This is a genomic window from Dactylosporangium sp. NPDC005555 (assembly GCF_040605635.1).
Lineage (GTDB): Bacteria > Actinomycetota > Actinomycetes > Mycobacteriales > Micromonosporaceae > Dactylosporangium.
The window spans coordinates 1-57,671 of the sequence record NZ_JBEXDG010000050.1; the positions used below are offsets into that span (position 1 = coordinate 1).

Annotated in this window: 34 protein-coding genes (1 of these 34 running past the window's edge); 19 read left to right on the forward strand and 15 right to left on the reverse strand. The window is 72.4% G+C overall.

Features of this window, described 5'->3' with window-relative positions; genetic code table 11:
- Positions 1-106: 106 nt before the first annotated feature.
- The 5 genes from ABZS58_RS38070 to ABZS58_RS38090 form a co-directional block, all read right to left on the reverse strand.
- A complete protein-coding gene (locus ABZS58_RS38070) occupies positions 107-1,123 on the reverse strand; it encodes a LacI family DNA-binding transcriptional regulator (RefSeq protein ID WP_354788321.1) in 1,017 nt (338 codons plus the stop codon).
- A 22-nt stretch (positions 1,124-1,145) separates the two neighbouring features.
- A complete protein-coding gene (locus tag ABZS58_RS38075) occupies positions 1,146-1,961 on the reverse strand; it encodes a carbohydrate ABC transporter permease (RefSeq protein WP_354788322.1) in 816 nt (271 codons plus the stop codon).
- Positions 1,958-2,818: a sugar ABC transporter permease gene (locus tag ABZS58_RS38080; protein WP_354788324.1), complete on the reverse strand. Its 861-nt coding sequence runs from the start codon at positions 2,816-2,818 to the stop codon at positions 1,958-1,960. Before ABZS58_RS38080 ends, ABZS58_RS38075 begins: the two co-directional genes overlap by 4 nt.
- 59 nt (positions 2,819-2,877) lie before the next feature.
- Positions 2,878-4,191 carry an extracellular solute-binding protein gene (locus ABZS58_RS38085; protein ID WP_354788325.1) on the reverse strand — a complete coding sequence of 438 codons (1,314 nt, stop codon included), beginning with the start codon at positions 4,189-4,191 and terminating at the stop codon, positions 2,878-2,880.
- Between the two features lie 129 nt (positions 4,192-4,320).
- A complete protein-coding gene (locus tag ABZS58_RS38090) occupies positions 4,321-5,352 on the reverse strand; it encodes a LacI family DNA-binding transcriptional regulator (protein ID WP_354788327.1) in 1,032 nt (343 codons plus the stop codon).
- 123 nt (positions 5,353-5,475) lie between these two features.
- On the opposite strand from ABZS58_RS38090, the gene ABZS58_RS38095 reads away from it, so the two are divergent.
- Positions 5,476-7,848: a glycoside hydrolase family 2 protein gene (locus ABZS58_RS38095; RefSeq protein WP_354788328.1), complete on the forward strand. Its 2,373-nt coding sequence runs from the start codon at positions 5,476-5,478 to the stop codon at positions 7,846-7,848.
- A 68-nt stretch (positions 7,849-7,916) separates the two neighbouring features.
- Here ABZS58_RS38095 and ABZS58_RS38100 read toward each other — a convergent pair whose 3' ends face one another.
- A complete protein-coding gene (locus ABZS58_RS38100; protein ID WP_354788329.1) occupies positions 7,917-10,190 on the reverse strand; it encodes a glycosyl hydrolase family 18 protein in 2,274 nt (757 codons plus the stop codon).
- 409 nt (positions 10,191-10,599) lie between these two features.
- Here ABZS58_RS38100 and ABZS58_RS38105 point away from each other — a divergent pair, with 409 nt between their 5' ends.
- Positions 10,600-13,848, forward strand: a complete 3,249-nt coding sequence (locus ABZS58_RS38105) for a carbohydrate-binding protein (RefSeq protein ID WP_354788330.1) — start codon at positions 10,600-10,602, stop codon at positions 13,846-13,848.
- Positions 13,845-15,431 (forward strand): ThuA domain-containing protein, encoded by a 1,587-nt coding sequence (locus ABZS58_RS38110; protein WP_354788332.1) that lies wholly within the window; start codon positions 13,845-13,847, stop codon positions 15,429-15,431. The genes ABZS58_RS38105 and ABZS58_RS38110 overlap by 4 nt, the downstream gene beginning before the upstream one ends.
- A 198-nt stretch (positions 15,432-15,629) precedes the next feature.
- On the opposite strand, the gene ABZS58_RS38115 is transcribed toward ABZS58_RS38110, so the two are convergent.
- The gene (locus tag ABZS58_RS38115) at positions 15,630-16,757 is read right to left on the reverse strand and encodes a cellulose binding domain-containing protein (protein WP_354788333.1); all 1,128 of its coding nucleotides are present in this window, start codon (positions 16,755-16,757) and stop codon (positions 15,630-15,632) included.
- Positions 16,758-16,949: 192 nt separating this feature from the next.
- Between ABZS58_RS38115 and ABZS58_RS38120 the strand changes: the two genes are divergently transcribed.
- The 8 genes from ABZS58_RS38120 (at position 16,950) to ABZS58_RS38155 (ending at position 28,909) form a co-directional block, all read left to right on the forward strand.
- Positions 16,950-17,690 carry an ROK family protein gene (locus ABZS58_RS38120; protein WP_354788335.1) on the forward strand — a complete coding sequence of 247 codons (741 nt, stop codon included), beginning with the start codon at positions 16,950-16,952 and terminating at the stop codon, positions 17,688-17,690.
- Between the two features lie 37 nt (positions 17,691-17,727).
- Positions 17,728-19,743, forward strand: coding sequence for an alpha/beta fold hydrolase (locus ABZS58_RS38125; protein WP_354788336.1), 2,016 nt, complete (start codon positions 17,728-17,730; stop codon positions 19,741-19,743).
- Positions 19,743-20,906, forward strand: a complete 1,164-nt coding sequence (locus ABZS58_RS38130) for a nucleotide disphospho-sugar-binding domain-containing protein (RefSeq protein WP_354788337.1) — start codon at positions 19,743-19,745, stop codon at positions 20,904-20,906. Before ABZS58_RS38125 ends, ABZS58_RS38130 begins: the two co-directional genes overlap by 1 nt.
- Positions 20,882-21,154, forward strand: a complete 273-nt coding sequence (locus tag ABZS58_RS38135; protein WP_354788339.1) for a DUF2277 domain-containing protein — start codon at positions 20,882-20,884, stop codon at positions 21,152-21,154. The genes ABZS58_RS38130 and ABZS58_RS38135 overlap by 25 nt, the downstream gene beginning before the upstream one ends.
- A gap of 193 nt (positions 21,155-21,347) precedes the next feature.
- The gene (locus tag ABZS58_RS38140) at positions 21,348-25,277 is read left to right on the forward strand and encodes a choice-of-anchor D domain-containing protein (protein WP_354788340.1); all 3,930 of its coding nucleotides are present in this window, start codon (positions 21,348-21,350) and stop codon (positions 25,275-25,277) included.
- Positions 25,278-25,565: 288 nt separating this feature from the next.
- Entirely contained in the window at positions 25,566-26,828 is a 1,263-nt protein-coding gene (locus ABZS58_RS38145; protein ID WP_354788342.1) for an ABC transporter substrate-binding protein, read from the forward strand.
- A complete protein-coding gene (locus ABZS58_RS38150) occupies positions 26,825-27,793 on the forward strand; it encodes a sugar ABC transporter permease (RefSeq protein WP_354788344.1) in 969 nt (322 codons plus the stop codon). The genes ABZS58_RS38145 and ABZS58_RS38150 overlap by 4 nt, the downstream gene beginning before the upstream one ends.
- Before the next feature lie 210 nt (positions 27,794-28,003).
- A complete protein-coding gene (locus ABZS58_RS38155; protein ID WP_354788346.1) occupies positions 28,004-28,909 on the forward strand; it encodes a carbohydrate ABC transporter permease in 906 nt (301 codons plus the stop codon).
- A 627-nt stretch (positions 28,910-29,536) separates the two neighbouring features.
- Here the strand turns inward: ABZS58_RS38155 and ABZS58_RS38160 are convergent.
- Together ABZS58_RS38160 and ABZS58_RS38165 are read right to left on the reverse strand one after the other, a co-directional pair.
- Entirely contained in the window at positions 29,537-30,427 is an 891-nt protein-coding gene (locus ABZS58_RS38160; protein ID WP_354788348.1) for a hypothetical protein, read from the reverse strand.
- Positions 30,424-30,558 carry a hypothetical protein gene (locus tag ABZS58_RS38165; protein WP_354788350.1) on the reverse strand — a complete coding sequence of 45 codons (135 nt, stop codon included), beginning with the start codon at positions 30,556-30,558 and terminating at the stop codon, positions 30,424-30,426. The genes ABZS58_RS38160 and ABZS58_RS38165 overlap by 4 nt, the downstream gene beginning before the upstream one ends.
- Positions 30,559-30,722: 164 nt before the next feature.
- Between ABZS58_RS38165 and ABZS58_RS38170 the strand changes: the two genes are divergently transcribed.
- The 4 genes from ABZS58_RS38170 to ABZS58_RS38185 are packed head-to-tail and all read left to right on the forward strand — an operon-like array spanning position 30,723 to position 36,419.
- Positions 30,723-31,454 (forward strand): ABC transporter ATP-binding protein, encoded by a 732-nt coding sequence (locus ABZS58_RS38170; RefSeq protein ID WP_354788352.1) that lies wholly within the window; start codon positions 30,723-30,725, stop codon positions 31,452-31,454.
- A gap of 52 nt (positions 31,455-31,506) precedes the next feature.
- Entirely contained in the window at positions 31,507-33,966 is a 2,460-nt protein-coding gene (locus ABZS58_RS38175) for an FtsX-like permease family protein (RefSeq protein ID WP_354788354.1), read from the forward strand.
- Positions 33,967-33,975: 9 nt separating this feature from the next.
- Positions 33,976-35,751: a sensor histidine kinase gene (locus tag ABZS58_RS38180; RefSeq protein ID WP_354788355.1), complete on the forward strand. Its 1,776-nt coding sequence runs from the start codon at positions 33,976-33,978 to the stop codon at positions 35,749-35,751.
- Entirely contained in the window at positions 35,736-36,419 is a 684-nt protein-coding gene (locus ABZS58_RS38185; protein WP_354788357.1) for a response regulator transcription factor, read from the forward strand. The genes ABZS58_RS38180 and ABZS58_RS38185 overlap by 16 nt, the downstream gene beginning before the upstream one ends.
- 275 nt (positions 36,420-36,694) lie before the next feature.
- Here ABZS58_RS38185 and ABZS58_RS38190 read toward each other — a convergent pair whose 3' ends face one another.
- Positions 36,695-37,789 (reverse strand): ricin-type beta-trefoil lectin domain protein, encoded by a 1,095-nt coding sequence (locus ABZS58_RS38190; protein WP_354788359.1) that lies wholly within the window; start codon positions 37,787-37,789, stop codon positions 36,695-36,697.
- A gap of 405 nt (positions 37,790-38,194) precedes the next feature.
- On the opposite strand from ABZS58_RS38190, the gene ABZS58_RS38195 reads away from it, so the two are divergent.
- The gene (locus ABZS58_RS38195) at positions 38,195-41,761 is read left to right on the forward strand and encodes a choice-of-anchor D domain-containing protein (RefSeq protein WP_354788360.1); all 3,567 of its coding nucleotides are present in this window, start codon (positions 38,195-38,197) and stop codon (positions 41,759-41,761) included.
- A 104-nt stretch (positions 41,762-41,865) separates the two neighbouring features.
- The gene (locus ABZS58_RS38200; protein WP_344504607.1) at positions 41,866-42,117 is read left to right on the forward strand and encodes a hypothetical protein; all 252 of its coding nucleotides are present in this window, start codon (positions 41,866-41,868) and stop codon (positions 42,115-42,117) included.
- 181 nt (positions 42,118-42,298) lie between these two features.
- Here ABZS58_RS38200 and ABZS58_RS38205 read toward each other — a convergent pair whose 3' ends face one another.
- From ABZS58_RS38205 to ABZS58_RS38225, 5 genes are read right to left on the reverse strand one after another with little or no spacing between them, the layout of a single operon-like run.
- Positions 42,299-44,296, reverse strand: a complete 1,998-nt coding sequence (locus ABZS58_RS38205; RefSeq protein ID WP_354788363.1) for a hypothetical protein — start codon at positions 44,294-44,296, stop codon at positions 42,299-42,301.
- Positions 44,293-48,321 carry a DUF5682 family protein gene (locus ABZS58_RS38210; protein ID WP_354788365.1) on the reverse strand — a complete coding sequence of 1,343 codons (4,029 nt, stop codon included), beginning with the start codon at positions 48,319-48,321 and terminating at the stop codon, positions 44,293-44,295. Before ABZS58_RS38210 ends, ABZS58_RS38205 begins: the two co-directional genes overlap by 4 nt.
- The gene (locus tag ABZS58_RS38215; RefSeq protein ID WP_354788366.1) at positions 48,305-49,474 is read right to left on the reverse strand and encodes an AAA family ATPase; all 1,170 of its coding nucleotides are present in this window, start codon (positions 49,472-49,474) and stop codon (positions 48,305-48,307) included. Before ABZS58_RS38215 ends, ABZS58_RS38210 begins: the two co-directional genes overlap by 17 nt.
- Positions 49,471-54,261 carry a hypothetical protein gene (locus tag ABZS58_RS38220; protein WP_354788367.1) on the reverse strand — a complete coding sequence of 1,597 codons (4,791 nt, stop codon included), beginning with the start codon at positions 54,259-54,261 and terminating at the stop codon, positions 49,471-49,473. The genes ABZS58_RS38215 and ABZS58_RS38220 overlap by 4 nt, the downstream gene beginning before the upstream one ends.
- Entirely contained in the window at positions 54,258-55,145 is an 888-nt protein-coding gene (locus tag ABZS58_RS38225) for a DUF4132 domain-containing protein (RefSeq protein WP_354788369.1), read from the reverse strand. The genes ABZS58_RS38220 and ABZS58_RS38225 overlap by 4 nt, the downstream gene beginning before the upstream one ends.
- A 279-nt stretch (positions 55,146-55,424) precedes the next feature.
- Between ABZS58_RS38225 and ABZS58_RS38230 the strand changes: the two genes are divergently transcribed.
- Entirely contained in the window at positions 55,425-56,633 is a 1,209-nt protein-coding gene (locus ABZS58_RS38230) for an ROK family protein (protein WP_354788371.1), read from the forward strand.
- Positions 56,634-56,718: 85 nt separating this feature from the next.
- Positions 56,719-57,671, forward strand: partial view of a sugar efflux transporter gene (locus ABZS58_RS38235; RefSeq protein WP_354788372.1) — the 5' portion only. It continues 268 nt past the right edge of the window; only the first 953 of its 1,221 coding nucleotides appear in the window; its start codon is at positions 56,719-56,721; its stop codon lies beyond the right edge, outside the window.

Below are 57,671 nucleotides of genomic sequence, written 5' to 3' on the forward strand. Positions count from 1 at the left end.
GCTGCGCAAGCCGCCACGCGGCATCGACAACCCTCGACGCAAATCCTTAACTCACCGGCATTGCGTCATAGCGGCACAAACTCTTCCGGATCATGGCGGGGCTCCACTACGCCGGCGGGCTGCAGCTGTCGCGGAGGAGGAGGCGGGGGGTGGCGTCCTGGAAGTCGGTGGGTGGGGCGCCGTCCAGGTGGGAGAGGAGGGTGCGGGCGGCGTTGGCGCCGTACGCGTGGACGTCGCGGGCCAGGGCGCTCAATGCCGGGTACGCCATCTCGCACAGCTGGGAGTCGTCGCCGGCGATGATGGACAGACGGCCCGGGACGTCGAGGCCGAGCTTGCGGGCGACGTGCAGGCCCGCGGTCGCCATGATGTCGTTGTCGTACGTGATGGCGGTCGGCGGACGGGACGAGGTCAGCAGCTGCTCGGTGGCCCAGGCGCCGGCCTCCCACGTGTAGTCGGTGTCGACGACCTCGGCGGACTCCAGGCCGTGGCGGGTGGCGGCGGCGCGGAACGCCAGGGTGCGGATCCGGGTGTGTTCCAGGGCGGCCAGTCCGGCGACGCGGGCGATGCGCCGGTGGCCGATCGCGGCGAGATACGCGAGGGCCTCGGTGAGGGCGGCGGCGTCGTCGCTCCAGACCGCGGGGATCGAGGAACCGGGGCGCGGGTGGCCGACCAGGACGGCGGGCAGTCCGAGGGAGGACACCGCCGCGACGCGGGTGTCGTCGGCCCACAGGTCGGTGAGGATGGTGGCGTCGATGCGGCGGGCCGCCCACAGTGACCGCAGCGCGTCGACCGCCCGGTCGTGGTCGGCGACGACCTGCAGGACCAGGGCGGTGCCGGTCGCCGAGAGCTCGGTCTCCAGGCCGGCGATGAACTTCATGTAGAACGGCTCGACGCCCAGGGTCGCCGCGTCGCGGGCGATGACCAGGCCGATCGCCTCGGCGCGGGAGACGGACAGGCCGCGGGCGGCGGCGCTGGGCTGCCAGCCCATTTCGGCGGCGATGGCGAGGATGCGCTCGCGGGTGCGGGCGGAGACGCCGGGCCGGTCGTTGAGGGCGAACGAGACGGCGCCGATGGAGACCCCCGCCGCCTCGGCGATGTCGTTGATGGTCGGCCGGCGAGTCACCACCGGATTGTCCAGCATGACATCACTTGGTTGCCCCCGAGGTGAAGCCGTTGTAGATGAACCGCTGCAGGAACAGGAACAGCAGCAGCGTGGGCACGATGACGAGGATCGCGCCGGCGGAGATGGTCTCCCAGTGCGCGCCGAACGGCCCCTTGAAGCGGAACAGCGACGTGGAGATCGTGCCGAGACCCTCCGACGGCATGTAGAGGAACGGGATGTAGAAGTCGTTGTACACGAAGATGCCCTTGATGATGACGACCGTGGCGATCGCCGGGCGCAGCAGGGGCAGGATGACGCTGCGGTAGATCCGGAACGTGGAGGCGCCGTCGAGCCGCGCGGCCTCGTCGAGCGACACCGGGATCCCCCGCATGAACTGCACGAAGATGTAGATCGCGACGATGTCCGTGCCGAGGTACAGCAGGATCGGCGCCCACCGCGAGTCGAACGCGCCGAGGGCGTCCACGACCTGGAACGTCGTCACCTGGGTGGTGACCCCGGGCACCAGGGTCGCGACGAGGAACGCGCCGACGACCACCTTCTTGCAGCGGAACGTGAAGCGGTCGATGGCGTACGCGGCGAGGGTACCCACGAGGACCGTGCCCGCGACGGACACGACGAGGATGACGGCGGTGTTGGCGAACGCGGTCAGCATGTGCCCGTTGGTGAACGCGGTCGCGTAGTTGGACAGGTTGGTCCAGTCGGCGGGCAGCGCCAGGGGGTCGCCACCGCCCACCATCTCCTGCGGTGTCTTGAGCGAGGTGAGGAACACCGACACGAGCGGCAGCAGGACGACCACCGATGCGACGACGAGCGACAGGTACTTGAAGAACCTGCTCATGTCAGGTCGGTCCTTTCCTCGGGCACCAGGCGGCGCTGCACCCAGGTGACGAGCAGCACGATGAGCAGCAGGACGACGGCCGCGGCCGAGGCGAGCCCGAACTTGTTGAACTGGAAGGCGAGCTTGACGGTCTGGATGACGAAGGTCTTGCTGTCGCCCGCCCCGCCGGTCATCACGAAGGGGATCTCGAACACCGACAGCGACCCGGAGACGGCGAGGATGACGCTGAGGCTGAGGATCGGTTTGATGCCGGGCACGACGATGTGGCGGAAGACGTGCCAGCGGTTGGCGCCGTCGAGCTCCGCCGCCTCGTGCAGCTCCGGCGGTACGGCCTGGATCGCGCCCAGGAAGAGCACGAAGTTGAGCCCGAGGAAGCGCCACACGGAGACCCCGGACAGGGAGACGTTGACGAGGTCGGGGTCGCCGAGCCACAGTTTCCCGGGGTTCGCGCCGAACAGCGCCAGGACCGCGTCGAGGGTCCCGCCGGGGCGGAAGAAGTACAGGAACACGAACGACACGGCGACGCCGTTGATGAGGTAGGGGAAGAACAGGATCCCCTTGAACAGGTTCCGCAGCCGCAGCTTGAAGCTGAGGATGAACGCGAAGTACAGCGCGAGCCCGGTCTGCACGAAGGCGGCGAGCAGGTAGTACCCGCTGACGAGGAAGACCGTGAACAGTTCGGGGCGGGTGAAGAGCTGCACGTAGTTGTCGACGCCGACGAACGCCGGGTCGGGGTCGAGGCCGTCCCAGTCGGTGAAGCTGTAGGAGATCATGCTGCCGACGGGGATGTACGTGAAGGCGATCAGCAGCGCGAGGGCGGGCAGCAGGTAGAGCCAGGGGACGAGTCGGGTTCTCACGGGGCGCTCCGTTGGGCAAAGGGCGCCGCCCTGACCGGGCGGCGCCACATAACAGCAGGTCAGCCGAGGGTCTTGGCGGCCTCGGTCCAGCGTTTGCCCAGGTCGGTGAAGATGCTCTTCGCGTCGCCCGGTGCGGCGCCGCGGGCGGTGTCGACGAGCTTCTGCCGGTACTCGGGCTTGCTGATCCCCACCTCGGAGGCGTTGTCGATCTTCGTGAGCTTCGCCGCGCCGGCCTGCGACAGCTCGATGAACCGCACCCCCGCCGCCGTGAAGGGCTGCATCGCCGGTGGCAGCGGGGCGCCCTTGACGGCGGAGATCGCCTGGTTGACCGCGGCGCTGTCGGACTTGTCGATGAACCAGTCGAACCAGGCGCGGGCGGCGGCCTTGTTCTTGGAGTGGCTGTTGATCGCGTACTGGTAGTCGGGCGCGACGACGGAGCAGAACTTGCCGTCGACCTGCTTCGGGAACGGCATGTAGCCGATGACCGACGGGTCCTTGCCGGCCTTCTTCGCCGCGTCCTGCATCTGCGCGATCGCCCACGAGCCGAGCCACATCGTGGCGATCTTCCCGGTGGCGATCTGGCCCTTCGAGTCCTCCCAGTTGGTGGTGGTCGGGTCGGCCTCGGACAGCTTGTTCTTCACGATGTCGAACAGGAGCGTGTCGCCGGTGGCGATGTCGGCGCCGTCGGCCCACGGGTCGGTGGTGACGAGCTTGTCGTTGGCCTTCGGGTCGCAGCTGACCGAGCCGACGACCTGCGACCAGGAGCTCAGCGGCCACCCGTCGTGGTAGTTGGTGTAGTACGGCGTCGCGCTGGTCTTCGACCTGATCGCCTGCAGCGCGGTGATGAACTCGGCGGGCGTGGTCGGCCAGGTCGTCACGCCGGCCTGGGCCCAGACGTCCTTGTTGTAGACGAAGCCGTTGACGTAGGCGAAGCCGGCCACGCCGTAGACCTTGTCGGCGACCTTGGCCTTGTCCGTGAAGCTGTACTTCGCGCTGAGGTCGGCGGCGGAGCCGAGCGGGGCGAAGTACTTCGGGTAGTCCTCGGTGACCACGGTGTTGGGGATCAGCAGGACGTCACCGTAGTTCTCGGTGTTCATCCGGATCTTGACTTCGCCCTCGTAGTCGGTGACGCCCTCGAACTTGACGGTGACCTTGGGGTACAGCGCCTTGAACTGATCGGCGTACTTCTGCATGGTGCCGTCGGTGACGAGGTCGGTGCGGTTGGTCAGCACGGTGATCTCGCCGGAGACGGCGCCGGGGTCGGTGGGGGAGACGGCGTCGGCGGACCCGGCGGGGTCGTCCTTGCCGCCGCAGGCGGCGAGCGGCGTGGCGAGGGTGAGGGCAAGCGCGACCGCGAGTGTTCGTCGGTACATGAGGCTTCCTTCGGATGGGGTGTCTAAAGCGTTTTAGTTGGCGCGAACGCAGGATGACACCGTTGTCAGCCGATCCGGAAGACCCCTTTACCGATCCGTTATCGAGACGCGCGCCGGCGCGGACCGGCGTCAGGAAGTGCGCGGCGGTGCGGTGCTGCCCCGTGGCGTGAGATGCGCCGGGGCGCCGTGTGTGCTGGTCACGGCCTCGCCGGCGATCGCCGCGAGCAGCGTGCGGGCGGCCTGCACGCCATACGCCCCGATGTCACGGGTCAGCGCCGTCAGCGGCGGGTGCAGCAGCCGGCAGATCGGCGAGTCGTCCCAGGCCACGATCGACAGCTCGGCCGGCACGGCGACGCCGAGCTCGCGGGCCGCGGTGAGCCCCGCGACGGCCATCACGTCGTTGTCGTAGAGCAGCGCCGTCGGTGGCCCGCCCGCACCCGCCGGTCTGCCGAGCAGCTTCCGGGTCGCCCTGGCCGCCGCCTCCCCGGTGTAGTCCGCCGGCACGGTCACCGCGTCGGCGATGCCGAGCCGGGCGCAGACGCCGGCGAACGCGGCGGTGCGGATCGCGGTGTGCGCCAGCTGCGGGATGCCGCCGACCCGGGCGATCCGCCGGTGCCCGAGCGCCGCGAGGTATTCCACCGCCTCGACCATCGACCGCTCGTCGTCGCTCCAGACGCTGGTCAGCGTGCCGCTGACGTCGGGCGGGCCGATGACGACCGCGGGGAGGCCGAGCTCCTGCAGCATGCCGACCCGCGGGTCGCCGACGTGCACGTCGCAGACCAGGACGCCGTCGACGCGGCCCTCGCTGAACCACCGCCGGTAGAAGCCGAGCTCCTCGTCGCGGCCGGGCGCCATCTGCAGCAGCAGCGCATAGGACCGCCGGGACAGCTCCAGCTCGATGCCGCTGATCAGCTCCATGAAGAACGGCTCGACCCCGAGCGTGCTCGGCGGCCGGCGCAGCGTCAGCCCGACCACGCGGGTCTTGGCCCCGGCCAGGGCGCGGGCGTTGCTGTCGGCGTGGAACTGCAGGCGGTCGGCGACCGCGAGAATGCGCTCCCGGGTGGCCGCGGACACGCCCGGCCGGCCGTTCAGCGCGTAGGACACGGCCCCCTTGGAGACCCCCGCCTCGCGGGCGATGTCGGCGATGGTCGGTCGTTTCACCTCGGTCCGCCTTTCTCGGTTCACCGATGCTACCGGCTTGCCATGTGCAGTGACAGGGTTCGTTGACAGCTTGCGACGGGCGCCGTTACCGTCAATCTCCACTTACTCGGTTCACTCCACGCGATGAGGTTGAGCATGTACCGCGCGCTGCACGACGGCTGGACCCTGTCCGGCGGCGATCTGGCAACCATCCCGGCCACGGTCCCGGGCAGCGTGCACACCGATCTGCTCGCCGCCGGGCTGATCGACGACCCGTACCTCGACGACAACGAGACCCGGCTCGGCTGGATCGGCCGGACGGACTGGACCTACGCGACCTCGTTCGACTGGGCGCCGGACGGCGCCGACCGCGTCGACCTGGTCTTCGACGGCCTGGACACGATCGCCGCCGTCGAGCTCAACGGCACGCTGCTCGGGCGGACCGCGAACATGCACCGCCGCTACCGCTTCGACGTCACCGGGCTGCTCAGCAACAGCGACAGCGGAGGCGGCAACACGCTGCGGGTCACGTTCACCGCCCCGTACACCTACGCCGAGGCGGAGGAGGCACGGCTCGGCGCCCGGCCCGGACCGTATGACGAGCCGTACCAGTTCATCCGCAAGATGGCCTGCAACTTCGGCTGGGACTGGGGCCCGACGCTCGTCACCGCCGGCATCTGGCGCGCCGCCGGCCTGCACTCGTGGTCCGGCGCGCGGCTCGCCTCCGTCCGCCCCCAGGTCCGCGCCGACGGCGTCGACGTCACCGTCGAGATCGAGCGCGCTGCCGGGAGCGGCGCCGTCGCGGTCGCCGCCACGATCGACGGCAACCGCGTCGAGGGCAAGGTCGCCGCGGGTGCGACCACCGCCACGCTGTCCCTCGACGTCGCCGCCGCGCGGTTGTGGTGGCCGCTCGGGCACGGGGAGCAGCACCGCTACGAGCTCACCGTCACCGCCGCCGACGACGTCTGGTCCCGGCTGATCGGGCTGCGCACCGTCGAGCTGGAGACCGACGCCTTCCGGATCGTCGTCAACGGAGCACCCGTCTTCGTGCGCGGCTTCAACTGGATCCCGGACGACTGTTTCCCCGCCCGTACCACGGCCGCCGACCTCGAAACGCGATTCGGGCAGGCCATCGGTGCCGGCGCGAACGCGCTGCGGGTGTGGGGCGGCGGCGTCTACGAGTCCGACGACTTCTACGACCTCGCCGACCGGCTCGGCCTGCTCGTCTGGCAGGACTTCCCGTTCGCGTGCGCCGCGTACCCCGACGACCTCGCCGCCGAGGTGGAGGCCGAGGCCCGCGACAACGTCGAGCGGCTCATGCCGCACCCGAGCCTGGTGCTGTGGTGCGGCAACAACGAGAACATCGAGGGCCATCAGCACTGGGGCTGGCAGGAGGAGCTCGGCGACCTCAGCTGGGGCGCCGCGCTGTATCACGACGTGCTCCCGCGGGTGGTCGCCGACGTCGACCCCGGCCGGCCGTACTGGCCCGGCAGCCCCTACTCCGGCGCGCCCGACCGGGACGTGCACGACGCGAGCACCGGCACCGTGCACATCTGGACGGTGTGGGGCAGCGACGACTACACCCGCTACTCGGACTACATCCCCAGGTTCGTCGCCGAGTTCGGTTTCCAGGGGCCGCCGGCGTACGCCACGCTGCGGGCCGCCGTGTCGGACGAACCGCTCGCGCCGGACTCGCCCGGCGTGCTGCACCACCAGAAGGCCGCCGGCGGCAACGACAAGTTGCTGCGGGGCCTCGGCGCGCATCTCCCGGCACCCGCGACGTTCGACGACTGGCACTACCTGACCAGCCTCAACCAGGCCCGCGCCGTGTCGTTCGGCGTCCAACGGTTCCGTTCGCTCCTGCCGTACTGCATGGGCACGGTCATCTGGCAGCTCAACGACTGCTGGCCCGTGACCTCATGGGCCGCGGTCGACGGTGCCGGGCGGCGCAAACCGCTGTGGTACGAGCTGCGCCGCGCGTACGCCGACCGCCTCCTCACCTTCCAGGGCGACGGGGTCACCCTGGTCAACGACCATGCGTCCCCGTGGACCGGCGAACTGCTGGTGCGCCGGCTGGAGCTGGACGGGACGGTGCTGGCCACGTGGTCGCTGCCCGTCTCGGTGCCCGCGCGGTCCTCCCTGGCGGTGCCGCTGCCCGCTCCGGTCGGGGTGCCCGGCGACCCGCGCCGGGAGCTGATCGTCGCCTCCGCCGGGGAGACCCGCGCGATCCGGTGCTTCGAGGAGGATCCGGCGATGGACTATCCGGTCGCCGCGTACACGGGAGCGGTCGCCGCGGTGCCGGGCGGCTACGAGGTCACCGTCACGGCGACGACCGTGCTGCGGGAGCTCGCCCTGTTCCCCGACCGCCTCGACCCCGACGCGTCCGTCGACGACCTCCTCGTGACGCTGCTGCCGGGGGAGACCGTCACGTTCACCGTCACATCCTGCGCCTTGCCGGACCCGGGCGCGCTGCTCGCCCACCCGGTGCTGCGCTGCGTCAACGAGCCCCGGCAATGACCCAGGTCACCCGTGATCCGGAAGACTCCTTGCCGCTATGACGACGAGAAGTCTTCCGGATCACGGCATCAGAGGCCGGTGTTGAGGGCGGTCATCAGGGTGCCCGAGGTGGTGTCGCCGGACATCTCCCAGATCATGCCGCCGAGCAGGCCCTGTTGCTTGAGCCAGGCGGTCTTCCGGTCGATCGACCAGGTGTCGTCGAAGGTCCACCACTGGCCGCCGTTGCCGGTGAAGCAGGACGTGGCGATCGACTGGACGTCGTGGTACACGGTGCAGCCAGGCACCATGGCCAGCAGGTTGGCGTAGCCGCGGGTGCCGGCCTCCTCGGCGAACTGGCCGGGTGCCGCGCCCGTCGCCGGCTGCCACTCGCCGTTGGTGGTGCCGGCGGTGACGCCCTGCCAGCCCCGGCCGTAGAAGGCGAAGCCCACCGTGAGCTGGCGGGGGTTGACGCCGGCCGAGGTGTACGCGGCGACCGCGTTCTGCACGCTGAACGTGAAGGAGTACGGGTCCTGCGCGTCGCCGTACAGGTTGCCCTGGTGGCCGGTGCGCAGCGGCTCCCACGAGTTGTCGCTGCCGGCGCCGTGGAAGTCGTAGCCCTGCACGTTGGCGAAGTCCAGGGAGTCGAAGACGCTCGGCGTGCCGTCGTTGTGCGTGATGTCCCAGCCGGCCGCGATCTTCGCCGGGTCGGCGGGCGTGAACGCGGTCAGCAGGTACCGCTTGCCGCCGATCGCGTCGAGCTGCTTGCGGAACTCGGCGAGCAGCAGCGTGTTGTTCGCCTTGTCCTGCGGGCCCCAGTGGTTGCCCGGGTGGCCCTCGGCGCCCGGCCACTCCCAGTCTAGGTCGATGCCGTCGAAGATGCCGGCGGCGGAGCCGGGACCGCCCGCGCCGTTGTACAGCGGCAGGTTGCCCTTGATGTAGACGTCGATGCAGGAGCGGACGAGCTTCTCCCGTGACGCCTGGGTCGCCGCCGCGTCGGAGAAGTACTTCGAATAGGTCCAGCCGCCCAGCGAGATGAGCACCTTCAGGCCGGGGTGCTTCGCCTTGAGCTTGCGCAGCTGGTTGTAGTTGCCGCGCAGCGTCTCCCACCCGGTGTCGGCGACGCCGTCGACGGACTGCGCGGCGCTGAACGGGCGGGCGTAGTCGGCGTCGGCGTCCCCGGCGCCGGTGCCCTGGTCGGGGTCCTGCGGGTTCTGCGTGGTGCCGCGGGTGACGCCCTGCAGGCAGGTCAGGTTGACCGGGTCGAGGTTCGCGAACGCGTAGTTGACGTGGGTGAGCTTCGCGGCGGCGCCGGACGTGTCGAGGTTCTTCACGAAGTACTGCCGGCCGTAGATGCCCCACTGGACGAAGTAGCCGACCTTCGCGTAGTTGCCGGCGCCGACCGCGTCGTCGGTCGTGACGGTGACGGCCGCCGAGGCCGGGGAGGCGTTGTCGTACGTGTCGCGCGCCCGCACCGTGAAGGTGTAGGCGGTCAGCGGCGCGAGCCCGGTCACGGTGGCGGACAGGCCGGTGGACGACGCCACCAGCACACCGCCGCGGTAGACGTCGTAGCCGGCGATGCCGCTCGGGTCGGTGACCGCGTTCCAGGCGAGGGTGACGCTCACGGAACTGCGAGCGGTGCTGCGCAGGTTCGCGGGCGCCGGCGGCGCGGTGGTGTCGTTGGCGGGGTTGAGCGTGGTGGCGCTGACCGGGGCGCTGTCGGCCGAGACGTTGCCACGGGTGTCGCGGGCACGCACCGTGAAGCTGTACGCGGTGTTCGGCGTGAGCCCGGTGACGGTCGCGGCCGGCGTCGTCACTGAGGCGGCGAGCGTGGTGCCGCGGTAGACGTCGTAGCCCGCGACCGGGAAATCGGTCGCCGCGGGCGCGGTCCAGGCGAGGGACACGGTTTTCGTGGTGCGGCCGGTGACGGCCAGGGAAGCGGGCGCGTTCGGGGCGCGGTCCGCGCTGCCGTCGCACTTGTTGCCGTTGATGCGGCAGTTCAGCGGTTCCGTGTTGGTGCCGGTGGCGATGAACCAGAAACTGTAGGGCTCGGTGTCGCGCCCGGCGGCCACGGTCCCGTTGTAATGGGCATTGACCACGGTCACATGGTTGCCGGTCCGGGTGACGGTGCCGTTGTACCCGGTGCCGACGGTGAGCCCGGCGGGCACGTCGAACTCGAGGGTCCAGCCGGTGATCGAGGCGGCGGTCGGATTCCGGACAACGTATTTGTCGACCCAGTACGTGCCGTAGTCCGCCGCGGAGAAGCTTGCGGTGAGCCCGGCGGGTGCGGCCCGGGCCGTGCCGGGCACGGCGATCGCGGCGGCGACGGTGAGCAGCACGGCGGCGAAGATCCTGGTGGGGTGCACTCGAACCTCCTATTAGGAAAGTTTCCTAATAGTCCGCGCAATAGGCCAAGAAAGTCAAGGATGTCTATTTCCTTAAAGAATTTAAGCCGGTCTCCGCGGTCGGCGGCATCGCCGCGGCGGTCCTCCTGTCGGTCCTGATCCGCAAGGTCTCGGCCTGGCAGGACGCGAAACTGACGTCCTGACAAAAGTCTGTCCGAATCCTGCCGCGAGAAAGTGGATTTCTTGCATAGATGGAGTTGAGTTAGTAACGTCGGCTCACCAACCATCGCGACGTGTGGATGTGTGGGGCTTCGGCGGCCCGCGCACCGCCGCCGGCCGCGCTTCTGACCCGATCCTGCCGTCCTGCGCCCGCCAGCGCCGGCCGGTGCGGCGTGCCGGCATCGCGGACCCTCCGGAAGGACCCCCGCCGATGCACCAGAGAACCCGACTCGCCGCGGTGGCGCTGCTGATCTGCGGCGCCGCCGTCGCCCTGCCCGCGCCCGCCAGTGCGCACACCACCATCAACCCCGCCCTCTTCCAGCAGGTCGAGCTCGCCAAGGGCATCAACGAACTCGGCGAGCCGATGTCCATCGCGGTGCTGCCGGACCGGTCTGTGCTGCACACCGCGCGCAACGGGACGCTGCGCCGCACCGACGCCGCCGGCAACACCGCGGTGATCGGCTCGCTGCCCGTCTACACCCACGACGAAGAGGGCCTGCAGGGCGTCGCCGCCGACCCGGGCTTCGCCACGAACCGGCAGATCTACCTGTACTACGCGCCGCCGCTGAACACCCCCGGTGGCGACGCGCCCGCCACCGGCAGCGACTGGACCGCGTGGAAGGGCGTCAACCGGCTGTCCCGGTTCACCCTCAACACCGACAACACGCTCAACACCGCCAGCGAACGCACCGTCCTGGAGGTCGGCACCGACCGCGGCATGTGCTGCCACGTCGGCGGCGACATCGACTTCGACGCCGCCGGCAACCTGTACCTGTCCACCGGCGACGACTCCAACCCGTTCGACTCCGCCGGATACGCGCCCATCGACGAGCGCACCGACCGCAACCCCGCCTACGACGCGCAACGCTCCGCCGGCAACACCAACGACCTGCGCGGCAAGATTCTCCGCATCAAGGTCAACGCCGACGGGTCGTACGGCATCCCGGGCGGGAACCTGTTCCCGCAGGGCACCGCGAACACCCGGCCCGAGATCTACGCGATGGGCCTGCGCAACCCCTTCCGGATGAGCGTCGACAAGCCCACCGGCGCCGTCTACGTCGGCGACTACGGCCCGGACGCCGGCACCACCGACCCCAACCGCGGGCCGTCCGGGCAGGTCGAGTTCGACCGGATCACGTCGCCGGGCAACTACGGCTGGCCGTACTGCACCGGCACCAACACCACGTCGGAGACCTACAACGAGTGGAACTTCGCCACGAACAGCACCGGGGCGAAGTACAACTGCGCGGGCGGGCCCACGAACAACTCGTTCCGCAACACCGGGCAGGGCACCCTGCCGGCCGCGAGACCCGCCTGGATCCGCTACGCCGGTGACGCCGGCAGCCCGCCCGAGTTCGGCAGCGGCTCCGAGTCGCCGATGGCCGGGCCCGTGTACCGCTACGACGCGTCCAACCCGTCGGCGGTCAAGTTCCCCGCCGACCTCGACGGGCACTTCTTCGCCGGCGAGTTCGGCCGCCGCTGGATCAAGGCGATCGACGTCAACGCCGACGGCTCACCCGGCGCCATCGCCGGCTTCCCGTGGACCGGCATGCAGATCATGGACCAGGCGTTCGGCCCCGACGGCGCCCTCTACGTCCTCGACTACGGCGCCGGGTTCGGCAACGGCGACGCCAACTCCGCCCTGTACCGCATCGAGTACACCGGCGGCGGCAACCGGGCACCCGTCGCGGTCGCCGCCGCGAACCCCACCTCCGGGGGCACGCCGCTGACCGTCAACTTCAGCTCCGCCGGCAGCAACGACCCCGAGGGTCAGGCGATCACCTACGCGTGGGCCTTCGGCGACGGCACGACCTCCACCGCCGCCAACCCGGCGAAGACCTACACCACGGCCGGGACCTACACCGCCACGCTCACCGTCCGCGACCCGCAGGGCGCCACCGGCAGCGCCAGCGTCCGGATCTCCGCCGGCAACACCGCGCCCGTCGTGCGGATCGTCGCGCCGGCGAACGGATCCCTCGTCTCGTTCGGCGACACCGTGCCCTACCAGATCACCGTCACCGACCCCGAGGACGGCACCGTCGACTGTGGACGGGTCCGGATGACGTACATCCTCGGCCACGACACCCACGGCCACCAGATCACGTCCCAGACCGGCTGCACCGGCTCCATCACCATCCCCCTCGACGGTGAGCACGACGCGGCCGCGAACATCTTCGCCGTGTTCGACGCCGAGTACACCGACAACGGCGGCCTCACCACCCACACCCAGCACACCCTCCAGCCGCGGCACCGCCAGGCCGAGCACTTCGCGACCCAGCAGGGCGTGCAGGCGTTCGACAAGGCCGGCGCCGAGGGCGGCAAGACCGTCGGGCAGATCGAGAACGGCGACTGGATCGCGTTCAGCCCGTACCTGCTGAACAACGCCACCTCGTTCACCGCCCGGGTCTCCTCCGGCGGGGCGGGCGGCACCCTGTCGCTGCGGACCGGCTCGCCGACCGGCACCCTCGTCGGCTCCGCCACCGTCCCCACGACCGGCAGCTGGGACACGTTCGTCAACGTCACCGGCACCGTCTCCGGCGCGCCCGCCACCGCCGGGCAGCTGTACCTCGTCTTCACCGGCGGCGCCGGCGCGCTCTTCGACGTCGACGCGTTCACCCTCGACACCGGTGCCGTCGTGCCGCCCGGCCGGGTCGAGGCCGAGTCCTACACGTCCCAGTCCGGCGTCCAGGTGGTCGCCGACGGCACCGCGCACGGCGGGAACCGCGTCGGCTACATCGACGGCGGCGACTGGGTCGGCTATTCGGGGGTCAACGTCTCCGGTAAGACCGGCTTCACCGCGCGGGTCGCGTCCGGCGGCACCGGCGGCACGATCCAGATCCGGTCTGGTTCGCAGACCGGCCCGCTGCTGGGTTCGGTGAACGTCGGCAACACCGGCGGCTACGGCACGTTCGTCGACGTCAGCACCACGCTGTCCGCCGGGAGCGGCGCGTTGTTCCTGGTCTTCGTCGGAACGGGCACCGGCGGCCTCTTCGACCTGGACGACTTCGCACTGACCGGGGGTTCCACGCCGCCCGCGACGAACCTGGCGCTGAACAGGACCGCCACCGCGGACAGCCAGTGCGCGGCGACGGAGGGCCCGGCGAAGGCCGTGAACGGCACCGTCAACGGCGGCAACGCCGACAAGTGGTGCTCGCTCGGCGCGTCGAAGTGGTGGCGGGTCGACCTCGGCTCGGTCACGTCCGTCGGCCGGGTCGTGGTCCGCCACGCGGGCGCCGGCGGGGAGAACGCCGCGTTCAACACCCGCGACTTCGACGTGCAGACCAGCGTCGACGGCACCACCTGGACGACCGTGTCCCAGGTGCGCGGCAACACCGGCAACGTCACCACCTCCACGTTCACCGCCACCGGCGTCCGCCACGTGCGGATCAACGTCATCGCACCCACCAGCAACGCCGACACCGCCGCCCGTCTCTACGAGGTAGAGGTCTACGCATCATGAAACGACTCCTTGCCGTGCTCGCCGCCGCCGTGACGGTCTCGGCGCTCAGCGTCGCGCCCGCTCACGCCGACACCGCGTTCGACGTGCTCGTGTTCTCCAAGACGGCCGGCTTCCGGCACGACGCCATCCCCGCCGGCATCACCGCCGTCCAGCAGCTCGGCGCCGCCAACGGCTTCACCGTCACCGCCACCGAGGACGCAGGAGCGTTCACCACCGCCAACCTCGCCCAGTACGAGGCCGTCGTCTTCCTCAGCACCACCGGCGACGTCCTCAACGCCACCCAGCAGACCGCGTTCGAGTCGTACATCCGCGGCGGCGGCGGATACGTCGGTGTGCACGCCGCCGCCGACACCGAATACGACTGGCCGTTCTACGGTGACCTCGTCGGCGCCTGGTTCTCGTCCCACCCGGCGATCCAGCAGGCGACGATGAAGATCGAGGACCGCACCCACCCGGCGACCGCGCACCTCGGCGCCACCTGGGTCCGCACCGACGAGCTGTACAACTACCGCACCAATCCCCGCTCGACCGCGCACGTGCTCGCCACCCTCGACGAGACCACGTACAGCGGCGGCACGATGGGCGCGGACCACCCGTTCGCGTGGTGCAAGACGATCCAGAGCGGACGGTCGTTCTACACCGGCGCCGGCCACACGCAGGAGTCCTATTCGGACAGTGCGTTCCGCGCCCACCTCCTCGGCGGGATCCGCTACGCCGGCGGGAAAGCGGCCGCCGACTGCAGCCCCGGCACGTCGCAGCCCCCGACGGGCCGCGTCGAGGCCGAGTCGTACACCTCCCAGAACGGCGTCCAGATCGTCGGCGACGGCGCGGCCCACGGCGGGAACCGCGTCGGCTACATCGACAACGGCGACTGGGTCGGCTACTCGGCCGTGAACGTCTCCGGCAAGACCGGCTTCACGGCGCGGGTCGCGTCCGGCGGCGCGGGCGGCACGATCCAGATCCGCTCCGGCTCGCAGACCGGCCCGCTGCTGGGCTCGGTGAACGTCGGCAACACCGGCGGCTACGGCACGTTCGTCGACGTCACGACCACCCTGTCCGCCGGGAGCGGCGCGTTGTTCCTGGTCTTCGTCGGAACGGGCACCGGCGGCCTCTTCGATCTGGACGACTTCGCGCTGACCGGTGGCTCCACGCCGCCCGCGACGAACCTGGCGCTGAACAGGACCGCCACCGCCGACAGCCAGTGCGCGGCGACGGAGGGTCCGGCGAAGGCCGTGAACGGCACCGTCAACGGCGGCAACGCCGACAAGTGGTGCTCGCTCGGCGCGTCGAAGTGGTGGCGGGTCGACCTCGGCTCGGCCACCCCGGTCGGCCGGGTCGTGATCCGCCACGCGGGCGCCGGCGGGGAGAACGCCGCGTTCAACACCCGCGACTTCGACCTGCAGACCAGCGTCGACGGCACCACCTGGACCACGGTCTCCCAGATCCGCGGCAACACCGCCAACGTCACCACCACGACGTTCGGCCCGGCCACCACCCGCCACCTGCGCGTCAACGTCATCGCACCCACCAGCAACGCCGACACCGCCGCCCGCCTCTACGAGGTCGAGGCCTACGCCTCCTGACCGGTCGCCGGCACAGGCCCCACGGGACCTTCCGTGGGGCCTGTGCTCAACGGCAGCGTAGGACGGCCGCCCGGCTGGTCACGACGAAGTCACCGCGAGGACCTCGTCCCACCCCCGGCCCGGCGGTGAGGCCGACGGACTCCGGCGGCCGGCTGGCGATGTACCCCGGCGACGACGCCCTGACGTTCCACGGCCGCGTCAGCGGGAGGTGCAGGTCACGGGTGGGGTACCGGGGGCACCGGTGGCAAGGAAGCCGAACGTGGCCGTCGCGCCGGGGGCGAGTGCGCCGTTCCAGGCGGCGTTGAGCGCGGTGACGGTGCCGCCGGTCTGCGTGACGGTGGCGCCCCAGGACTGGGTGATCTGTTCGCCGCCGGTGTACGTGTACCGCGCGGTCCAGCCGGCGATCGGGGACGTGCCGCCGTTGCGGACGGTGACCTCGCCCTGGAAGCCGCCGGGCCACTGGCCGACGATCTTGTAGGTGGCGGCGCAGCCGGGGATCGGGGGGACGCTGTCGGACGGGAGCGCCGACCGTGAAGGTGAGGGCGACACCGAGCGCGAGGGCGACGGCGACACCGAGCGGGACGGTGACGGCGACGCCGAGCGGGACGGCGACGCGGAAGGCTGGACGCCGTCGAGGGCGCGGATCACGGCGGGCAGCCAGCGGTCCGCCATCTTGCGGTCGCCGGTGGCGTTGGGGTGGACGCCGTCGCCGGTGTCCGTGGCGGTGCTGAAGCCGGTCCACTGGTCGACGACCGTCACCGGGGAGGCCGTGGTGTTCTTGGCCGCCGCCCAGCCGGGGATCGCGGCGTTGAGGGCGACCACGCGGGCGGCGCATTCGGTGCAGCTGGACGGGTTCATCGGGATGATCTGCGCGACGAGGACCCGCATGGCCGGGTTGCTGGCGCGCATCTGGTCGACGAGCTTGCCGTACGCGGCGAGGATGACGTCGGTGGAGCGGTTGCTCCACACGTCGTTGGTGCCGAAGTGCATGAGGACGACGTCGGGCCGGGTCGCGGACAGCCAGGCGGGCAGCTGGTTCTGGTCGGCGACCGCGGTGACGAGCGCGCCGCCGTGGCCCTCGCCGTCGCCGTCGTACGCCACCCCGCAGCCCTGCGGTGCCTGGGTCCCGACGAAGTCGATGTTGGTGTGCCCGCTCGCCTGCAGGTCGTTCCACAGCAGCGCCCGCCAGCAGCCCGGGTTGCCGGTGATCGAGTCGCCGAGGGGCATGATGCGCACCGCGGCCGCGGCGGCGGGTCCGGCCGGCAGCGTGAGCAGCGTGACCGCGCCGACGACGGCGGCGGTGAGGAGCGCGAGAAGGGTCCGCATCCGCGCAGTACAGCAGCGCTCTTCGATGCCGTTCAATGCCCTTCGAGGCCCGGGACCGTCGCCCCAGGTCCCGGGACCGCCGACGATGAAACCTACACGGCCGCGGCGGTCGGGCGGCGCGTCGCGCCTGTCGTCACGCGGGCTTCGACGTCGGATGCGCGGGCCCGCCGGTCGGCGGGCAGAATCCTTGGGATGGTGACGACGCTGACGGTCGACTGCGGTGGTGGCGGGCTCAAGGCCGCCGTGGTCGACGACACCGACACGCTGTGCTGCGAGCCGGTGCGGGTGCCGACGCCGTATCCGCTGCCACCGGCCCGCCTCGTCGCGGCGCTGCTGGACATCGCGGCGGGGCTGCCGGCCGCGGACCGGGTCACGGTCGGCCTGCCGGGGATGATCCGGCACGGTGTCGTCGTCGCGACCCCGCACTACGTCAACGAGGCCGGCCCGCACACCCCGGTCGACCCGGAGCTGTTCGCCCTGTGGAAGGGCTTCGACGCCCGCGCCGACCTCGAGCGCGCCTTCGAGCGGCCGGTCCTGGTGCTCAACGACGCCGAGGTGCACGGCGCCGCCCTGGTCGAGGGCAGCGGGCTGGAGCTCGTGCTCACCCTCGGCACCGGGCTGGGCAGCGCATTGTTCGACGACGGGCGGCTCGCCCCGCATCTGGAGCTGTCGCACGCGCCGTACTCCAAGGGGCGCACCTACGACGACTTCCTCGGCGAGCTGGAGCGGCGCCGGCTCGGCGACCGGCGCTGGTCGCGGCGCGTGCTGCGGATCGTCGACGGGCTGCGGCCCGTGTTCCGCTGGGACCGGCTGTACCTCGGCGGCGGCAACGCGGAGCGCCTGGTGGTGCCGATGCCGGACGACGTGCGCCTGGTGCCGAACCAGGCCGGGGTCCGCGGCGGCTCACGGGCCTGGACCCTCATCGGCGTGTAACGTCCGTTCTGTCCGGAATGCGCCGTATCGTGGTGCGGTGACCACGGTATGTGACGACGTGCTGGAGACCGCCCGCGGCTCCGTCGCCGCGCTGCGCGCGCTGCCGCCGCCGGCCGCCGACACCGGGGTCCCCGTCGTGCTGTGCCCGGGCCTGATCGGCTCGAAGGAGGACTTCCTGCCGCTGCTGCCGGCCCTGGCCGCCGCCGGGTACCGGGCCTACGCCTACGACTACCACGGCCACTACGGCGTCTCGGAGGACGGCGACCATTCGATCCACCGGCACGCGCAGGACCTGATCGCCGTCCTGGACGCCCTGGGTGCCGAGAAACCGCACGTCGTCGGGCACTCCTACGGCGGGTTCGTGGTCCGGGCCGCCGCCCTCGCCGAGCCGGACCGCCTCGGGTCCGCCGCGCTCATCGGCAGCGGGCCCGGCATGGACGGCCCAAAGCACCGCAAGATCCTCGGCGGCTTCGACCACACGCTGTCGCTGCAGGGCAACGCCGTCATGTGGCCGGTCGTGCGGCGGCTCGTCCCCGAGGACGACGTGGCCCGGCGCGAGTTCTGGCGGACCCGGCTGCGGCTGATGCGCCCCGCGTTCGTCCGCGGTGCCCTGGCGTCCCTCGCCGGGGAGACCGACCGGGCCGAGGGGCTGCGCGCCACCCGGCTGCCGCTGCTGGTCATGCACGGTCACCGGGACCGCAAGCTGTGGTCCGCGACGGAGTTCGCCGGCTACGCCGAACGCGCCGGCGCGTCCCTGGCCGTCATCGCCGGCGCCGCGCACAGCCCCAACCTGGAGCAGCCGGGCCCGACCGCCGACGCGCTGCTGCGCTTCTGGGCGGAGACCGACCGGCGGCGGGCCCTGCGGACGTTCGTCGACCTGGTGCGCCCGACCGCGCGCGCCGACCCGTATCCGGCCTACCGGCGGCTGCGCGGGGCGACCCCCGTCCTGCCCGTGCAGCTGCCCGGCAAGGCGGAGGCGGTGGTGCTCACCCGGTACGCCGACTGCGCCCGCCTCCTGCAGGACGCCACCTTCGTCAGCGCCGGCGAGGCCCCGGAACTGCTCACCCCGACCTGGCGCGACCACCGGCTGGTCCGCTGCCTCTACCAGTCGTTCGGCTGGCGGGAAGGTCCGGCGCACCTGCCGCTGCGCACCGCCCTGGCCCGGCGGCTCACCCCGCGCCGCTGCCCGGTCCAGCACGCCGACGTCGTCGAGGTCGCCACGTCGGTGCTGGACGACTTCGAGCGACGGCTCGCCGGGGGAGCGGTGGTCAACCTCGCCGAGGCCGTCGCCGTGCCGTTCGCGTCGCTGGTCACCGGGCGGCTCCTCGGCATCCCGGACGCCGCCGCGCTGCGGCTCGGTGCCGCCGCCCGCGCCGGGAGTGCGGCGTTCGAGCCGTTCATGACACCCCGGCAGCGCGCCGCCATGGCGGCCGCCGGGGAGATCATCATCGACACCCTGCAACGGCATGCCGATGACGGGCTCCTCGGTCTCGTCCGCGCGCACCGGCCGGACGGCGGCGAGCAGTACCAGGGCGACCTCGCGCTGCTGTTCGGCGCCGCCTACGACTCCCCGGCGAGCCTCATCACCCTCGGCGCCCGGCTCCTGCTGACCCACCCCGGCCAGGCGGACGAGCTGCGCCGGGACCCCGCCACCGCCGAGCGCGCCGTCGAGGAGATCCTCCGTTACGACCCGCCCGTCCAGATCGCCGTCCGGATCGCGACCGAGGCGTGCGAGTTCGGCGGCGTGCCCGTCGCACCCGGCACCGCCCTGCTCGGCATCCTCGGCGCGGCCAACCGCGACCCCGCGTACACCGACGACCCCGACACGTTCCGGATCACCCGGCGCACCACGCGGCCGCCGCTGTCCTTCGGCACCGGACGGCACTACTGCCCGGGCTCCGCCCTCGCCCGCACGCACGCGCAGGTGCTGTTCCCGATGCTGCTGCGCCGCTTCCCCGGCCTTCGCCTCGCCGGGGCGCCCAGGTTCCGCTCGCCCGGCACCGTGCTGCGCGGCATCGAAGACCTACCCGTCGTTGATTGCGAGGCCTCCTGATGCGGGTGCTGTTCACCATCAATCCGGCGCCCGGGCACCTGTACGCGCTGGTGCCCCTGGCCTGGGCGATGCACCTGAGCGGGCACGACGTCCTCGTCGCCGCGCCGCAGTCGATGGGGCAGCAGATCCGCCGCGCCGGGCTCAGCCACGCCGTCGTCGGCGGCGACGCGTCGTTCTTCGAGCTGTGGCCGCCGCACCTGCGCCTCGGCGGCAACGACACCCTCGACCTCACCGTCTTCGCCGCCATCGCCGAACGCACCGGCCCCGACGTCGTCGCCCTCGCCCGCGCCTGGCGGCCCGACCTCATCGTCACCGAACCCGTCGAATACGCGGCGCCCCTGGCCGCCACGCTCCTGGGCATCCCATGGGTGCTGCACCACTGGGGCCTTCCTGTCCCCTCCGACGTGCACCGCGCCGCGCTCGCCGACATCGCCGACCGGCTGCTGCGCCTCGCCGACGTCCTCGGCGTCTCACAGTCGACCGACGCGCCGCTCACGACCGTCGACACGTGCCCGCCGTCGCTGCGCTTTGCCGATTCGGTCCCGGGGCTGCCGATGCGGTACATCCCGTACAACAGCGCCAGCACGCTGCCGGAATGGCTGTTCGCGCCCCGCGTGCGGCCCCGGGTCTGCGTCTCCATGGGCACCGTGCCGATCCCCGAGGGCGTCGACGGGCTCACCGCCGCCGTCGAGGGGATGCGCGACCTCGACGTGGAGGTCGTCGTCAGCGGCGCCGGCGTGCACGGCATCGAGGACCTGCCGCCCAACGCCCGTCGCGTCGGGTGGCTGCCGCACCACGTGCTGCTGCCCACCTGCGACCTGTTCGTGCACCACGGGGGGTCCGGCAGTTCCATGGCCGCCCTCGGTGCGGGTCGTCCGCAGCTGGTACTGCCGCAGATGTGCGACCAGTTCAGCATCGCCGACCGGCTCGCGGCCGCCGGTGTCGCGCGCGGCGTCGCCTTCGCCGACCGGTCCCCGGCGGCGGTCCGCACCGCCGTCCGCGCGCTGCTCGCCGACAGCGCCGTCACCCGCCGCGCCGGCCGGATCCGCGACGAGATCGCCGCGCTGCCCTCGCCTGCGGCGGTGGCCGCGACCCTGGCGGGCCTGACGGCGGGCGCCCGGCCTGGCATGGTGGAGGCATGTGCAGGAACATCCGGGTACTGAACAACTTCGAGCCGCCGGCGACCGAGGACGAGATCGAGGCCGCCGCCGTCCAGTACGTGCGCAAGGTCGCCGGCATGACCCGCCCCTCGCAGGCGAACCAGGCCGCCTTCGACGCCGCGGTCGCCGCGGTCGCCGCGGCGACCCGCGAACTGCTCGGCGGCCTCGTCACCAACACCCCGCCCCGCGACCGCAAGATCGAGGCGGCCAAGGCAAAGGCCCGGGCCGCCGAACGCTACGGGACCCGCTAGCCGTTACGCGCGCTCCGCGCGGGTCTCGCCATGATCCGGAAGACTTCTTGTCGCTGGGGCGACTACAGCTCTTCCGGATCATGGAGGACCATTCGTCGAAAAATTTCAAAGTGCGGTCAGCATCTTGCGGTGAGGGATCGACCAAGTTACGGTTCGTTCCTTCATCGTTGCCGTTCCCCGCCAGGAGCGTGTCATGCGCCGTGCCCTATTCCGTCTCCTGCCGGCAGCGCTGACGCTGACCGCAGCCGTTGCCGTGCCTGCTCCCGCGCAGGCCGACGCCACCACGATCTCCGTCGACAACCTCCGGACCGGCTGGGACAGCAACGAGCCGGGGCTCGCGCCGTCGGCCGTCTCCGCGTCCGACTTCGGCCAGCTGTACTCGGCCACCGTCAACGGCCAGGTGTACGCGACGCCGATCGTCGCCGCAGGCACCCTGATCACCGCCACCGAGAACAACTGGGTGTACGGGCTCAACCCCGCGACCGGCGCCGTGATCTGGTCCCGCAGTGTCGGGCCGGCGTGGCCCGCGTCCGCGATCGGCTGCGGCGACCTGGTGCCCAACATCGGTGTCACCAGCACCCCGGTCTACGACCCGGTGACCGGTTCGGTGTTCTTCATGGCCAAGGTCAACGACGGCCCCGACGCCGACCACCCGCACTTCTACCTGCACTCGATCAACCCCGCGACCGGCGTCGAACGGTCCGGCTGGCCGGTGACGATCCAGGGCTCGCCGACCAACGACCCCGGCAACACGTTCAACGCGAAGACCGCCGCCCAGCGCCCCGGCCTGCTGCTGCTCGACGGCGTCGTCTACGCCGGGTTCGCCAGCCACTGCGACTACGGCCCGTACGTCGGGTACATCGCCGGCGTGCGTACCACGACGCCGCAGATGACGACGCTGTGGTCGACGGAGGCCGGGCGCAGCAACGGCATGGCCGGCATCTGGCAGTCCGGCGGTGGCCTCGTCTCCGACGGGCCCGGCCGGATCATCGTCTCCACCGGCAACGGCGTCTCGCCCGCACCCGGCCCCGGCACCAGCCCGCCCGGCACCCTCGCCGAGTCGATCATCCGGCTGCAGGTCAACGGCGACGGCTCGCTGACCGCGAAGGACTTCTTCAGCCCGTTCAACAACAGCCGCCTCGACCAGGACGACACCGACTTCGGCTCCGGCGGCCCGATGGCGCTGCCCGCGGGCTTCGGCACCGCCGCCCATCCGAAACTGCTGGTGCAGACCGGCAAGGACGGCCGCGTGTACCTGCTGAACCGCGACAACCTGGGCGGCAACGCGCAGGGGCCGGGCGGCGGCGACGCGTCCGTCGGCCCGCCCGCCGGACCGTACAACGGCGTCTGGGGACACCCGGCGTTCTGGGGCGGCGACGGCGGCTACGTCTACCAGGTCGAGAACCAGGGCTTCCTGCGCGCGTTCAAGTACGGCGTCAACGGCGCCGGCCTGCCCGTCCTCACCTCGGCCGGGACCAGCGCGTCCACGTTCGGCTACACGTCCGGCTCGCCGGCCGTGACGTCCACCGGCACCACCTCCGGATCGGCCATCGTGTGGGCCGTCTACAGCGACGGGTCCAACGGCGCCAACGGCCAGCTGCGCGCCTACGACGCGCTGCCCGTCAACGGCAGGCTCAACCTGCGCTACAGCGCGCCGATCGGGGTCGCGACGAAGTTCATCACCCCCGCGACCGACGGCGGCCGGGTGTTCATCGGCACCCGCGACGGGCACGTCATCGGCTTCGGCCGGCCCACCACGGCGGCCCTGACCAGCAGCCCCACCGACTTCGGCAGCGTCGGCGTCGGCAGTACGGCCAACGCCACCGTCACCGTGACCGCCACCCGCGCGGTCAGCGTCTCGGCGATCACGACCGCCGCGCCGTTCGCCGCGACCGCGCCGGCGCTGCCGGTGAACCTCACCACCGGGCAGACCCTCTCCGTGCCGGTGCGGTTCACACCCACCGCGACCGGCGGCGCGACCGCCAGCCTCACCTTCACCACCGACGCCGGGACCGTGCCGTTCGACCTGCACGGCGTCGGCACCCGGCCCGGCCTCGGCGCGACCCCGTCGACGCTGGCGTTCGGGACCGTGCCGACCGGCGCCAACAAGACCCTCGGCGTCAGCGTCACCAACACCGGCACGTCCGCGGTGACCATCACGGGCTTCACGCCGCCGGCCGCGCCGTTCACCGCCATCGGCGCCCCCGCGACCGGCACGACCCTCGCCGCGGGCGCGTCCGTGTCCGTGTCCGTGCGGTACACGCCGACCACCGCGGGCAACCAGAGCAGCTCCTTCATCGTGACCAGCAGCGCCGGCGCCGTCACCGTCCCGGTCACCGGCACCGCGGTCTCCGGCGCGCCGCACCTGACGATCACGCCGAACCCGGTCGCGTTCGGGCAGGTGCCGGTCGGGCAGACGGCGACGCAGACGTTCGACATCGCCAATACGGGCAACATCGCGCTGACACTGACGAAGGCGGCGCCGCCGGTCGGGGCGTTCAACACCACCACGCCGGTGTCCGAGGGGCAGCAGCTGTCGCCCGGTGACGTCATCCACCAGACGGTGACCTTCACACCGTCCTCGGCGGGCGCGCAGTCGGCGGTGTACTCGATCACCGGCGACGACGGGCAGGGCGCGATCCTCGTGCAGCTGACCGGGACCGGCGTGACGGGCACCGGGACCACCAACATGGCCGCGGGCCGTCCGGTGACCTCCTCCAGCGCGCAGGGCGGCTACCCGGCGACCAACGCCGTCGACGCCGACGTGAACTCCTACTGGGAGAGCGCCAACAACGCGTTCCCGCAATGGATCCAGGTCGACCTCGGCTCGACGGTCGCCGTCGGCAAGGTGACGGTCAAGGTCCCGCCGGCCGCCGCCTGGGCCGCCCGGCGGCAGACCATCGCGGTCCTCGACGGTGCCTCCGGTGCGGTGCTGCGTCCCGCGGCCGACGTCGCGCTCGACCCGGCGACCGGCAACACCGCCGACATCCCGGTCACCGGCGCCGTGCGCTATCTGCGGCTGCAGATCACCGGCAACACCGGATGGCCCGCCGGTCAGCTGTCGAGCTTCGAGGTGTACGGGACGGGCGGTGGACCCGCGACGCTCACGCTGAGCCCGACGGCACTGTCCTTCGAGGACACCGCGGTCAACGACAACAGCGACTGGCAGACGGTGCTGGTCACGAACACGGGATCCGGACCGGCGACGGTCTCCGGGATCACCGCCACCGGCGACTACACCCGCGTCACCACCTGCGGGACCGTCATCGCGGCCGGGGCCAACTGCACCGTCACCGTCACGTTCCATCCCACCGCCGCCGGCACCCGCACCGGGACGCTGACGGTCGCCTACGGCGGTTCGTCGGTGGGTGTGGCGTTGTCCGGCAAGGGCGTGGCCACCGGCAGCCCGGCGCTGACGGCGAACCCGACCACGCTGAACTTCGCGGCCACCACGGTCGGCTCGTACAGCGGCGCGCAGACCGTCACGGTCACCAACACCGGCACCGCGGCGGCGAACGTCTCCGGGGTCAGCGTCGCCGGCGACTACTCGCAGACGAACACGTGCGGCACGACGATCGCGGCCGGGGCGAACTGCACGGTCAGCGTGACGTTCCGGCCGACCGTGACCGGCACCCGGACCGGCTCGCTGACCGTCAACTACGGCGGCACCCCGCTCAGCGTCGTGCTGTCCGGGCAGGGCGCCTCGGCGAGCGGGCAGAACCTGGCGCTGGGCCGGCCGACCACGCAGTCGTCGAACACGCAGAACTACGGCTCCGGCAACGTCGTGGACGGCGACGCCAACACGTACTGGGAGAGCGCCAACAACGCCTTCCCGCAATGGGTGCAGATCGACCTCGGCTCGACGGTCGCCGTCGGCAGGGTCACCCTGCGGCTGCCCCCGTCGACGGCGTGGGCGACGCGCACCCAGACGGTCACGGTGACCGACGGCTCGACCGGCGCGGTGCTCCGCTCCTCGATCACCGTCACCTTCGACCCGGCGACCGGCAACACCGCGATCCTGTCGTTCCCGGCGGCGAACGTCCGCTACCTGCGGATCACCGTCACCGCCAACAGCGGCTGGCCCGCCGGGCAGCTGTCCGAGGTGGAGGCCTACAACCTCTAGCAAAGTTGTCAGACGTTTTCTGGCACGCTGGCAGTCCCGGGGTCTGTGCGGCCCCGGGACTTTCGGCGGATCGAACCATACTTCTGGTCGCGAGATAAGTCGTCCGTGCGTCTCGGGTTGACCCTCCGGTTGACGCCGCTTGTCGAACCGGACGTTCATCACCAAACGACTTCCGTTCGCACTAGGTTCACTCGACGACATGAGTGAGCCGCGTCTCTGCTGCTACCGCTTCGCAGGCGCTCACCTGTGGATGGATTCGCCCGCCAGCGAGGCCACGGGAGGTTCGACGTGTGGAAGGGCCGCCTGGCCATCATCGCGCTGCTGGCCGTGTCGCTGCTGGCAGGACTGTCGCAGCTGACCGTCGGGGGCGCGAGCGACGACCAGCTCGAGGTCTACTCCTGGTGGACCGGCCCCGGTGAGGAGGAGGGCCTGGCCGCGATGGCCGAGGCCTTCGAGGCGGCGAACCCCGGCATCCGCTTCGTCAACGCCGCCGTCTCCGGCGGTGCGGGCTCCAACGCCAAGGCGATCCTCGCCAGCAGGCTCCTCGCCAACGATCCACCCGACTCCTATCAGCGCCACGCCGGTCTGGAACTGCTCGACGACGTGCGCTCCGGCAAGGTCCAGGACCTGACCGGCCTCTACGAGGAACAGGGCTGGGGCAAGGTCTTCCCGAAGGGCCTGCTGGACAACCTCACCATCGACGGCAAGATCTACGCCGTCCCGGTGAACATCCACCGGGCGAACCTCATCTGGTTCAACCCTCGCACGCTGCGCGAACTCGGCATCGCCGGCCCGCCGAAGACCTGGGCCGACTTCCTCGACCAGGCCGCGCTGATCCGGGGCAAGGGCAAGGTGCCGCTCGCCGTCGGCCCGGAGTGGACACAGAAGCACCTCATGGAGACCGTCCTGCTCGGGGAGCTCGGCGCCGACGCCTACGAGCGGCTCTTCGCCGGCGACCTCGGCTGGACCTCACCGCAGGTCACCTCGGCCCTCGACATGTTCGGCAAGGTCCTCGGCAGCTCCGACGTGAAGTCCGCCGCCGGCGAGTGGCAGCCGCAGCTCGACCGGATCGTCGAGGGCTCCGCGGTGTACGCCGTCATGGGCGACTGGAGCTCCTCCTACCTGGAGCAGTCGAAGAAGCTGCGGTGGCGCGACGGCTACGACGTCGCCACCTCACCCGGCACCGAAGGTGTCTACGACTTCCTCTCCGACTCCTTCACCCTCCCGACGGGCGTCCGGTCCCCTGAGCTGTCCCGCAAGTGGCTCATCGAGTGCGGCTCCGCCGACGGGCAGAACCTGTTCAACCCCTTGAAGGGCTCCATCCCCGCCCGTACCGACGCGTCGGCGGACCTCTACCAGGGGTACCTCGGCTGGACGCTGCAGCACTGGCGTGACCCTCGCACACGCATCGTCGGGTCCCTCGCGCACGGCGTCGTGGCCAACAACGCCTACAACGCCGAGATCGACTCCGCGCTCGGACTGTTCGTCCAGCACGGCGACCTCGGCAAGTTCGCCAGCACCGTGCAGCAGCAGTTCCAGGAGACCCGATGACCGCCCCCGTGCACGTGCCGCGGCATTCCAATGCCCCGCCGTCGCGCCCCTTCGTCCCGCCGCCCGTGCGCCGCCGCAAGCACCGCGGCCCGGCGTGGCTGGCCGGGCTGCTGCTCGTCTCCCCGTCGCTGATCCTGATCGGCGTCTTCGTCTACGGGTTCCTCGGCTGGAACGTCCGCGTCTCATTCACGAACTGGCGGGGTCTCTCGCCGTCGTACCACTTCGTGGGCTTTTCCAACTACACCCGTCTCATGCGCGACGAACGCTGGCACGCCGACGTCCGCAACCTCGTCGTCTTCACCGCCGTGTTCGTCGGCGGCTCCCTGCTCCTCGGCTTCCTCATGGCCATGCTGCTGGACAAGGGCGTGCGCGGCGAAGGCTTCCTCCGCGGCGTCTTCCTCTTCCCGATGGCCATCTCCTTCATCGCCACCGCCATCGTCTGGCGCTGGCTGCTGGACAACGGCTCCGGCTCCGACACCGCCGGCCTGAACAAGCTCTTCGCCGTCCTCGGCCTGGACTTCCTGCGCAGCGACTGGCACAAGTCGGACTCGATCTGGGCGATCGCCGCCGTCGCGCTGCCCGCCGGCTGGGCCCTCTCCGGCTACGTCATGGCCCTGTTCCTCGCCGGCATGCGCGGCGTCCCGGAAGCCCTGCGTGAGTCCGCCCGCCTCGACGGCGCCAGCGAGACCCAGGTCTTCTGGCACGTCGTGCGCCCCGCCCTGCGCCCCGTCACCTTCAGCGCCCTGCTCATCATGATTCACATCTCGCTGAAGACCTTCGACCTCCTGTACGCCCTCGACCAGGGCAACCTGCGCATCGACACGCCTTCGCTGTACATGTGGTTCACCACCTTCGACGGCGGCTTCTACGACCGCGGCTCAACCATCGCCACGGTCCTGCTCGTCGGGGTGGCACTCGTCGTCGGCCCCTATGTCTGGTACGCCCTGCGCACGGAACGGCGGTAGCCGCATGGCGCCCGGACTTCCTCCTGCTGTGTCCACCCCTGGCACCACTACACGCGTCGTTACGCCGTTCGTCGTTGCGCCGTTCGTCGTTACGCCGTTCGTCGTTGCGCCGCACTGCGTTGTGTCGGGCCGCGTTTCGTCGGGCCGCGTTTCGTCGCGTGGCGCTGGTCCGCGTCACATCACCTCGCGCCCGGAACGGGGGTAGTCCGCATGGTGCGCGCCACCGCCACAGTGCCCCGGCACGTGGTCTCCGACCCGATCCCGCCCGCGGCGTCGAAAGCCGCCGGCGGTGCACGCAGCGTCGTGCGGTACGTCGTCCTCTGGGCCCTCGCCTGCTTCTTCCTCCTACCCGTCTACGTCCTGGTGGTCACCTCCTTCAAGGATCCCGTCGACGTGTCGGTCACGAGGATCTGGGAGCTGCCGACCAGCCTCTCCCTCGACAACTTCGGCCTCGTCTGGCCGAAGCTCGCCTCCGGCTTCCGCAACAGCCTGTCCCTCGCGATCCCGGCCAGCCTCCTCTCGGCGCTGCTCGGCTGCGCCAACGGGTTCGTGCTGTCGAAGATCCGCTTCCCGTTCGCCAACGTGGTCTTCCCGCTGATCCTGTTCGGCATCTTCGTGCCCTACCAGGCCGTGATCATCCCCGTCTCGCAGACCATGACGTTCGTCGGCCTGCGCGGCGGCAACGACCCGACCGGCGGCCTCGCCGGCCTGATGCTCATCCACATCATCTACGGCCTGCCGATCACGACCCTCATCTTCCGCAACCACTTCGTGGCCATGTCCAACACGCTGCTCGAGTCCGCCCGTCTCGACGGGGCCGGCATCCTGCGCACCTTCGTGGACATCGCGGTGCCCCTCGCCAAGCCGGCGTTCGCCGTGGCCATCATCTGGCAGTTCACCTCCTCCTGGAACGACTTCATGTTCGGCGCCATGATGACCAGCCGCGACTCCTGGCCGGTGACGATCGCCCTCAACAACATCGCCGGCGGTCAGTCCGTCCCCTTCGGTCAGGCGATGGCCGGCGCCCTCCTGGTGAGCCTTCCCACACTCGCCCTCTACATCATGCTGGGCCGGTTCTTCATGCGCGGCCTGCTCGCGGGCACCCTGCAGGACTGACCTGAGTCCCACCACCATCCCTGCACGGGCAGAATTACCGATGCGCCGCCTCCGTCATGCCGCGATGCTTCCTTCCGACCGGTCCCTGACCACGGAGGTACTGACATGAACGACATCACGCGCGGCTGGGCAGGCCCAAGCCTCACCACCGCTCCTGGATGACGCCCCGAATTCCTCTTTTTCATGATCCGGAAGACTTTGTGTCGTCATAGCGGCACAAACTCTTCCGGATCATCAAGAACCCCACCGAAGCGGCGCAGACGACACAAACGCACGTTCGCTCGACCGAGGGTCCGCATGCGGCTCACCCACCAACCGCCGCCGGGCGGCGCGGCGACCATGACCACCGCGCCCGCACTGACATCCCCCGGCCGTCCCCCGCATCGCCGCCGAGGTACCCACCATCCGGCACACCACCACCCCACGACTCCACCAGCCGCGGCCAGACCCGACCCCCCGGTGCAAACTGATCACCCACCACAGACGCAGAGCGGCGACCACCTCGAGACCGACGGGCCGCACGGCCGTTGTGGTGCCACTCGTACACCACCGAGGCGGACGTGACCCTGCCCTCGGCCCGGCCTCCCAGCAGGCCGTCGCGATCACGTGATCCAGCGGAGTCGTCGATCAGGTGATCTGGCGGGGCTGAGCCGCATACCCGCACTCGCAACGGAACCCGTAGATCGAGCCGCCCACCCCGCCGAACTCCCCGGTCCGCAACTGCCCGACGAACCACATCGGCCGCCCACAACACCCCGGCCACTGCGGATACGCCTGCAACCACTCAGGTCGCCCGCCGAACTGTCCCACGTCGTCCCACCGGCGCTCACCGGCGGGGGCGAGCCGCAACCGCAGCCGTTGCGGCTCGTCGTCGGGCGGATAGCCGGGACACGACTCGTCGCGCTCCTCCTCGAACCTCCCCAGCCGCCAGCCGTAGTCACCGCGCAGCTCCTCGTCGGCGTCGCACTCGGAGCAGAAGCTCATCACGAACGGATGCCCGCCTCCCCGCACCGCGGGCGGCAGCAACGCGTCACTCACCAGCAGCGGCACCGTGAGCGGCAGCGCGCACCCCAGCCCGCGCGGATCCTCGAACACCGTGCCCGGCTCGGCGAACGTCTCCAGCCGGCGATCGGCACTGCGCGCCGTCACGATCGTGCGCGCCTCCGACGTGTACCGCCGCACGGCCGGGCCGTCCGCCGGCGCCCACACTCCCCGTGCCCCGCACATCAGCCTGACCGACTCGAACGTCTGCGCGAGCCGGGTCAGGTGCGCGAGCGCGCGGTCCGTGTCGGCCCCGAGCAGCAGCTCGACCCGCGCGGAGCGGAGATCGGGCGGCATCTCATACCGCCGTGGCTTGGCGGGTGGGGAGGCGGCGATCCGATCGGCGAGCCGGTCGACGAGCTCGTCGGGGGCGTTCGCCGACGTCCGCCAGAACCCGGCCCGGTCGGCGTCGACGAGCCGGGCCACGGCCGCATCGGTGAAGTCCTCCACCACCGTGCCACGATAGCGACCGCTCATGCCACGAACCTGATCTCCGGATACCGCGGCGACACCCCGTCGAGCAGCGCGGAGCGGACGCCGTGGCTCAGGCCGGCGCCGACGGCAGCGGCGACCAGCAGGCGGCGGCGGGGCAGTGACATGGGATGCATCGCGGATCCTCTCGCTCGGTGCCGCCGAAGCTAGCCCCGCCGTGACCGCCGTGTCGTCCTCCCCGGGACCGACCCGAAAGCGCCGGTGTCCGACCTGAGTAGGACACCCATGGTGTGCTTGACGATGACGACGCGGCACCCGCACCCCGCCTACCTTGCCTCCCATGACAACGACGCTCGCGGTCGAAGTGACCGACCTGGTGAAGGTGCATGGAACAGGCGACACCACGGTGCGCGCCCTGGACGGCGTCGGCGTCGCGTTCCCCGCCGGCGAGTTCACCGCGATCATGGGACCGTCCGGGTCCGGCAAGTCCACGCTGATGCACTGTCTCGCCGGCCTGGACTCCGCCACGTCCGGCTCGATCCGCCTGGGCGGCACCGAGCTGGCGGGCCTGTCCGACAAGGCGTTGACGCTGCTGCGCCGGGAGCGGGTCGGGTTCGTCTTCCAGTCCTTCAATCTGCTGCCGACGCTGACCGCGGAGCAGAACATCCTGCTGCCGTTCGACCTCGCCGGCCGAAAACCCGACCGTCGCCGGTTGGCGCAGGTGGTGTCGGTGCTCGGCCTCGGTGAGCGGCTGCGGCACACGCCGAGTCAGCTGTCCGGTGGCCAGCAGCAGCGGGTGGCGTGTGCCAGGGCGCTGCTCGGCCGGCCCGACGTGGTCTTCGCCGACGAGCCGACCGGCAACCTCGACTCCCGCACGGGCGCAGACGTCCTGGACGTCCTGCGTCGCAGCGTCCGTGAGCTGGGTCAGACCGTGGTCATGGTGACGCACGACCCCGTCGCGGCGTCCTACGCCGACCGGGTCGTGATGCTCGCGGACGGCCGCATCGTCGACGAGCTGCGCCGCCCCACTCCCGAGGCCGTTCTGGACCTGCTCAAGCGACTGGGGGCCTGAGATGCGCCGCACCATACTGTCTGGACCGCGGCCGCGGCGGCTCGTGCCGACCGTGCTCGCCATCGTGCTCGCCGTCGGGTTCGTCGCCGGCATCATGATCTTCGGGGACACGACCCGCGCCGCGCTGCTCGACGACTACGCACGGGCCGCCCGCAACGTCGACCTCGTCGTCACCGCCACCGGCGGCACGCGGTTGCCACTGTCCACAGTGGATGATATCGGCCGCGTGGCCGGCGTCGCCGCCGTCGAGGGGCGCATGACCGAGCAGGCACCGCTCATCGACCGCGCGGGCCGCCTCGTCACCGAGTTCGGCGTCCCCGGCCACGCCGTCGACGTCGGCGACAGCGCCGACCTGCGCCCGTTCGACCTGCGCGCCGGCGAGCTGCCGCACAGGGAGGACGATGTGGCGCTCGACGCCCGCAGCGTCCGGCGGACCGGCTACCTGATCGGCGACACGATCGCGCTGGTCGGCGCCGACGAGCAGCGCCACGAGTTCCGGCTCGTCGGCGTCGTCGACATCGCCGGTGTGGACGGCGGCAACACGTCCACGGCCGTGCTGACCCGCCCGGCGCTCGTCCGGCTCACCGGCGCCACCGGCTTCCGCGAGGTCGTCGCGACCGTCGCCCGCGGTGCCGCACCTGCCGACGTGCGGTCCCACGTGACGGCGCCCGGCAAGGTCCGCACCGGCGACGAGCTGCGGCACGACCTGGCCCGCGAGGCGTTCGGGCAGATCGACGGCCTGCTCATCGGCCTGCAGCTCTTCGCCGTGGTCGCTGTGCTGGTCGCGGCGCTCGTCATCGCGAACACGTTCAACATCCTGCTCGCCCAGCGGATGCGGGAGACGGCGCTGCTGCGATGCGTCGGCGCCACCCGCGCCCAGGTGTTCCGGCGGGTCGTCGTCGAGGCGGCAGCCGTCGGTCTCACCGGCGCGACGCTCGGGATCGGCGTCGGCCTGGGGATCGGCGTCGGCCTGTCCCGTGGCGCCGCACTGCCCGGCATCGGTCTGCCCAGTGGCAGGCTCGTCATCGGGATTTCGCCGGTACTGGTGGCGCTGCTCCTCGGTGCCGTGCTGACGGTCGTGTCGGCGCTGGTGCCTGCCGTCCGGGCGACGCGGGTGCCGCCGATCGCCGCGCTGCGCATCGTCCCGTTCGGTCGCGGCGGCAGCCGGCGCGCCAGGGTCGTGCTCGTCGCGTCCGCGGCGCTGCTCACCCTCGTCGGGGCCGCGCTGACCACGGCCGGGCTGCGGACCAGCGACCCGCAGACCGCGATGGTGATCGTCATGGCCGGCGGCACGAGCGTGTTCCTCGCGGTGCTGCTGCTGTCACCGCTGTACATCGGCCAACTCGTCTCGGCGGTCGGCTGGCTGCCGGCCCGGCTCGCCGGTGCGCCGGTCCGCCTGGCCGTCGCCAACGCCCGGCGCAATCCGGGCCGCACCGCTGCGACGACGGCCGCGCTGCTCGTCGGCGTGGCGTTGATGGCCGGCGGCAGCACCATCGCCGCGACCGTCAACCGCACCGCCGAGGCGCAGCTCGACAAGGCGTTCCCGATCGACTATCTCCTCACCCCGGCGGTCACCGGCGGAGACAGGGCTGCTGCCGTCCCGGCGTCGGTGACGGCCGGGCTGCGCGCCGACCCCACGTTCGGGCTCGTCGCGGCGGTCAGGCAGGACACCGCGAAGACCCCCCGCGGGAAGCTGCTCGTGGGGACCATCGACGAGGCGGCGATCGGCACGGCGTACCGTCCTGCGGTCACCACCGGGCGGCTGGCCGACCTGAGACCGGGCACCGCCGTCGTGTCCAGCGGCTCCGACGTCCTCGTCGGCCTGCGCGCCGGCGACCAGGTCCAGCTGGCCGGCGCGGGCGGTCACGCAGTCACATTGACGGTCGCGGCGACGGTCCAGAGCGCCACGCTCGTCGGTGACGTCGTGGTCACCGACACCGACTTCAGGACGCTGTTTCCGGCCGCCGCAGGGGATTCGCTCGTCATGCTCCGCGCCGCCGAGGGTGTGCCCGCGGCGACGGCACGCGACCGGCTCGACGCCGCCCTTGCGGCGCACCCGCTCGTCGAGGTCGGCGATCTCGCCGAGTTCCGCGACGAACGCAACGCCGCGATCGACCAGATCGTCGCCGTGATCGCCGTGCTGCTCGCGCTGGCGCTGATCATCGCGCTCGTCGGCATCGCCAACACGCTGTCGCTGTCCGTGCTCGAACGCACGAGGGAGTCCGCGTTGCTGCGGGCGCTCGGCCTGACCCGCGGGCAGCTGCGCGCGACGCTGCTCGCCGAGGCGTTACTCATGGCGGCGGCCGGTGCGGTCGTCGGCGTCGTGTTCGGCCTCGTGTACGGATGGCTGACCGCCGCCGCGGCGTTCGGTGACGTCGACACCCTCGTCGCGATCCCGGTCGGGCAACTGGGGGCGTTCGTCGGGCTCGCGGCACTGGCGGGGACACTCGCCGCAGTGCTGCCGTCACGCAGAGCGGCAAACGTCGCGGTCGTCGTCGCGCTGGCCGAGTGAAGACCTATCGTGGACGACGTGTGGAACGGCGAACACCTCCGGCGCATCAGGACCTGGCTGTTCGATGGGGGCATCGCGGGATCCGTGCTGTATGTGACGCTGATGGAGCGCCGGCTTCAGCCCGCCCTCGTCGCGATCGGCCTCGTCATGGCGACCGCGATGCTGGCCCGCCGCCGCTATCCGCTGACCGTCGCCTGCATCGTGTATACGGCCGCCCCGTTGCACCTGCTGTTCGACGACGCGATGCGCGTCTATGACGTCGCCGTGCTGATCTCGATGTTCGCCGTCGTCAAGTACCGGCCCGAGCTGTTCTGGGGCATCCTCGCCGGTGTCGGCGCGGGCTGCGGTGCGGTGATCGGCGCCGCCGTCGAGGCCCGGCGGAGCGACAACTTCGGCACCGTCGCCTGGGTCGTCGGCGCGCTGACCATCGCCGTGTGGTTCTCCGCGTACGGGGTGAGGACCCGGCAGCTGTACGTGGCGAGCCTCGAGGAACGGGCCGCCACCCTCGAACGCGAACGCGACCACCTGGCCCGCCTCGCGGCCGCCGACGAGCGCGCCGCCATCGCCCGTGAGCTGCACGACGTCGTCGCGCACAGCCTGAGCGTGATGATCGTCCAGGCGGACGGCGCCGGGTACACCCTCGACCCGTCGGCCTCGGGTGCCCGTCAGGCGCTCGACACCATCGCCGCCACGGGGCGTGACGCGCTCGAGGACATGCGTCGTGTCGTGAGCGTCCTGCGCGGGGCGTCGCCCGGGGCGGGCGCGGCGTCGAGGCGGCGGGTCGGCCTGGCGGAGCTCGACAGACTCGTCGAGCGGGCCGGCCTGCGGGTCGACCTCCAGACGATCGGCACCCCGGCGGGGTTGAGCGTGGCGGAGGAGCTGACCGCCTACCGGATCGTCCAGGAGTCGCTCACCAACACGCTCCGGCACGCGGGCCCAGACGCCAAGGTGAGCTTGCGGCTGGAGTACACGCCCGGGCACGTCGCGATCGAGGCCACCGACGACGGCGCGGGCCGCCCCACGGTCCCGAGCCCTACGCCGGGCGGCCACGGCCTGATCGGCATGCGGGAGCGGGTCGCCCTGCACGGCGGCAAGGTGACGGCAGGGCCCCGGTTCGACGGAGGCTGGACCGTCACCGCCACGATCCCCAGAACACCCCCGCCGCCATCACCGCTCACACCGCCGCCTCGGACATCGACCGCCCTGGCCGCCGGGCACGGCGACGGGGAGATCACAAGCGGCAATGCCACGGAGCCGCGCCGTGGGGACGGTGTCGCGAGCGCTGACGGCGTGTACATCGCCGGCAGCGTGGGCGTGCACGACGGCACGGACCTGCGGGATCGGCCGGGACAGGACGCCGGCCGGGCCGCCGGGCCGGCGACCGGCGACGGTGCGGACCTGCGTGCCGAAAACGGGTCCGCGGAAAACGCCGCGGACCTGCGTAGCAGAAGTGTCGTCGCGGGCCGCGACGGCGGGGATGCGTGCGGCGGCAGTGGGGTGCGCGTTGGGGGCAAGGTCGTGGGCGGCGACGATGGAGACGTGTGTGGCACGAGTGGAGTCGCGGGCGGCGACGGTGGGGATGTGCGCGGCGGGGCGGGGCGAGTGATCGGCCGGGACGGCGGGCCGGTCGGATGGTTGGGTGGTGGGGTAGCGGGGCGTGGTGGGGACGTGCGTGGCACGAGCGGAGTCGCGGGCCGCGACGGTGGAGCGGGGCGTGGTGGGGAGCGGGTCGCGGCGGGGAGCTTGGTCGGGGGAGTGGGAGGTGGGCGGTGGGAAGCCCGGTGATCCGGGTCGTGATCGTCGACGACCAGGAGCTGATCGTGGCCGGGTTCCGGATGGTGCTGTCCGCGCAGGACGACATGGTGGTCGTGGGGGAGGCAGGGGACGGGGCGGAGGCGTTGCGGCTGCTGCGCCGGGTTGAGGCCGACGTGGTGGTGATGGACATCCGGATGCCGGTGATGGACGGGATCGCGGCGACCGAGGCGTTGTGTGCGCGGGCGGGTGGGCCGCGGGTGCTGATGCTGACGACGTTCGACACCGATGAGGACGCGTTCGCGGCGTTGCAGGCGGGGGCGAGCGGGTTCCAGTTGAAGAACGCACCGCCGGGGGACCTGCTGGCGGCGATCCGGGCGGTGGCGGGCGGGGAGGCGATGGTGGCGCCGCGGGCGACGAGGAGTCTGCTGGATCGGTTCGCGGGGAAGTTCGTGACGGCGCCGCCGGTCGTCGACGATCCGGATGCGATGCGGCGGCTGGCCAGTCTGACGGAGCGGGAGCGGCAGGTGCTGCTGCTCGTCGCGGAAGGACTGTCCAATGTGGAGATCGGGGAGCGGCTCAATGTGGCGGAGACGACGGTGAAGACGCATGTGGGGCGGGTGCTGCTGAAGCTGGAGGTGCGTGACCGGGTGCAGGCGGTCGTGTTCGCGTATCAGTTCGGTCTGATCCGCACGGACTGAGCCGGCGCCGTCCGTCCGGACGGGTGGCGCACCGGCCAGGCGTGGCACCGTCCGGACGAAGCGGCACGGCGTCCGGGTGGTGCCGGCAGGACCGAGCGGCGCCGCGTCCGGGTGGTGCTGGCAGGACCGAGCGGCGCGGCGTCCGGGTGGTGCCGGCAGGACCGAGCGGCGCGGTGCTGACCTGCACCGGAAGAACCGGGCGGTGGACCGCGGACGCACCAGGGTGGGTGCGTGCCGCGGAAACGGTACGCACCCACCCCGGGGCCGGTGAGCTCCTACGGCCGGGCGGACCAGCGCTGGGCGCCGGTGCCGTTGCAGGTCCAGAGCTGGACCTTGGTGCCGTTGGCGGTGCCTGAGGCGTTCACGTCGACGCACTTGCCGGAGCCGGTGCCGGTGATGGAGCCGTTGGCGTTGAAGGTGAACTTCTGGGCGTTGGTGCCGTTGCAGTCCCAGATCTGGATCTTCGTGCCGTCGGCGGTGCCGTTGCCGTTCACGTCGAGGCAGCGGTTGCCGTACACGCGGATCTCATTGGCGGCGGTGCGGGTCCATTTCTGGTTGGTGCCGTTGTGGCAGTCCCAGATGTGGACCTGGGCGCCGGCGGTGGTGCTGGCGCCGGAGACGTCCATGCAGCGGTTCGACTGCGGGTTGACCAGCGAGACGGCGGTGCCGACCGGTGGGATGGTGGGGGTGAGGCTGCCGGGCACGGACTGCAGTGCGGTGTACCAGCGGGCCGCCATCTTGTCGTAGCCGGTGGCGTTGGGGTGGACACCGTCGGCGAGGTCGGCGGTGGTGATCGCGGAGTGCATGTCGACCAGGTGCGTGAGCGGGCCCTTCGAGGCGACGATGCCCGGCAGCGCCGCGTTGTAGGCCTGGACGCGGGCCTCCTGCGTCGCGTTGGTCTCCGGGGTGATCTGGGCGACGAAGAGCTCGACCGACGGCGCGTTCGCCCGGATCTTGTCGATGAGGGCAGACAGGCGGGCGGGCGCGTTGGCGACGTCGTAGTTCTGGTTCATGTCGTTCGTGCCGATGTGCAGCAGGATGGTGCGCGGTGAGGTCGCGGCCAGCCAGCCGACGATGTTGGCGTCCAGCTGGTCGATGCGCCAGCCGGAGTGGCCCTCGTGGTCGTGGTCGGGCAGCGACGCGGGGCCGTTGAACCCGGAGCCGACGAAGTCCACGGTGTAGCCGCCGGCGGCGAGCCGCTGCCACAGGTTGATCCGGTAGCCGCCGGGCACGTTGTACCCGTCGGTGATCGAGTCGCCGAGCGGCATGACCCGCACGCCACCGTTGGACTCGGCCAGGGCCGGCGCGGCGGGGGCCGCGAGAAGGCCGAGCCCGAGCGCCAGGGCGGCGACAAAAGCTGAGCGTCGCATGGAGAAGGGTCCTTTCGTCTGCGCCGTCCGAGGGCGGTCCGTGAAAAACACGGCAGGGACGGTCGCATCGAGTCTTGGCGATGCTCATGGAGGCGGGGACCCCACCGGCCGAGCGGAGCGCCGAGCGGTTGCGCACGAACGGTGAGCGGAAGCGTGCACAAAGACAAGGCAGGAAGTGTCGGTGCCTTGCAAGAACAAGTTCAAAATCAGCAAAGATGAGTCTGGATATTGCGCACCCGTGTCAGTGGAGTTACGGTCCCTCTTGCACCGCACCGCCAACCGGTGTAGAAAAACCCACCCCCGCCGTTCGAACGTCACCTCCACCGCCGACCAGCCCGACACCGCCAACTCGCGGCCGGCCGGTTGATGCTTGCGCGGCACGGCCCCGTCGAAAGCGAGCAACACATGTTCCGGTCCATCCGAGGTGTCGGGCGGAAGGGGCGCTTCGCAGCCCTGACCGCGGGCACCACGCTGGCTGCCGCGGGCGTCGTCGTCGGTATGACGATGTCGCCGGCGCTGGCGGCCGCGACCGGCGGCGTCGGTGCGACGCTGCCCTACGTCGAGGTGCAGGCGGAGAACGCCGCCACCAACGGCACCGTCATCGGCCCGAGCGCCGCCTACAACACCCTCGCCGGTGAGGCGTCCTACCGCAAAGCCGTCACGCTGCAGGGCAGCGGCAAGTACGTCGAGTTCACCTCGCCGGCGGCGACCAACTCGATGGTGTTCCGCTACAGCATCCCGGACACCAGCAACGGGTCCGTCTACACGGCGCCGATCTCGCTCTACATCAACGGGGTCCGGTCCAACAACTTCACGCTGACCAACGCGTACAGCCACTTCTACAGCAGCTACCCGTTCAGCAACCAGCCGGGCAGCAACCACCACCACTTCTACGACGAGGTCAACCGGCTCTTCCCGCAGACCTACCCGGCGGGCACCAAGTTCCGCCTGCAGGTCGACTCGGACTCGACCGCGTCGTCGTACACGATCGACCTCGCGGACTTCGAGAACGTCGCCGGGCCGCTGTCGCAGCCGGCCGGCTCCGTGTCGATCACCAGCAAGGGCGCGGACCCGAACGGCGTCAACGACTCGACCTCCGCGATGAACCAGGCGATCGCCTCCGCGGGCGCGGGCGGCACGGTCTGGATCCCGCCGGGCACGTTCAAGATCCAGGGTCACATCGCGGTCAACAACATCACGATCAAGGGTGCCGGCATGTGGCACTCGAAGACGACCGGTGACCGGATCGGGTTCTACGGCAACTACGCGCCGACGCCCAGCTCCAACGTGCACCTGTCGGACTTCTCGATCTTCGGCAACGTCCAGGAGCGCAACGACGCCGACCAGGTCAACGGCATCGGCGGCGCGATGAGCAACTCCACCGTCACCCGGGTGTGGATCGAGCACACCAAGGTCGGCGCCTGGATGGACGGGCCGTTCACGAACCTCGTGTTCGACCAGATGCGGCTGCGCAACTACAACGCCGACGCGATCAACTTCCACAACGGCGTGACGAACTCGAAGGTCACCAACAGCCACGTCCGCAACCCCGGCGACGACGGCCTGGCCATGTGGGCCGAGCAGAACGCCGACGTGAACAACTCGTTCGACCACAACACGGTCGAGCTGCCGATCCTCGCCAACGGCATCGCGATCTACGGCGGCCACGACAACTTCGTGACCGACAACAAGGTCATCGACTCGGGCCTCAGCCAGGGTGGCGGCATCCACGTCGGGCAGCGCTTCGCCTCGACCCCGCTCGGCCGCACCGACGTGCTGCGCAACACGATCATCCGGTCCGGCAACCTCGACCCGAACTGGCAGTTCGGCGTCGGCGCGCTGTGGTTCGACGCCCGCGACGGTGTCATGAACGGCCTGACCAACGTCGACAACATCCTGATCCAGCAGAGCCCGTACGAGGCGATCCAGTTCGTCTCGGGCTCGCAGATCAACAACGTGAAGATCAACAACGCGACGATCCAGAACACCGGCACGTTCGTGGTGCAGCTCCAGGTCGCCGGCGCGGCGACGATCACCAACAGCACCGCGACCGGCACGCAGGCCTCCGCGCCGATCTACAGCTGCGGCGTCGGCTTCAACCTCACCGACGGCGGCGGCAACTCGGGCATCTTCGGCGCGACCGGCTGCACGATGCCGGTGCCGACGTTCCCGCCGTACCTGCCGGACAACGGCTCCAACATCAGCGTCAGCCCGAACGCGCTCGGCTTCGGCTCGGTCGCGACCGGCGGTACCAGCGCCGCACAGGCCGTCACGGTCACCAACAGCGGCACCGCGTCGGCCCCGGTCGGCACGATCGCCGTCAGCGGTGACTTCCAGCAGAGCAACACCTGCGGCAGCAGCATCGCCGCCGGCGCGTCCTGCTCGGTCAGCGTCACGTTCCGCCCGACGGCCGCCGGCACCCGCACCGGCAACCTGAGCGTCACCGCGGCCGGCGTCACCAGCACCGTCCCGCTGTCCGGCACGGGCGTCGCGCCCGGACCGGTCATCAACGCCAGCCCGGCATCGCTGTCCTTCGCCGGCACCGTCGTGGGCGCCTCCGCGCCGACGCAGACGGTCACGCTGACGAACTCCGGCACCACGGCCGCAACCGTCTCCGGGGTCACCGCCGGCGGCGACTTCAGCCAGACCAACACCTGCGGCTCCCTGGCCGTCGGCGCGTCCTGCATCGTCACGGTGAAGTTCACGCCCACCACCTCGGGTGCCCGCACCGGCACGCTCACCGTCGCCAGCAACGCCAACAACAGCCCGGCCACGGTCGCGCTGTCCGGCACCGGCGTCGGCACCAACACCAACATCGCGCTGAACAAGCCCGCCACCGCCAGCAGCCAGGTCAACGGCACGCAGGCGGCGACCACGGCCACCGACGGCAACGCCGCCACCTACTGGGAGAGCAACAACAACGCCTTCCCGCAGTGGGTCCAGGTCGACCTGGGCGCGGCCAGCAGCATCGGCAAGGTCACCCTGAAGCTCCCGCCGGACACCGCGTGGGCGACCCGCCAGCAGACGCTGTCGGTGCAGGGCAGCACGGACGGCTCGAACTTCAGCACGCTGGTCGGCTCCGGCGCGCAGACGTTCAACCCGGCCACCGGCAACACGGTCGACCTGACCTTCGCGGCCGCCAACGCCCGGTACGTCCGCGTCAACATCACCGCGAACACCGGCTGGCCGGCCGGCCAGATCGCCGAGCTGGAGGTCTATCCGAGCGGCGGCACCACGCCGAACGTGGCCGTCCTCAGCGCCAACCCGACGGGCCTCACCTACGCCTCGCAGGCGCTGAACACCACCAGCGGCTCGCAGGCGGTCACGATCACCAACACGGGCACCGCCGCCGCGACCGTCTCGGGCGTCTCCGTCACCGGCGACTACCAGCAGACGAACAACTGCACCTCGATCGCGGTCGGTGCGTCCTGCGCGGTCAACGTGACCTTCCGCCCCACCGCGTCCGGCACCCGGACCGGCACGCTCACGGTCACCAGCAACGCGCAGAACAGCCCGACGACGGTCTCGCTGACCGGCACCGGCGCGGGCGGCACCACGCCCACCAACCTCGCCGCCGGCAAGCCCACCAGCGAGTCCAGCCACGTCCAGGTGTACGGCTCGGGCAACGTCACCGACGGTGACCAGAACTCCTACTGGGAGAGCAACAACAACGCCTTCCCGCAGTGGGTCCAGGTCGACCTCGGCTCCGCGCAGAGCATCAGCAAGGTGGTCCTGCAGCTGCCCACCTCCTGGGGCGCCCGCAACCAGACCGTCCAGGTCGTCGGCAGCACCAACGGCTCGAGCTGGTCGACGCTGAAGGACACGGCGTCGTACTCGTTCACCGGCGGCGCCGGCAACACCGTCACGATCACGTTCACGGCGCAGACCCAGCGCTACGTCCGGCTGAACATCACGGCCAACTCCGGCTGGCCGGCGGGGCAGATCTCGACCGTCCAGGTCTGGAACATCTGACCCTGAGCATGGCACGGGGTGCCGCCGGTCTTGCGGACCGGCGGCACCCTCCTTTCGTTTCTGCGGCTTTTGTACTGGCGCCGCCGTCGCTTACAGTGCGGGGCATGAGGCTCGTCCCGGTCGTGGAGATGGCGACGTCACAGGCCACGTATCTCAACCTGGACCACGCGACGCTGGTCGCGCCGGTGCACCTGGACACGAAGGCCCGCATGCTGCGCCGCGACCAGGAGACGTGGGCGGTCACGTTCGTGGTCACCGTGGGTGACACGGCGACGGTCTACGCGACCCGCCGCTCGTTCGCCGCCGAACAGGACGCCCTCGCCTGGATCGCCGCCGTCACCGACGTCGTGCGCTGACGCCCTCCGTCGCGCGGCTTCTTGCTGTCGGGTCCTGTCGTGCGGCGCCTCTGCTGTCGTGCGGCGCTGGTTCGTCACGTCGTGTCGCGTGGCGCGGGCGTGGCGCGTGGCGCCCGGCGCCGGTCCGCCGGGCCGGGTCCGGTCGCCGCGACGGTGGGCATGCCGCGGCGACCGGCCCGGGTCAGGCCGGGACGGCCGGGAGCCAGGTCGCCTCGGCGGCGGCGCGGGTCGCGGCGTCCGTGTAGACCGCCGTGGCCAGCCACGCCCTGGCGAACGCGCTGCCGTCGTCGCCGGCGAGCCGCCCGAACGCGTCCCGGGGCCGGGTGCACGCGGCCTCCGTCAACCGGTCGAGCAGCGCCGCGCCCGTGTCGAGCCTGGCCCGCCGCAGCCGAGTGGCGTCGGACGGTCCCCTCCCGGCCGCGAACGTGTGCACGGTCCTCCCCCCGGACACCGTCCGCTCCACCTGCGCGGCGATCAGCCGCAGGACAGGATCACCGTTTCCGTCCGCGGCAGAGGTACGGCCGGCGCCACCCTCCCTCGCGAGCGGCACGTCCTGCGGGAGGTGGCTGCTGTGGAGCCGGTCGAACGCCAGGTCGACGTGACCGCTCTGCGCCGCCGGCAGGTGCCACCCGGCGCCGTCCACCGGCGCGACCGCGAGGGGGAACACCGTGCCCCGGCGCGCCGGATCGGGCCGCGCGACCACCCGCAGCTCCAGCCCCGTCGCCCGGCCGAGCAGCCGCAGGTTGTCCCGGTACGCCAGCGCCGGCGCGTCGTCGGCCACCCGCAACGTCAGCGGGACACCTCCGGTGGCCGTGGCGTGGATCGCGTCGCCGTCGGTGCCGTCGACGCGGACCGTCAGGAAGGTCAGATCGTCGCCGGCCCGCCGGTCCGTCACCGGCAGGGCGAGAGCCTCGAACGCGCGGTGCACCTGCTCGCCGAGCGGCACCGCCCACAGCCCGGCCAGGGGCTCCTCGTCCCAGCCGCACCCGCGCGCGGTGACCGCCCGCACCGACTTCCCGGCGCCGAGCTGCCTGGTCGCGGACGCCGTCGCCCCCGACACCACGAGACCCGCCCTGGTCAGTGCCCGGTGACTGAGCGCTGTCTCGCCGAGCGCGACGGTCGCGTTGCCCGCCTTCGCGGCCCGTTTCGCGTCGCCGGGCATCAGATCCGCGATCATCCACAGCCCGCCGTCGCGGTCCACGACATAGGTGACGACGCCCGCATACCCGGAGTCGGCGAGCACCGCCGTCGTGCACAGGCCGTGCAACCGGAGGCTCCCTTGCAGCTGGTACGACCGGCGAGCCGCCCCCAGCAGCCCTTCCGCCACCGATCCGGCGTCGCGGAGCCGCTGCAGCACCCCGATGAGCTCCTGCAGGGCGGCGGTCAGGTCACCGAGCCGGAAGTCGGGGTCCCCGGTGCGGGCGGCCTGCAGCATCGCGGCGACGACCCGCGCGGCGGCTGCCGGCCGGTACACCTTGCACGCCTGACCCTCGTGCGCCGCCCGCAGCAACGCGGTCCGCGCCACGGTCCCGGACCCGGTGACGCCCGCGCCGAGCACGTCGACCGCCGCCCGCCACAGGTGCTCGACCGCCGCCCGCTGCTGCACCGTCAACACCTCGACGGCCTCCTCCACCGCCGGCAGGTCGGCGACGGCCTGGCTCGCCGCGGGCCGCCCGCCGGCGGGAGCCGCTTCGTCGCCGGCCGGTGCCCCGTCGCCCTGCGGCAGCGCGCGGGCCGCGTCCTCCGGCCCCGTGGTGTCCTCCGGCGCGACGGCGTCCCTCGGGTGCGGGTCGTCGCCGCGCGCCGGCGCCTCCTCGCCGCGCGCCGGCGCCGCTTCGCCGGGTGCGGGGAACGCTTCGGCGGGTGCCGGCTCCTCGCCCGAGTGCGCGGGGGCGAGGGCCAGGACCGCGGCGCGGTGCAGGCAGTTCGGCGCGAGCAGGCAGGTGCACGTCGCCGCGTCCGCCTCGCGGACCACCCCGCCGTCGGTGACGAGGGTGACGGTGGTCGTGTCGTCGACCGCGACGGTGAACCGCCCGTCCGCCCCGGTCACCGGCAGCGCCGCAAACCGGGTCACCGCCTCGTCGACCTTCCTGCGCAGCCGCGCCGGCAAGGCCTCGACGGCCGCGACGAGGACCGTGTCCGCCACCGGCGGCAGCCCGGCGTGTGCGGAAGTGCTCATGGACGCACCTTCTCCCCGACCCAGCGGGCCAGCTCCAGGGGGCTCAGCGCGGCGACCGGCATGCCGCACGCGACGAGCTGCGACGCCACCGACACCGAATACCTCGGGCGACCCCCGTCGTCGAGGCTGGCGCAGCCCAGCACGGTCGCCCCCGACTCGACCAGGGCACGGGTCTCCCCGAGGAGGCCGCCGAGCGGGTACCCCTCCTCGAAGTCGCTGACGACGACGACCAGGGTCCGCGACGGGACGGTCACCAGCGACCGCGCGTGCCGCAGCCCCGCCGCGATGTGGGTGCCGCCGCCGACCTTGACCTCGAGCAGCAGCCCGAGGGGATCGCTGACCCGGTCGGTGAGGTCGACCACCTCGGTCGAGAACGCCACGAAATGGGTCGTCAACGCCGGGACGCCGGCGAGGATCGCCCCGGTCAGAGCCGACCAGATGACCGACGCCTCCATCGACCCGGACACGTCGACGACGAGGACGAGCCGCCAGTCGACGCCGCGCCTCGCCTTGGTGCGGAACACGGGGCGCTCGGGGATGACCCGGACCCTGCCTTCCTCGTCGCGGCGGGTCGTGGCGAGGTTGGCCCGCAGCGTCCGCGGCAGGTCGAGCGGCCCACCGGGACGCCGGGTCGGCCGTGGTGTCGTGATCCCCGCGAGGGCCGGCCGCAGCCGCGCCGCCAGCTGCCGGGTGAGCTCCTCGACGATCCGCGCGACGAGCGGCCGCAGCCGCGCGACGGCCGACTCGGGCATCGCACCGGCGAGGGACAGCACCGTCTGCAGCAGCTCCACCGACGGGGTGACCGCGTCGGGGTCCAGCAGCAGCACCGCCTCACGCCGCCCCGACTCCGCGGCGCGGGCCAGGACCTCCTCGCGGATGCCGGGCCCGAACAGCGCCGACAGTTCCTCGGCCCACTCGCGGACACCGGGGAACGGCGCCTCCCGCCCCGCCCTCCCGGCCGCGTCGGCCCGCGAGCCTTCGCCGGTCCCGGCCCCATACAGCTCGTCGAGCGCGGTGGCGTACCTCGCCGCCCCGGGACCGAGATCCTCGGACCGCCGCCCGAGCAGCAGCCGCCATCTGTCCACAGTGGACAACGTGCGCCCCTCGTCCCGTGCCGGACCGCCGTCCCGCGGGCCTCCGGCAGGCGCCGAGGGTCCGCCGACGGCGGCAGGCTCGCCGTCCACCGCGGGTCCGCCCGGCGCGGCGGCTCCGGTCCGCATCGCAAGCTCGTCCGCCGCCGCGGTGGTCTCCCCACTCGTCGGCGGTACGTGAGGCGATGCGGGCCCGCCGACCGGCGCGGCCGACACTGCGTCGGCCGGGGCCTGGGGTGACGCGGGACTGTCGGACGGCGCGGCCGGCACTGCGTCGGTCGGGGGCTGGGGTGACGCGGGACTGTCGGACGGCGCGGTCGGCTCCGCGTCGGCCGGCACTGCGTCGGTCGGGGCCTGGGGCGATGCGGGTCCGGCAGACGGCGCGGTCGCCTGTGCCGCGGGCGCGGTGGCAGCCGGCGGCGCGAGCCCGTACGCCGTGAGGGCCGCGGCGCCCGCCCGGTCGGCGAGGAGCCGTGCCAGCAGATCCTCCGCGGACGCGTCGGCGATGTCGCGGGCGGAGACCGTGTCGCCGAGGCGTTGCTCGACGACGGCGAGGAGCCGGTCCCGCGCGGCCGGGCTGACCGCCTGGAAGCCGCCGCGCAGGGCGGGCAGCCGGGACAGGAAGTCGGCGTCGGGCAGGGTCTCGACCCGGTCGAGGAGGCCGTCGATGATCTCGTCGCCGGCCTGCAGGAGCGGCTCGGCGGCGGTGAGCAGCCCGCGGAGCCGCCCGAGCAGCCGTCGTCGGCCCTCGTCGGTCCGTGCGCCGTCGACCCATGACGCCAGCCTCGTGCCGAGCGCCGACGGCTCGGTCAGCCCCAGCATCACCTGCACCGCACCCGCCGCCGCCGACATGACCGGCGATCCTTCGGCGGCGAGCCGGTCGACGGCGCCGGCGAGCCGGAGCCCGACCCCTGCCGCGTCGGCGCGTTGCGCGAGGGCGACGAGTGCCCGCACGTCGTCGACGGACTCGGAGCCGGTGAGCCCGTCGACCTGCCGGACCGCGGCCGACTCCAGCGACTCGATCACCGGTCCGAGGTCGCCGAGCGGCCCGGCCGGCATGCCGGGGACGTGCCCGCGGTCGAGCCGGTCGACGAGCGCGAGGGCCGCCATCAGCTCGTCCAGGCTCGCGGCGGCCGGGACCTCCGCGGCGACCTCCGCGACCCGCTCCCGGGTCAGCGCGACCAGCCCGCACCCGGCGGCCACGGCGAGCCCGTCGATGAGCTGCGCCGACGTGGGGCCGTTGTCGTCCTGCTCGGCGCGACGGCGCTGCCGCAGCGTGCCCTCGGCCGCCTGGGCCAGGGTCACCCCGCGGATGCCGGCGAGCTCCAGCATCGCCTCGGTGCCCGGCACCCACTGCACCGTCCACCGCGTGGTGAGCGCGTCGGCACCACCGGCACCCTCGACGGTCATGCGTTCGCCGTACGGCACGCGGCACACCTCGAGCCGCCGCAGCGCGACCTCCCGCCGCCGGTCGAGGTCGGAGCGCAGCGAGTCGAGCCGCATGTCGCGCGCCTTCTCGCCGGCGCCCGGCAGGCGGAGCTCGCCGACGAGCGCCTCGACCGCGGGCCGCAGCCCGGACCGCGGCGTCCCCGGCGCGAGCACGCCGCGCTCCTGCCCGACGAGCACCTGCTCCATCGCCGTCGCGACGACCCGCCCCCGGCCGAGGACCTCACCGTGGGCGATGACGCTCTGCAACGCCTCCACGATCTCGCCCCGGCCTGGCGCGGGCAGGGCCCGCAGCCGCGCGAGGTCCGACGCGAGCCGGAACGCCTCCCGCGCCTCCGCCGGCCCCGTCGGATGCCCGGCGGCACGGACCCGCGCACAGACGTCGACGATCGCGGTGAGCGCGGCCCGCTCCACGTCGGCCGGCCGTCCTCCGGCGGCGACGACCGCCTGCTGCCAGCGCGGGTCCCGGATCCCGGCCGGATAGCCGGATCTGGCGTCGAGCAACGAGAACGCATACGGCACCAGCGACGTCACCACCTCCGCCGCCTTCCCGCCCCGCTGCGGTGCCGGGTCGGTGGCGGGCTTGTCGACGTCGAGCAGCGCCCACGCGTGGAACGACCCGACGACCGCCGCGACCCGCCGCCCTTCGAGCGCCGCGAGCTGCCGTCGCATCCACGCCTCCCGCCGCAGGTCGAGCGCCGTGACATCGCCGCCGGTGTCGTGCCGCATCGCCCATCCGACGAGCAGTGCGGCCCGTCGGACCGCCTCAGGCGCCGCACCCGGGGACCGCGCCTCGACGACCCGGTCCCACATGTCCTCGTCAGGCCGCCCGCTGGCCCCCCGCCGCAACGCGTCGCCCAGTAGCCGCACCCCCTCCGGCGCCGCGCTCCCCGCCGCCCCCGCCCCGCCGGTGCCGGCCGGATCAGGAGTGGACGTGCCGGGAGTGGACGTCCCCGCAGCGGATCCGTCGTGAGCGGGCCCGCTGAGCGTGGGTGTGTCCGAGGAGGGGCCGTCCAGGGCGGGGACCTCCGGCGACGCGTGGTCGTGGGGGAGGTCGTCGTGCCAGGCGCGGTCGGCGAGGGGAAGGTCGCACGGGATGACCTCGACGCCGTTGCGCGCCGCCCACCGCACCGCGACGAGCTCCGGGGAGAAGTCCGCGAACGGGTAGAACGCCGCGTTGCCGTGCGGGCCGGCCACCCCCGCGAGGGCGACCGGTGCCGTGGTGGCCGGGTCGGCGAGCCACGGCAGCCAGTCGGCGAACTCGGCCGGGAGCTCCAGCAGCAGCACCTCCGGCCGGGCCGCGTCGAGCAGGTCGTCCATCACCGCGGACAGGGCAGGCGAGTGGTGCCGCACCCCGATGAGGTGCGGCGCCGTCGACCCGGCCAGTGCCCGCAGCGCTCCGTCCGGACCCGCCTCGGGAAGCCCACCCGAACCCGTCTCGGGAAGCCCGCCCGGACCCCTGCCCACCGCGTCAGGAGCTGAGGACATCGCGGAGCTCCCACAGCTGGGTCCACAGCCGGGACCCCTCCTCGGCGCGGCGGCGGACGGCGCCGTCCCAGTAGCCGAGGAGCTTCGCGCCGTCGGCCGGGTCGTCCTTGCAGACGACGCCCTGGAGGTGGGCGGGGAGGAGGGACAGGACGTCGCGGTCGCCGGGGAAATACGCGGCGGCGAGGCCGAGGGAGGCGGCGACGGCGACCGCCTCGGCGGTGCTCATCACGGTGGAGGGGCGCTCCACCTCCCAGCCCTCCACGGACCGCCCGGCCCGCAGGTCGCGGAACGCGGTGACCAGGGCCTCGAGGACCGCCTCGTCGACGCCGAAGGGCGTGCGCACCCGGTCGAGGGCGGCCTTCGCCTGGCGGCCGACGAGCGCGGTCTCCGCGGCCAGGTCGGGGATGGGCCCGACGGTCTCGAAGTTGAAGCGGCGCTTGAGGGCGGCCGACATCTCCGAGACGCCGCGGTCGCGGAGGTTGGCGGTGGCGATGAGGGTGAAGCCGGGCGCCGCGTGGATGGTGGCGCCGGCGGTGCCGGACAGCTCCGGCACCGCGATCCGCCGGTCGGACAGGATGGAGACCATCGCGTCCTGCACTTCGGGCAGGCAGCGGGTGATCTCCTCGACGCGGGCCACGGCGCCGGAGCGCATCGCGGTCAGCACCGGTGAGGGGACGAGGGCCTCGGGGGAGGGGCCGCCGGCGAGCAGGAGCGCGTAGTTCCACCCGTAGCGCAGCTGGTCCTCGGTGGTGCCCGCGGTGCCCTGCACGACCAGCTCGCTGGTCCCGCAGACCGCCGCGGACAGCAGCTCCGAGAGCATCGACTTGGCGGTGCCGGGCTCGCCGACGAGCAGCAGCCCGCGCTCGCCGGCGAGGGTGACGACGCAGCGCTCGACGAGGGCCCGGTCGCCGACGAACTTCCGGGTGATGGCCAGCTTCGTGGGCAGGTCGCCGGCGCGGGCGCCCTTGGGCAGGGTGAGCTCCTTGTCGTCGCTGCCGACGATGAACGTCACCACGGCCCGCGGGGTCAGCCGCCAGCCGGGCGGCCGGGCGCCGTCGTCGTGCGCGGCCAGGAACGCGAGCTCCGCCGCGTGCGCGTGCTCGGCGGGGTCGACCTGCCGCACGGGGGCGGGGGTTTCCAGCGTGGTGCTCATCGACGGCCCTTCGTGGTGAGTTCTTCGAAGCGGGGGTGGTCGCCGCCGGTGACCCTGGCCCAGGCCACGGTGAACAGCGCCGGCGCGGGGGCGACGGGGATGACGGCGCCGAGGCCGGTCACGTTGTCGCCGTCGCGGATGAACAGCGGCAGCTTCCACCGCTCGAACGGCAGGTGCGGGCTGGACATCGCGACCCAGCCGCCGGGCAGGAACAGGGTCCGCCCGGCCCGCGGCCGCTTCGCCTCCACGACCAGGTCGGTGGCGGCGAGCTCGGCGCGGGCCTTCTTCAGCCGCGCCGGCTTCCAGCCCGTCCAGGCCGCGGCGTTGCGGTCGGTCGGGTCGGGCAGGGCGAGCAGCTGCAGATACAGCGTGGCCGCGTCGGCGCTGAGGCCGTGCCGCTCGGCGACGTCGGCGACGAGGCCGGGCGCGGAGCGGGACGGGTCGTGCTCCTCGTCGGCGCCGTCCGTGGACGCGGCCGCCTCGACCCACGCGTCGAGCTGCCCGCTGAGGATCGCCCGCATCGCCACGACGAAGCGCGGCGAGCTGTCGAGCGCGGTGAGCAGCGCGGTGAGCAGCGGGTCGTCGGGCCCGGCGAGCCGCGCGGGGCGGAGCATGACCAGGGGCCAGTGCCGGTCGTGGACGAGCTTGTAGAGGCCGGCGTCCTGGGTGGTCCCCTCGGTGGTGACGGGTAGCCCGATCTTGCCGATGAACTCGGTCAGGTTCTCCTCATACAACGTGCCGATCTGCAGCTCCAGCGCCGGGTCGGCGAGCCGCCGCCGGACGAGCTCGAGCACCCCGGGCAGGTTGACGCGCAGCGGGTGCCCGGCCGGCAGCCGCCGCACCAGCCACGGGATCGTGCGGGTGACCGCCATCATCAGGTCGGCGCCGCCGACGCCCTCGTCGTGGCCGTGCAGCCAGCGGCACGTCTCGGGGTTGGCGAGGCCGTGCACGAACGCCGAGGCGCGGATGCCGGCGGTGACGCGGGCCTTGCGCACGTCGACGATCAGCTCGTCGGCGAGGGGGGTCCTCGCGCCATACCGCTCCACGTGCCAGGCGCCGATCCGCTCGACCGACGGCCCGGTGGTCCACAGCTGCGCCGGGTCCTCGGACAGCATCGCCGCGGCGATGCCGCGCCGCTCCGAGCGGCTGAGCGAGTCGCGGTCGCTGACGGCGCCCTCGATCGCGTCGTCGGTCAGGGCCGGGTCGACCTGCCAGCTCTGGGGCCGCTCCTCCTGCCAGTGCTTGAACGTGATCGGCTCGGCGAGCAGCACCGCCGCGTCGGCGAGGGTGATCCCGGCCGCCGCCGACACCGCCGGGACGAGCTCGGGCCGCCACGGCAGCGGCCCCCGCTCGCGGGCGGCCCCGACGAACGCGGTGACCCGCGCGGTGTCCCAGCCACCCGGGTCCTGCACCTCGTGGCGGGTGATGGCGTGCCCGGCGACCGCGCCGAACGTGCCGCCCGGCGAATACTCGACCGCCTGGACCTCGCCGTCGGACGTGTCGACGCGCAGCACGACCAGCCGCCGCTCGCCCGCGGTGACGACGTCGCCGACCTTCGGCAGCGCGGCGAGGTCGTCGGCCTGCAGCCAGAGCCGCCGCAGCCGCCCGCCGGGTGCGAGCAGCCCCGACCCGGCGATGAGCTCGAGGAGACCGAGCAGGTGGGTGTGGTGCTCGGCGGAGATCATCGGTGACACGGCCCGGTGGACGGCCGCGGGCAGCTGCCCGACGACGGCGAACCAGTCGGGGTCGGCCTGGCCGGCGATCGGTGCGATCGGCCGCTGCGGCTCCAGCCCGACGAGGGCCGCGCCGACGTGGATGTACAGGTTGGCCGCGACGTGGCTGTAGTCGTAGCAGCTCGGGATGAGCCCGGACAGGGCCGCGTTGAGGATCCGGTCGTCGGGCAGGTGCCCGTCGGGGTCCTCCTGCACGCCCTGGCCCGCGATCGCCGCGGTGGCCGTGGTCAGCTCGACGAGCCGCGCCGTGGAACGGGCCGCCTGCTTGACGACGCCGGCGATCCCGGCGACGAGCGGCGCCGCGCCGACCTCGGGGAGCGCCTCGCCGACGAGCTTGCGCGCCGCGTCGCCGTCGATCTTGGCGTCGGGGCCGACGAGGTCGACGACGGCGGCGAGGAGCCGCACCGCCTGCTCGTCGGTGACGGCCCGCAGTGCCGCCGAGCCGGCCTCGTCACGGACCCGCAGATAGTGCCAGTAGGTCGGAGGGGGCATCATGCGGGTGCCCTCCCGGAACGGGTCCTGCTTCAGGTTGGTCTTGAGCGTGGCGATCTCCGTGCCGTCCTCGGCGCACAGGACGATCCGGTTGTCCCGCCACGACTCCTGATACACCAGACCGTAGACGGTGTCGGAGCCCGGGAAGCGGACCGCGCCGACCTGCCGGCCGTGCCGGCGACCCGCCTGCTCGAACTTCGCCGGCAGCGTGAACGTGCGGCCGTCGACGCCCGCGCCGATCTCCGCGCCGGCGGCGGTGGTGCGCACGCGCCAGCCGACGAGCCCGTCACGCTGCCCGAGCGGGCTGTCCGCGGCCTGCGGCGGTGCCGGCATCAGCCGAGACCGGGCGTGCTGCAGGGACTCGCCGTCGACGGCGCCGGCCTCGAAGAACGACGGCAGCGACGGCCGGCCGAGGGCGCCGGTGGCCGGGTCGTATTCGTGCCAGCGCCAGCTCTCGTCGGCGACCTGGGCGAGGGCCCAGTAGTGCTGGCCGTCGCCGCAGACCTGCGAGCGCTCCTGGGCGGACCGGTCACCGACGCGCAACGGCCGGCCACCGGCGGTGCGCCCGCCGCCCGGCAGGGCGAGCGACAGGTGGGTGTTGGCGGAGAACGCCTCGTCGGGGGTGGTGAACACGTCGTCGGCGGTGCCGCTCCAGTAGCCGCCGCGCTCCTCGCCCTTGTCCCAGCTGACGAGCAGTTGCCCGTCGACATAGCGCAGGACGGTGCTCCAGTCGTAGCGCCGCTGGTCGGCGGGGATCCGCAGCGTGTGCTCCAGCTCGACCCCGTCGGGGCCGACGACGGCGACCTGGTCGCCGGCGCGGACCAGCAGCTGCGGCCACTGCCGCTGCAGGCGGACCTTCGCGTCATAGGAGTCGTCGTCGGACTCGACGGCGCTGTCGCCGATCAGGGTCTCGACCGCGGCTTCCAGCGCCGGCCAGCCGAACTCGTCGAAGACCCCGGCGCGCAGCGTGGCGGCGAGGACCGGGCCGAGGTCGTGCTCGGTGATGCGGCGCACCGCCTCGGGGTTGACCGCGAGACCCTCGGGGCAGGCGACGAGCGCGAGCCGCTTGAGCTGGTCGTCGATGCCGGGCAGCCCCTGGCTGATGACGCTGTCGGCGAGCCGGTCCATCCACCAGTGCAGCGCCGTGCGCAGCCCCGGCACGGCGACGACCGCGGCGACGTCCTCGGGCGACACCTTGGTGCTGCGCCAGCCGGGGCGCAGGTGGTCCTCGATGCTGGCCGCGACGCGCGGCAGCAGGTCCGGGTGCGCGACGACGTGGACGAGGTCGCGGCGGCCCGGCTCGTCGTCCTTGAGCCACTGCTCGACGGCGCAGCGCGCGTTCGTCGCGACCTCCTCGAGGGGCACCCCGAGCTCCAGGCACAGGTCGACGACGTCGAGGTCGACGTAGTGACCGGAGATCAGCCCGACCGGGACGCCGTCGGCCTTGAGCCGCTCCGCCATCCGTGTCACCAGCGCGGACTGGGCCGCCAGCCGCTTGCGCCGCCAGCCGGAGCGGTGCCGGTCGAGGCGGGTCAGCCAGCCGGCGGGACCGTCGGTGGGCTCGGCCCCGGCGGGCACGGAGCCGGCCGGCCCGGTCAGCGCGTCGGTGGCGCCGGCCTCGTCGAGGATCTCCAGCCACGTCCCGTCGGGGCAGTTGCCGGGGAACATCGTCAGCAGCTGGCCGCGGACCGTGGGGTCCTGCCTGGCGATGGCGACCAGCGGTGCCCGATAGGCCGTCCAGAAGCCGCCGGGCGCGCGGACGACCGACGAGGCGGTGAGCAGCACCCGCAGCAGCGCCTCCTCCTCGTCGGCGCCGAGCTTCGCCGCCTTCGCCAGCCGGCGCAGGTCGGTGTGCATCGACGCATAGGGCGGCATCCCGCCGAGGGTCCGCTCCACGCACAGCCGCCGGAAGCGCTCATAGGCCGTCGCCGCGTCGGCGCGCGCCGCGAGGTCGCGGGCATACGCCGACAGCGCCTTCGCGGTCAGCGCGCCGGCGAGCGCGAACTCCAGGAAGACCGTGTGCTGCCGGTCCTCGTCGATCTTCAGCGCGAACGCCCGCTCGGCGTCGCGGGCCTTGCCGAACATCGACGCCGCATAGGTGGGGCTGTCGGCGGCGAGGAACGCCCGCGCGGCCTCCTCGTAGAACGTCGGCAGGAAGTGCGGCACCGACCGGGCGAGCCGGTCGCCGAGCTCCACGAACCCGTCGCGGGCCGGCCCGATCCGCGACTTCGCGATCCGCACGAGCCGCTCGATGTCCTTGACGAGCGCCAGGGCGTGGTGGCCGTTGGCGGGGTCGTTGACGAGCGCCCATGCGGGGAACCCGAGCGCCTGCTGCCGCACGACGCCGACCTCGGCCACGGTCTCGGGTGCGGTGAACCCGAGGAACTCCATGGTGAGGTCCTCGGCCGCGCCGAGGGTGCCCGGGACGAGGCGCACCACGGTGCGGTCGCCGAGGACCGGGTGCCGATAGGCCCGGGTGGTCAGTGTGTCGATCGTGTCCTGCGCCGCGCCCGCCCCGGAGGGCAGCACCGCACCCGCGTCCAACAGTGCTTCTACGCTCATGCCTGCTCCTCCTCCTTGGTCTCCTCGACGACCCGGCCGGCATAGAGTGCCGCCGCCATGCGCATGCCCTCGGACCAGGCGACCGGCCCGACCTCACCGAGCGGCACCGTCGTGCCGTCCTCCCGGACGAACACCAGGTCGCCGGTCTCGGTCCCGTAATAAGGATCGTCGGAGCCGACCCAGCTGCGGGCCTCGACGGTGCGGCCGCCCTCGAACACGCGGCAGATCGCGGAGCCGCCCTTCACCGGATAGCCCAGCGACGAGGAGCGCGCCGTCAGGTGCCGCAGCTCGGCGAACTTCCCGCCCGCATAGTCGGTGACCCTGGTCGCGGCCGGCTCGACGTCGGCGCCGCGCGTCCACGTCTGGCGGAACAGCTGGTCGACCGACTGCTTCACGCCCAGGTCGGCGGCGAACTCCCGCAGGTCGTCGAGGTCGGCCAGCTGCACCGGGTGGGGGATCGCGACGCGCGCCGCGGGCAGCCGGACCGTCTCGCCGTCGAGGTTGACGATGCCGATCGTGCCGCCGCCGTCACCGGACGCGTCGCGCAGGAAGCCGACCTCGTCGGGGTCCCACGAGCCGTCGCCGTCGAGGACGGCGACGACCAGGTCGGTCAGCGCGGCCCGCCACACCTCGTCGGCCCAGACACGCGCGAGGACCTCGGCGGGCACGGGGAGTGACCGGACCATCCACCGGTCGACCTGCTCGCGCACCTGCGCCTCGTGCCGGCCCAGCCACTCCTGCAGCTGCTTGAGCCCGAACACCACGGCGTCGTCCTTCAACGCCGGAGGCACGGACTTGAGCAGCTTGCCCTTGGCGTTGCGGCACGCTATGCGGCCGTCGGAAAGGGTGACCTCATAGCCACCGCCGGCGGTCAGCCACGTCATGCGATCCCTGCCTCATCGGGGTCGGACTTCCTTTGACCCCCGGCACGTTAGTCACTGGGTGCGACATTTTTTCAAGCGGTGGCGGCGAGATGACCGGGACGTCCCGATAGATGCGGGAAACATCCACAGTGGACGCCGGAGGAACGGCGTACCGTAGAGCGGCCACATGCGGAGCGGGTTCTGTCAAGTCCTGACAGATGAGCTTGCCCGCATACCGGTTCGGGGCGATAGTTTCAGTAAGTCCTTGACAGAACGCGCGTGTCCCATGAGGATCGCGCAGTGGCGGCCCAGCGCATCGACCCTCACACCCTCTGGCACCCCGAGACCGGCGGCGCCGGCCGACGGGTGGCCGAGACGCTGCGCCTGTATGGGCCACGCACCCGCGCCGAGCTCGTCAACCTCAGCGGCCTGTCCCGCCCGACGGTGTCCTCGGCCCTCGCCGACCTCGGCGGCGCCGACCTCGTCAGCGAGCAGGTGGGCGCCGCCGCCAAGCCGGTCGGCGGCCGTCCCGCGTCGGTGGTGCGGCTGACCCGGCGGGCCGGGATCGCGGTCGGCGTCGACGTCGGCCGGCGGCACGTGCGCGTCGCCCTCGCCGACCTCGGTCACGCCGTGCTCACCGAGCGGCAGTCCCGCACCGACTTCGACATCGACGACCGGCCGCGCGAGGCCCTGGACCTCGGCACCACCCTCGTCGACGCGGCCCTCGACGGCATCGGCGCCACCAGGGCGGACGTGGTCGGCGTCGGGCTCGGGGTGCCGGCGCCGATCACCCGCGACTGGCGCATAGGGTCCCCCGGCATGCTGCCGGGCTGGGCGGACGTGCTGCCCGCCGATGAGCTCACCGATCGCCTTTCGCTGCCGGTACGGGTGGACAACGACGCCAACCTGGCGGCCCTCGGCGAATACGTCTGGGGCGCCGGCCGCGGCTGCGCCGACCTGGTCTATGTCAAGCTCGCCACCGGCATCGGCGCCGGCATCGTGCTCGACGGCCGGCTCTATCGCGGCGCCGCCGGGACCGCCGGCGAGCTCGGCCACGTGACCCTCGACGCGCGCGGGCCCGTGTGCCGGTGCGGCAACCGGGGCTGCGTCGAGCTGTCCGTCGGCGGCCGGGCACTGCTCAGCCACGCGAGGCTGTCGCATCCGGAGCTCACCGACCTCGCCGGGCTCATCGCGCTCGCGCAGGCCGGCGACCCCGGCTGCCGCAGGCTCCTCGCCGACGCCGGCACCCAGCTCGGCTACGCGCTCGGCAACCTCGTCAACCTCATCAACCCGCAGCGGGTCCTGCTCGGCGACGAGCTCGGCGCCGCGACGGACATTCTGCGCGAGCCGCTGCAGCGTGGGCTCGCCGAGACGGCGTTCACCGCCGCGGCCGCGTCGGTCGAGGTCGTCCAGAGCGCACTGTCCCTGCGCGCCGCCGCCCTCGGCGGCGTGGCCCTGGCCCTGGGCGTCGACACCGTCCCCTTCGCGGTCGCATCGACAGCCCTGTGAGGCGATGACCGTCGTCGAGGCCGCCGCGGGCGGGTGATCCGATTCACCCGGAGAGGCGTCATCTTTAGCGGTAAGGTGACCGCTTGTGGTAACGAGCGCGCCCCCGGGAACCCCTGTCACCGCCGGCGGGCGCGTCCTGGTGCCGCTCGGCGTGATGTTCCTGTTCGTGGGCCTTTCCACCGCCGTCGTCGGCCCGTTCGTGTCGCTGTTCCTCAGCACCGCCGTCAAGGCCGACCCGGTGCACGTCGCCGCGTTCCTCGTCGTCGGCCCGGTGTCGATGGTCGTCTCGTCGACGGTCATCGGCCGCCTTTCCGACAGGCGCCCCGTCCGCAGGCAGATCCTCGCCGTCGCGGCCGCCGCCGGCGGGGTCAGCGCCACCGCCACCGCGTTCGTCCGCGACTACTGGGTGCTGCTGGCCCTCACCGTCACCGTGACCGCGATCAGCGGCGCCCTGTTCCCGCAGGCGTTCGCCTACGCCCGCGAGGCCCTGGAGCAGCGCGGCTCGACCCGCGCCGCGATGACGATCAGCACGCTGCGGATGCTGTTCTCGATCGCCTGGGTCGCCGGCCCGCCGGTCGCCGCGTTCCTCGTCGACTACGGCGGCTTCCGCGTCCTGTACCTGACCGCCGCCACGATGTACGCCGCCGCCGTCCTCGTCGCAGTGTTCGTCCTCGACGACGTCCCGCCCGCCGTCAAACCGCCGGAGACCAGGGCCGCGCACGCGCCGTCGAGGGTGCTGCAGGTCGTGGCCGCGCTGACCCTGCTGCAGGCGGCCGGCACGCTCGGCGTCCAGGCGATGGCGCTGTTCCTCAGCCATGACCTGCGCGGTTCGGTCCGCGACGCGGGCCTGGTCCTCGGGTTGTGCGCCGCGCTGGAGATCCCGCTGATGCTCGGGTTCGGCGCGCTGTCGACCCGGTGGCCGCTGCGCCGCCTCATCATCGTCGGCGCCGGCCTCGGCACGCTCTACTACGTGCTCGTGTCGGCGTCCGCGCACACCTGGCAGGTGGCGGCCGCACAGCTGGTCAACGCCAGCTTCAT

What these genes read in the sequence shown, in the direction of transcription:
- ABZS58_RS38220 (WP_354788367.1), bottom strand. Translation starts at nt 54,261, where the DNA reads ATGAGCGTAGAAGCACTGTTGGACGCGGGTGCGGTGCTGCCCTCCGGG.
- ABZS58_RS38225 (WP_354788369.1), bottom strand. Translation starts at nt 55,145, where the DNA reads ATGACGTGGCTGACCGCCGGCGGTGGCTATGAGGTCACCCTTTCCGAC.
- ABZS58_RS38195 (WP_354788360.1), top strand. Translation starts at nt 38,195, where the DNA reads ATGTTCCGGTCCATCCGAGGTGTCGGGCGGAAGGGGCGCTTCGCAGCC.
- ABZS58_RS38085 (WP_354788325.1), bottom strand. Translation starts at nt 4,191, where the DNA reads ATGTACCGACGAACACTCGCGGTCGCGCTTGCCCTCACCCTCGCCACG.
- ABZS58_RS38170 (WP_354788352.1), top strand. Translation starts at nt 30,723, where the DNA reads ATGACAACGACGCTCGCGGTCGAAGTGACCGACCTGGTGAAGGTGCAT.
- ABZS58_RS38155 (WP_354788346.1), top strand. Translation starts at nt 28,004, where the DNA reads ATGGTGCGCGCCACCGCCACAGTGCCCCGGCACGTGGTCTCCGACCCG.
- ABZS58_RS38215 (WP_354788366.1), bottom strand. Translation starts at nt 49,474, where the DNA reads ATGAGCACCACGCTGGAAACCCCCGCCCCCGTGCGGCAGGTCGACCCC.
- ABZS58_RS38150 (WP_354788344.1), top strand. Translation starts at nt 26,825, where the DNA reads ATGACCGCCCCCGTGCACGTGCCGCGGCATTCCAATGCCCCGCCGTCG.
- ABZS58_RS38075 (WP_354788322.1), bottom strand. Translation starts at nt 1,961, where the DNA reads ATGAGCAGGTTCTTCAAGTACCTGTCGCTCGTCGTCGCATCGGTGGTC.
- ABZS58_RS38095 (WP_354788328.1), top strand. Translation starts at nt 5,476, where the DNA reads ATGAGGTTGAGCATGTACCGCGCGCTGCACGACGGCTGGACCCTGTCC.
- ABZS58_RS38200 (WP_344504607.1), top strand. Translation starts at nt 41,866, where the DNA reads ATGAGGCTCGTCCCGGTCGTGGAGATGGCGACGTCACAGGCCACGTAT.
- ABZS58_RS38165 (WP_354788350.1), bottom strand. Translation starts at nt 30,558, where the DNA reads ATGCATCCCATGTCACTGCCCCGCCGCCGCCTGCTGGTCGCCGCTGCC.
- ABZS58_RS38160 (WP_354788348.1), bottom strand. Translation starts at nt 30,427, where the DNA reads ATGAGCGGTCGCTATCGTGGCACGGTGGTGGAGGACTTCACCGATGCG.
- ABZS58_RS38130 (WP_354788337.1), top strand. Translation starts at nt 19,743, where the DNA reads ATGCGGGTGCTGTTCACCATCAATCCGGCGCCCGGGCACCTGTACGCG.
- ABZS58_RS38110 (WP_354788332.1), top strand. Translation starts at nt 13,845, where the DNA reads ATGAAACGACTCCTTGCCGTGCTCGCCGCCGCCGTGACGGTCTCGGCG.
- ABZS58_RS38105 (WP_354788330.1), top strand. Translation starts at nt 10,600, where the DNA reads ATGCACCAGAGAACCCGACTCGCCGCGGTGGCGCTGCTGATCTGCGGC.
- ABZS58_RS38210 (WP_354788365.1), bottom strand. Translation starts at nt 48,321, where the DNA reads ATGTCCTCAGCTCCTGACGCGGTGGGCAGGGGTCCGGGCGGGCTTCCC.
- ABZS58_RS38135 (WP_354788339.1), top strand. Translation starts at nt 20,882, where the DNA reads ATGTGCAGGAACATCCGGGTACTGAACAACTTCGAGCCGCCGGCGACC.
- ABZS58_RS38115 (WP_354788333.1), bottom strand. Translation starts at nt 16,757, where the DNA reads ATGCGGACCCTTCTCGCGCTCCTCACCGCCGCCGTCGTCGGCGCGGTC.
- ABZS58_RS38140 (WP_354788340.1), top strand. Translation starts at nt 21,348, where the DNA reads ATGCGCCGTGCCCTATTCCGTCTCCTGCCGGCAGCGCTGACGCTGACC.
- ABZS58_RS38190 (WP_354788359.1), bottom strand. Translation starts at nt 37,789, where the DNA reads ATGCGACGCTCAGCTTTTGTCGCCGCCCTGGCGCTCGGGCTCGGCCTT.
- ABZS58_RS38205 (WP_354788363.1), bottom strand. Translation starts at nt 44,296, where the DNA reads ATGAGCACTTCCGCACACGCCGGGCTGCCGCCGGTGGCGGACACGGTC.
- ABZS58_RS38120 (WP_354788335.1), top strand. Translation starts at nt 16,950, where the DNA reads ATGGTGACGACGCTGACGGTCGACTGCGGTGGTGGCGGGCTCAAGGCC.